Source organism: Legionella oakridgensis ATCC 33761 = DSM 21215, assembly GCF_000512355.1.
Lineage (GTDB): Bacteria > Pseudomonadota > Gammaproteobacteria > Legionellales > Legionellaceae > Legionella_A > Legionella_A oakridgensis.
In genome coordinates this window covers 1-50,245 of record NZ_CP004007.1, presented here as the reverse complement: position 1 = coordinate 50,245, position 50,245 = coordinate 1, and the positions used below count along the sequence as shown (strand labels likewise).

The window sequence follows — 50,245 nt, the reverse complement described above, 5'->3', positions numbered from 1 at the left end:
GTTAAAAGAGCCATTTTTTTGCCGATTCAAGGATGGATGCAATGGCAAAACAATGGCATAAAAAACACTGGGCAGGAAGCTCATGTCCTTATTGAGTTTAGGTCCTACCCAGTTTTCATAGTGTTTCTTGACAAGCTAAAGAATTTTATCTAGTTTATAGTTAAACACTTGTTTAACTGTTGAATTGTATGAAACCGCTTTCGGATAACATGATCGCAACAATAGCAGATATTTTGCGATCAATGGGTGAACCTAATCGGTTAAAGCTTTTGCTGGCTTGCCTTGACAAACCGAAAGCAGTTAGCGATTTAGCAGAACAATTACAACTTTCTGTGCCTCTTGTTAGCCATCATTTGCGTCTCCTTCGGTCAGCACGATTATTGTGTGCAAAACGAGAAGGGAAGCATATTTTCTATGAAGTAGATGATGAGCATGTCCGTTGCATTTTAATGGATATGATTAATCATTTTATAGAAGATTTAGAGGATAGTCATGACCTTGCCTAATCAATTTATTTTAAAACTTATAAATACTCATTATGGTGTTGAGGCTGTTGCTAGTGACACTACGTCTTTCACCATTACTCTAAATCGCCCATGCATAGACAGAAAAAAGTATAACTACGGCGGAAAGATTATATGACAAATACCATAACAACATTATTTGTTAGCGGGTTGGATTGTCCATCAGAAGAAAAACTGATTCGGGGACAATTGGAATCTATTCCCGAAGTGGAGAAATTAACTTTTAACTTTATAACCCAAGAAGTAACCATTCACCATTATCTAAATACACCTGTGCCTTTCTTGGAGAAGATTGAAGCGCTGGGAATGAAAGTCACATTAAAAACTGGACGGGATAAAGAGCATTTAGAAGAAAATCCACACCCCTCCTGGTGGATGATAGGATTTGCAGGGTTTATGGCGCTCATTGCCGAAGTCATTGCTTATAGCTTATCCGATGAGCAATCACCATGGGTCGCCGTACTTGCGCTCATTGCCATGGCCTTAAGTGGGGAAACTACGCTTAAAAAAGGATGGTTAGCACTCAGCACCAAAACACTTAATATTAGTAGTCTGATGCTGATAGCCATTACGGGTGCTGTATTAATTGGTGAGTGGCCGGAAGCTGCTATGGTAACCGTCTTATTTGCGTTTGCTGAACGCATTGAAGTGTATTCCTTGGATAAGGCGCGTGAGGCTATTCGAAAACTGATGGAAATTGCGCCCGAGGTAGCTACTGTTAAAGGGGCTGATGGCAGTTGGCAGAGCCTACCAGTCAGTCAAGTTGCTTTAGGTGACGTAATTTGGGTAAAACCTGGTGAGCGCATTCCTTTAGATGGTGAAATAATCCTAGGGAAAAGTAGTGTAAATCAAGCCCCTATTACCGGTGAATCCATGCCCGTTGATAAAAACGTAGGGGAGAGCGTGTATGCGGGAACCCTCAATGAACATGGCTCATTCCAGTTTAAAGTGAGTGTCGCTTCAGGTGATACAGTCCTTGCAAAGATTGGAAAAACGATTGCACAAGCGCAAGCTGAACGCGCGCCTACCCAGCGTTTTGTAGATCAGTTTTCCAAATATTATACACCGCTGATGGTTGTGATTGCTGTTTTAGTTGCTGTTCTTCCTCCAATTCTTTGGGGAGGGTTATGGTCTTTATGGCTATATAAAGCCTTAACCTTACTTGTCATTGCTTGCCCTTGTGCGTTAGTTATTTCAACACCTGTAACGGTTGTTAGTGGTCTTGCTGCTGCCGCTAAACACGGTATCCTTATCAAAGGAGGAACCTATTTAGAACAAGGGCATCGGTTAAAAGCCATTGCACTGGATAAAACAGGCACCCTTACCGAAGGCAAACCAGTTGTGACCAAGTTGATTCAAATAAGCGGCCAAGGAAACATAAATGTTCTGCAACTGGCAGCCAGTCTTGACGAGCATTCGGAGCATCCCATTGCTCAGGCCATTGTTAAACAATGGCAAAAACAGCAACCAACAGATTCGTTACTTTCAGTAACCGATTTTAAAGCACTTCCTGGTCGTGGAGTAACAGGAATAATAGCAGATGTGCGATATTTTGTGGGTAATCATCAACTAGCTGAAGACAACCAGCTTTGCAATCCAGCGATTGAAGCACAACTTAAAGAACTTGAGCAAACAGGGCAAACTACTATCATTTTAAGTGATTCGGAGCACGTATTGGCAATTTTTGCTGTGGCGGATACGTTGCGCCCCACAAGCCAAATGGCAATCAAAGCATTGCATCAACAAGGAATTAAAACTTGCATGTTAACAGGTGACAATGCGACCACCGCAAAAGCCATTGCCGACCAGGTGGGTATAGATGAAATTCGAGCAAACGTTCTACCTGCAGACAAAGTTTACGCCATTGATGAGTTAATTAAGCGTTTTGGTGCGGTAGGGATGGTGGGCGATGGCATTAATGACGCGCCTGCACTTGCGAAAGCGACCATTGGTTTTGCAATGGGGAAGGGCACGGATATTGCGTTGGAAACAGCAGATATCGCTATTATGAATGATAACTTAGCTAAACTATCCCAATTCATTTCTTTAAGTCGTAAAACTGTGAGTGTACTATTTCAAAATATTAGCTTGTCTATTGTGGTTAAAATAATTTTTTTTGGTTTGGCACTGGCTGGTTTAGCCACATTATGGATGGCAGTATTTGCCGATATGGGAGCGAGTCTTATTGTGGTTGCAAATGGACTGCGATTGCTGACTTTTAGTGACAAGACTATTAGATAGCAGATGAGCTACCATCTCTTAGTAATAATGAGTAAAGGATTGTGAATGCGTTATGGACTAATTGGATTACTGATGATTTGCTTGCAAGCCGCGTACGGTCAAGATTCGCTAACATTTAAAGAGGCATTGGCACTGGCTTATAAAAATAATCCTAGCTTGAAATCCCAAGCAGCTGCTGTTGAACAAGCCAAAGGGCATTTTATTCAATCGGGTTTATATCCAAATCCAACATTTTCACTACAAGCTGAAAATATTGGAACCCCCTCTACTCTCGAGTCAGGATATACCGGAACAGAAAAAACCATTTCCATTGAGCAACCCATACCCTTAGGGAATCGATTGTATTATCAACGAGAGGCTTCCAAAATGGAATTTCTAGCGGCTTGTTTGAAATTAGAAGCTAGTCGTTCCAATCTCTTTATCGATATAGGAAATGCTTATGTGGATGCCTTTTATGCCCAATATTGGACTAGTGCTTCAAAGCGTTTAGTAAAACTGAATGAATTAGTTGTTGGAAGTATCAATAAACGAGTAGAGATAGGGGCCAATTCTGAAGTGGATTTAAGATTAGCTGAGATAGCACTTGATGAAGCAGTCATTGTTTATGACAGGGCGCGGCGCAATGAATTGAAATCTAAAACCATCTTAGCCAATTTGATGGGTACCCCAACTCTTACTGAGATGAATCTCAATGAAAAGGGGCTTTCCCATAACTTAGACTCATGGCCTTTAATTAAAAAACGCCTCATTAAGAGTAATTTGATTAAAGCACAAATGGCCTTAGTGCGAGCTATGGGATCACGTATTGCCGCCACTTCGAAAGAAGTTTGGCCTGATCTCAATCTTCAATTCGGTTTTCGTCATTTTGAGTTAAACGATCAAAAGGCGTTCTTGGTTTCAGCTTCAGCTCCAATCCCCGTTTTTAATCAAAATCAGGGAAATGTCTATAGCGCTCATGCGAAACGAAACGAGGCCATTCAGGACTTACATCAATTAAAATTAAATCTTGAATCTTCCTTGTATGGCACTTTTTTAGACGCCTTACAGTCTAAGGAAGAAGTGGAAAAAGTGACGAGCAGAATGCTCCCTAAGGCGAAAAAAGCGGTTGAATTAGCTCGCGAAGGGGTTGAGCAGGGACGCTATAGTTATCTTATTATTAGTAATGCAATCCAAATGCTTAATCGTGAAGAAGAGCATTATACCAGGGCCCATGCTGATTATCATAAGGCGCTAATTAAGATTCAGGGTCTATTAATGAGTGAGGCCTTTCAAAAATAATTAAAGGGAATTAGTGTGAAAAAATATCATTATCTAATCATAATTGCAGCAATAATTCTCGCAGGTGCTTTATGGTGGCTATCAGCTAAGTTGACTTTTGCCATGGAAAACTCCGCTCCAGAGAAGCACGGTCCTCATAATGGTCGCTTATTTGAGGGTAAGGATTTCACCGTGGAACTTGTTCTTACTGAAGAAGGAGCAACTCCTAAATTTAAGGCCTATGTTTCATCGAAAGGAAAGCCCATTTCACCCTCCAAGGTAAATCTTATTGTTGAGTTAAAACGTCTGGAGGGGGATATAACTACTATCAATTTCATCCCCCAAACTGATACTTTAGTCAGTAAACAAGACATAGAAGAACCCCATTCCTTTGATGTCACAATAAAGGCCGTTTATGAAAATCAACCTTTTAGCTGGAACTACTCCTCCTATGAGGGAAGGATAAAGCTAAGTACCAAGGAGGCAGAAGAGGAGGGTGTTACTGTTCTAGTCGCAGGACCCGGCGAGATAAAGAAATATGCACATCTTAATGGCCGTATTACCCTTAACCGTAATACCACGACTGATGTGCGAGCCCGCTTTCCGGGTATAGTAAAAAGCGTATTGGTTAAATGGGGGGATTCCGTAAAAAAGGGCGACCTATTAGCTACCATTGAAAGCAATGAGAGCTTAAAAGAATATGAAGTTCGTGCGCCAACAGAAGGCCGAATTCTTGCGCGTAACATCACGCCTGGGAATGTAGCCGGAACAGAATCGCTCTTCACCATTGCCAATTTATCAGATGTTTGGGCTGAACTTCATGTTTTCCCGCGCGATTTAGAAAAAATTAATAAAGGCCAAATGGTCACCATACATTCGCAGGAAGAGGATAAAGAAATAAGTGCGCCCATTGCTATGATTCTTCCAACGACTGATCCATTAAGCCAAACTGTAATCGCTATCGTAACTATTCCAAATTCTAAGGAAGAATGGCGTCCAGGGACTATTGTGCGAGCTGATGTACTTCTTTCTGAAATAAAAGTTCCATTAATGGTCAAAACGACCGCGTTGCAAAATATGAATGAAAAAACAGTTTTATTCATTAAAGTGGGAGAGCAATATGAGATGCGTGAGGTCGAATTGGGAGTAAAAGATAATGAATGGGTCGAAGTCAAAAGTGGTTTAAAGCCCGGCACACAGTATGTGGTAGGTAATAGTTTTTTAATAAAAGCTGATATTGAAAAGTCAGGAGCTGAGCATGAGCATTAAATTAGGACGATTATGTTAGAACCTACCATTGCCTTCGCTATTCGCCACCGCTGGTTTGTCTTATTGGTTATTGCAGGCCTCCTGGGGCTTGGTATCTATAATTTTAAAAAATTACCGATTGACGCAGTTCCTGACATTACTAATGTGCAAGTGCAAATTAATACTGAGGCGGAAGGGTATTCTCCCCTAGAGGTGGAGCAGCGCATTACCTATCCTATTGAAACAGCTCTAGCAGGCATACCAAAATTAGATTATACCCGTTCTCTTTCACGCTATGGACTTTCACAAGTTACCGTTGTATTTGAAGAGGGAACTAGCATTTATTTTGCGCGCCAATTAATCGGAGAGCGGTTACAACAAATAAAAAGTCAATTACCTCCTGGTATGGAACCTGAAATGGGTCCTATTGCTACAGGCCTTGGTGAAATTTTTATGTTTGCAGTAGAGGCTAAACCGGGTGCTTTAAAGGAGGATGGTAGCGAATATACGCCGATGGATTTATTGACTGTACAAAAATGGATTATTCTGCCTCAACTACGCAATTCCAAAGGGGTGATTGAGGTGAACTCGATTGGTGGTTATGAAAAGCAATTTCATGTCATGCCCTATCCACAAAAATTACTGGCTTATCAATTAACCATAAATGACCTTCTAAATGCACTGGAAAAAAACAATGCGAATTTGGGTGCGGGTTATATTGAGAAAAATGGTGAACAGTACTTAATTAGAATTCCGGGGCAAGTCAAAACCATTGAAGGCCTCAAAGACATCATTGTTGCCAAACGAGATGAAGTTATCATTCGTATCGGGGAGGTAGCTGATGTCAAATTAGGCTCTCCATTAAGAACTGGAGCTGCCACACAAAATGGTAAAGAAGTGGTTTTAGGTACTGCCATGATGCTTATTGGTGAAAACAGTCGTGAAGTATCTGTTCGTGTGGCAACTAAGTTAGAGGAAATCAATCAGAGCCTGCCCAAAGGAATTATCGCCAGACCCGTTTATGATAGGACAAAGCTTGTAGATAGAACAATTGCTACCGTTGAGAAAAACTTATTAGAAGGCGCATTGCTCGTTATTGTTATTCTTTTTCTTCTGCTAGGTAATATTCGCGCGGCAATAATTACAGCTGCCGTCATTCCCATTTCAATGTTGATGACTATCACGGGGATGGTCACAAAAGGTGTATCTGGAAATTTAATGAGCTTAGGCGCATTAGACTTTGGGCTTATTGTAGATGGTGCGGTCATTATTATTGAAAATTGCCTACGTCGGTTTGGTTTGGCACAACATGAATTAGGACGCGTTTTAACGAAAGAGGAGCGATTTAGTTTAACTTCTGAAGCGACGGCAGAGGTCATTCGCCCAAGTCTTTTTGGTGTAGTCATTATAACGGTAGTCTATCTACCCATTTTTACATTATCAGGGGTTGAGGGGAAGATGTTTCACCCAATGGCCTTGACTGTGGTCATGGCACTTTTATCGGCATTAGTGCTCTCTTTAACCTTTGTGCCTGCTGCAGTGGCTGTATTTATTACAGGCCGAGTAGACGAAAAAGAAAATTTCATTATTCGATTTGTGAAAAAAGGTTATGAACCTTTATTAAATTGGAGCTTGCTAAATCCATGGAAAATGGTGAGTGGTGCTGTGATAATAACGTGCTTAAGCCTATTGTTACTATTGCGCATCGGCGCTGAATTTATCCCAAGTCTTGATGAAGGTGACATTGCATTACATGCTATGCGCATACCAGGTACGAGTTTATCCCAAGCTATTTCTATGCAAACTATATTAGAAGAGCGCATAAAACAATTCCCTGAAGTTCGAGAGGTTTTTAGTAAAATTGGAACGGCAGAAGTAGCAACCGATCCAATGCCTCCTAATGTCGCTGATACGTTTGTTATGTTAAAGCCACGATCCGAATGGCCAAACCCTAGCAAAGCTAAAGATATTTTGGTAGGTGAAATTGAGAATGCTGTCCAGAAAATTCCTGGGAATAATTATGAATTTACTCAACCCATTCAAATGCGCTTTAACGAGCTGATTTCGGGTGTTAGAAGTGATTTAGCAATTAAAATTTTCGGTGATGATATGGAGCAGCTGCTTACTTTAGCAAAGAATGTAAAAGGGGCACTGCAGAGTGTCCCTGGCGCTTCCGACATTAAAATCGAACAAGCCAGCGGTCTGCCCGTGCTATCCATTATCCCCGATACCACTGCTCTTCAGCGTTATGGATTAAACATTGCCGATGTCCAAAATGTTATTCAAATTGCTTTGGGCGGCAAGGAGGCAGGTGTGTTATTTGAAGGTGACAAACGCTTTGATATTGTTGTGAGGTTACCAGAATCCATAAGAACAAATATCAACATGTTAGAGGAGTTACCTATTCCATTAACGCTTCAAAGCGATAGCAAATCAACAAATCCGAATTATGTTCCTCTGAAGGAGGTAGCCAAATTGACTTTCGCTTATGGTCCGAATCAAATAAGTCGTGAGAATGGGAAGCGTCGTGTGGTAGTTACCGCAAATGTTCGTGGTCGCGATTTAGGGGGCTTTGTTGAAGAGGTTAAACGGGTGGTTGGGGCAAAAATTAAATTGCCTGAAGGAACTTGGATAAATTATGGTGGAACCTTTGAGCAATTGATTTCTGCAGAAGAGAGATTAATGGTTGTCGTACCCATTACGTTGCTACTTATCTTGGGTCTTTTATTTATGGCCTTTGGCTCAGCCCGTGCAGCATTACTCATTTTTTCCGGGGTTCCTTTGGCGCTAACAGGAGGAATTGTAGCGCTCTGGTTAAGGGGCATTCCTTTTTCCATCTCAGCCGGAGTGGGTTTTATTGCTTTATCGGGTGTTGCAGTCTTAAATGGTGTAGTAATGGTGTCTTTTATTCGCAGTTTGCTTGAGGAAGGATGCGAACTAAAAGAAGCTATTATACAAGGGGCTTTAACGCGTTTAAGGCCTATTTTAATGACCGCTTTAGTCGCAAGTCTTGGTTTTGTACCTATGGCGATTAATGTAGGAGCAGGTTCTGAGGTGCAACGACCTCTTGCAACGGTGGTCATTGGAGGAATTTTGTCTTCAACCTTTTTAACCTTGCTAGTCTTACCCGGTTTGTACCTAATTATGCATAGAAGGCAGAGCAGGCAAACTACGGGAGTTTGATATTGACAAAGGCTACAATGCAAGAGGAATGATGACATTTGTTAATTACGAAGGAGTTAAAGTACCCGACATATCATTGTGATTACAATGCTCATTAAAAGCATCTTTATTATTAGACAATTATGTTTAATCCCTCTACTCTAATAAAGATTCAAATAATCAGATAGAGGGACACTGAGGGTGGTGGTTCCTATTTTTGCATTCATAACAGGGAGTTTAATGATGATGAGAACACTATTGTTTCTAGGCTTTCTTGCTTTTGGTATAGCAGGACCCACTTATTCTGCCGAACAACCGATGTCTGGAAGTTCAATGAATATGCAGAAATCTGAGCCATGTGCCTGTATGAAAAAAATGATGGATGGCAGCATGGATAATGAAATGATGAATAAGATGATGATGAAAGAATTAGGGAATAAAGATGCGCAATATGATAAACGCTTTATCGATTTGATGATACCACACCATGAAGCCGCTATTTTGATGGCACAAAATGCGCTTAAAAATTCGGATAAACCCGAAATTAAAACAATGGCCCAAAACATCATTACGGCTCAAGAAAAAGAGATAGCACAGTTAAAAGAATGGCGTAAGCAATGGTATGGTCAATAGGGATAAACAATTTACAAGGAGAATTGTAATGTCACATCATGAATATCAATCTTGCATTGAGGCCTGTTTAAAATGCGCTATAGAGTGTGAGCATTGTGCAACAGCCTGTCTAAATGAGAGTCAAGTAAAAGACATGGTTGAGTGTATTCAATTAGATAGGGATTGTGCGCTCATTTGTTCATTAGCTGCCAAACTCATGGCAAGAGGCTCAAAATATGCACAAGAAATGTGTGCATTATGCGCTAAAGTCTGTAGAGATTGTGCTAAAGAATGTGAACAGCATAAACATCATGAGCACTGTCTAAAGTGTGCAGAAGCTTGTCGTAAATGTGCTGAGGAATGTGAAAAGATGGCGAATTGATCTCGCGCCTTACTTTGTTGCAAAGGCGGTGACAAATGAAAATGTCTCTTGTTTTTTCTATCGCGATACAGTCTCATTACTCCCTAACTTCGAGATGAGTCGCACATAGACAAGCTCGCTGATAAGCTCAATGAGTGTCTGCGTTACGATTACCGCAGGTAATATTGGTATTGCGTTGGGTATAGCAAAAGCGAGCGGTAAAACCACTAGTGAATTACGAGTCCCTGCGCTAAAAGCTACCGCCCGGCCAGCACGTGCATTGAGTTTAAAGAATTTCGCGACAAACCAGCCAATGAGTGGTGCAAAAAACGCAAAAACAATATAAATGGGAATCACCTGTAATGTTTCCTGTATCGTGCTACCTGCTTGGGGCAACACAGCGGCAATAACCACAAACAAAACGAGAGCGGTTGCAGGTACAGGTAATAATCCGAAAGTTAAAAGTATTATCTTCCCCGAATGGTATCGAGCAGCCCATAATTGCATAAGGGCCGCAAATATTAAGGGCAGCACAATTAACCAGATAAATGCATGAAAAAACGGCTTGAAATAAATGAGTTTTACAGCCTCTTCATTAAGGAGCAAGTGGATGTATACAGGCAATAACATCATTTGCATGATTAATAGAATAGGCGTTGCAGCGAGTATTAAGCGTGCATCTGCGCCACCAAGTTGTGAGAATGTCACAACATAATCGATGCATGGGGTTAGTAAAACTAGATACACGCCTAATAACACCATAGGGTTACTAGGAGTAAGTAGCTGCACAAGACCTGCCACAAAAAATGGTAGTACGACAAAATTTGTGACAAGTAGGGCTGCGAGATAATTCTTTGCAAAACCTCGGGCAAGATCTGGAATGGGTATTTGTAAAAAAGTCACAAATAACATCAGCGCAAGAGCAGGATTTATACAGACTTCAAGAATCGTTGTGCCAGGAATGGCTAATGCAACAACTACTGCCACTACAATTACACCGAAATATATACCAATTTGCTGGCTTTCCAGCGTTTTACGAAGCATCTGATCCTTACCTCAACTCTGTTTTGCCAAAAGAAAAGTTCCAAAATGAACATGACCGACACTATTTCCATTATTTATGGTGCTTATGTCTATGATGAATATCCGGATAGTGTGGATGAAAATGTTTTATAGCATCATGGTGGTGAAGGTGATAATGCGGCTCACTACCATCCCAGAGAAAATCATGCTCATGACGATGATGTTCATCATGAATATGATTGTGGCTGTGACTGAGTAATTCATGTGTATGGTCATGCTCATGATGCTCAGTGAGATGCAAATATACCCCAAGTCCCATTAAAATAATTGCAATCCAAAGTAGGGCTGATGTGGGTTCGTTCAAAAATAAAATAGCGATACCTGCACCAATGAATGGTGCTGTAGAAAAATAGGCACCGGTTCTTGCTGTACCCAAGCCGCGTAAGGCCAAAACGAACAAGACCAGGCTGGCACCATAACCAATAAATCCAACCATTAAAGCGTAACTTACTAACGACCAGTGCGGCAACGTCGTGCCTAGCCCCAATGCAAAGCTTGTGCTTACAACACCTGCAACAAGCCCCTTAGTCCCGGCGATGAATAACGGCTCACCCGCGGAAACTTTGCGGGTCAAGTTATTATCAATTGCCCAACACATACAAGCACTAGCAATGGTAATTGTACTCCACCAGTTTGGTATTGAGGCAGTCTTACTTGGCCAAGATAAGACAATACTCCCGGCGACAATGAGGAGCATACCCAGCACAATCCTACGTTCCGTGCTTTCCTTAAAAACAACCCATGCCAGCAGGGCGGTAAAAACCGCTTCAAGGTTCAGCAACAACGAGGCCACAGATGCACTCGCTTGTTTCAAGCCCATCATTAATAAGATTGGTCCGAGAGTCCCACCAAAAATGATAGCGCCTAACAGCCAAGGCCAATCATCTGTTAGTAACCCGGAGTGTTGCCATCCTCTGTATTTTATCAAGCGCATTAGCATTAACCCTATCCCACTACCGAGATAAAGCAACCCCGCTAGTAATAAAGGAGAGAAATCCCCAATGAGTTGTTTTGCAAATGGCGTACTGCCGCCAAACAGAATTGCTGACGCAAGCGCTGCAAAGGTAGGAGAAATTGAGAAAAACCTATTTATTCTCATTTTACCTCTAAATAGGCTTCATAATTCAATATGCATTTCTTGCTTATCAAAATGTAATTATTTTATCTGATAAAACAACCCATTGAGCCAACTCTGTCATGGTCGATTTTTCAGCCCCTTCAAAATAAGGCTGATTTTTGTAAATACCGCAACGTGCCATGCATGTTCCGCAAACTTTAACTTGTATTTGCCTGGAAATTAGGATTTTCAGCATTCTAGATAAGTCCTGATCGTATCCCTCTGGCGGTTTACTCTCATCTCGGGCCATATCAACTGCATCATTCATAAGGAAAATCCGTACTTCTTGACCGGCCTCACATAGTTTTTCTGCCAGACGCAACCCATTCCAAGTCACATCCGTACCGTCGTATGGAGCTCGGTTAAAAATTATCAATATGCTCATTGCTTTCCATTAAAACTCAAAGGCTTAATACCAGAATACATGAAATAAAGGTGAATTCAATGATTACCTTTGTGAGAGTACACACCAGGCTATTAATGAGGCTTTCATGGATAAAATGAAAATCTTAATTGCTGCCGGATTTCCTCAAGTTTTGATTTAGATGAAAGCCATCATAATATTTTCAATTTAATGTAAGTAGAATAAGTATAGCTAGTGATTCGTGTTTCGATTAGCATTCAATTGTGATGGATAACGTACCTTATCCATCACAAACAGGGTATAATTGGTAAAAAACAAAAAAGGAACCCTATGAATTTACTGGATGTTCAAAATCCCAAAAATCAAAAGTTTGTGATAGATAAGATTTCTCATCCCTTAGATGTTCATTTTGATACCAATTCCTTATCTGCGTGGTTGTCTTATTATTATGCAGTGCATGTGAGAGGGGCGCCTGAAAAAACAGAGCAAGCGAAAAAGAAAGACCTCTCGAAATTCATTCAATTTTTTCAAATGGAAGTAGGGCATGATTCGGTTGATAATTGGACACCTGCGGTAAGTAAACATTTTCAAAGGAATTTGAGTAAAACGATTTCAGAACAAACGGGAAAACCTTATAAAGCGACTTCAGTAAATCGAACAATGGCAACGATTCGACATGTAGGTCGGTGGCTACACAAACAAAGACCATTATTAGCAGGGGATCCCTTAGCCCAAGTGAAGGATTTACAAACCGATGCACCTGACTGGAATGGTTTAACATCTAGACAATTAATGCGCTTAAAGTCTGCTTGCGAACAACGAATCAAAAGTTGCACGCGTAAAAATCAAAATCCCCTAATGGAAACGGCGCTATTTTATTTACTACTGGGTACAGGCCTCCGGGAATCGGAAGTAGTTACTTTGAATGTGAGTCAATATCGACAAAAAGGGTTATGTGAAGTACTACGGCATAAGTCGAAACGAATCAGCCAAAAAATTCCTTTACCTCAAGAGAGCAGGGTGTATTTGGATAAATATCTTGAAGGAAGACAAGCTCAAGAAGATGAGCCATTATTTATCACACGCTACGGAACGCGTTTACAGACTTTAGATGTGTATCGGATTTGCCAACGAGTATTAAAACAGGCTTTAGCTTTTTTACCAGAAGGGGAGCGATTTGCATTTACACCCCATAAATTGCGGCATACTTTTTTGAAGAAAGTCACTGATAAGCATGGGGTGCATTTTGCTCAAGAGCTCAGTGGTAATGTCTCTATTAAAGAAATTTTTCGTTATGCTAAGCCGAGTCAGGATGAAATGCAATCTACAATTGAAGAGTTATTTGAAAACCAGTAATAAATGAGCGATGAAATATTAATGTTAATGAGGAAGTAACGTTAGATTTATGATCTCCATCTCGGCAATTGGCGAATGGCGACTCCATGGGGAATGGATCTAACAAAACAAGAAGATATTGGCTGGGATGATACGAAAAACGACAGAAATACTAAATTCTCTGGTTGTATTACTGTTTTATAATTTAACCTTGAGGCAAACTATTTAAGCTTTTAATAAAGCTTAAACTAAAAGATGCGTTTTTCTATGATTTACATTTTTCGTAGTGGCAACTACATATAACATAGGTGTGAGATTGGGTATGGATTTAGTTCTTAGCAAAGACGAGCTACAGAAGAAAATTTATTTTATTCGCGGTGTTCATGTCATGCTGGATAAAGATTTGGCTGATTTGTATGAGGTTAAACCAATTCGTCTTCGAGAACAGGTTAAGCGTAACATCAAGCGATTTCCTGAAGATTTTATGTTTCAGCTTGTGGAAGAAGAGGTTGAGTATCTGCTATCGCAAAATGCGATACCTTCAAAAAAGAGTCTCGGTGGTTTTTTGCCTTATGTATTTACAGAGCAGGGAGTTGCTGGAATATCAGGAGTTCTAACAAGTGATAGGGCGATAGCTGTAAATATTACTATTATGCGAACATTTGTGGAAATGCGCCGTTTTATTTCATTGAATGGAGAGATATTTAATCGATTAAACACATTAGAAAAGCGCCAGCTTGTTCATGAAATAAAAGCTAATGACCAATTTGAGAGAATTTTCACAGCATTAGAAAATAGATCGGCTCAGTCTAGTCAAGGTATATTTTTTGAAGGTCAAATTTTTGATGCATATGTTTTTATTTCTAAACTCATTAGATCAGCAAAAAGATCAATAATATTGCTTGATAATTATGTCGATGAAACTGTTTTAGAACACTTGTCTAAAGCTGAACCACAAGTGAAGATCTATATACTGACAAAAACGATTAGCAAACATCTGAAGTTAGATATTGAGAAATATAATGCGCAGCATGAAAAAATAGAAATATTCCAGTTTGATTTATCTCACGATCGTTTTTTAATTATTGATCAGTCTGATATATACCACATAGGCGCGTCTTTAAAAGATTTAGCGAAGAAATGGTTTGCCTTTTCTAAGCTTGAGCATAATAGCTTTGGTTTGATGGAGCGAATAAATTCCATTATTCAAAGCAAGTAATTTTAAGATCACAATTTGTGACCTCAAGTTGTTACTGAGATCAATAATATAAATTGCATCGAAAATTGATGGCATTGTAGAGAGCAAAACCCAGATGAATTCTTTGGTCATAAATACGGTATTAGATAACGCCGAAAAGGCTGTAGCTCGGGTCACAATAGATTGGGAAATCCCAATTCCTTTTGCAGTGACCATGCAGGAAGAGTCAGCTTATCCTTTACAAGCGCTGCCAGCCATCTTACAGAAAACAGTTTCCGATTATCAACAATACGGCCAACAACCAATTTCACTAATTGCTTGTGGTGCATTGGCTAATGTGTCTTTAGCTTGTCAGTCGTTAGCAAATGTGGCAAGAGATCATTATTTAATTAGTCCTGTTTCCTTATATTTCATCGTATTAGCATCTAGCGGGGAAAGAAAATCTGCATCGGATAATTTATTTTCACAAGCTGCCAGAAACTGGCAAGAAAAGGTGCGTTCTCAGCGTTTGCCTATGGTCAATGCTGCTAAAGTGTTGCATCGTGCGTGGAAAATGCAATGTGAGGAACTGACTTATCGATTACGATCCGGTTCCTTTTCTGAGGATTATGCAGATTCTCGAGAAGAGCTTGAAGAACTTATGATGCATGAGCCTGAAATACCGTTGCTTCCAACTCTATATTTTGAGGATGTTACGCAAGAAGCACTGGCTCATAGTTTAGCTCATGGCTGGCCAAGTGCGTCTCTTTGGTCTGATGAGGCTGGTATTATTATTGGTAGCCAGAGTATGCAATCGAATCCGACTCGATTTGTCGCATTACTTAATCGCTTGTGGGATGCAAAACTTTTTACAACGCATAGAAAAACATCTGATAATTTTGTCCTAAAAAATCGTCGCCTTACTTTAAATCTACTGAGCCAACCCATTTTGATGCAACAATTGTTAGGTCAGTCGCAGCATATTGCGCGTCAGAGTGGTTTTTTGCCACGGTGTTTACTGGCTTATCCTAAAAGCCTCATGGGAACACGTCTATACCAGGAACCCAATGATTCTTTATCCTGTTTTAGCGCCTATCACGAGCGTATTACAGCCTGTCTTTCTCAATCGGAAGAGTTGGGGATTAAAGGATGCATTAATTTGCCAACATTAGTTTTGAGTCCACAGGCTAAACAAAAATGGATCCAATTCTTTAACCACATGGAATCAGGACTCGCAGATAATGGGCCATGGGTGACATTAAAGGATTTTGTTAGTAAGGCTGCAGAGAATTCCGCAAGGCTAGCCGCTCTTTTTCACCTCTTTGAAGGTAAAGTTGGAGACATAAGCGCTGAGCATATTGAAAGTGCTATTGAAATCGTGCGCTGGCATATGCAGGAGACTCGGAGGTTATTAGCTACTGAAAGTTCTCAAGGTGAAGTTCAGGATGCACAAAGACTACTGAACTGGCTAATGATGAAAGATCGTTACACCATCAGTGTGCGAGAGATTCAAAGATTGAGTCCTTTAAGGGATAAATCCAGAATTAATAAAGCGATAGACATATTAATGGATCATCATGTTATCAGAGAAACAACGCAGGGTAATAAAACTATTTTGGAAATGAACCCTCATTGTTCTCAATAAACTTTGCGACACTGCGACAATTGCGACAAAAGTTGAATTATAGGAGTCTATTATTAACCTAGCTGTCGCAATTGTCGCAGTGTCGCAAGTGATTAATAAAGTATAAGGCGATAACCAAAGATCAAATCATGACCCAGATCGTAATAAGCACTGATGAATAAAGAGGAGTTAGTAAAACTTTATGCCAATGAAAAAAAATTCAATTCCATGCAAGGTGAGGGGAGAAGGAAAGACTACACTATAAATATATCAACCAATAACTCCTAATCTTTTTTCTGAGGTTATTGAATTAAAAATTATTCATTAATTGTTTAGAGAAAAAATGAAATCACGAGCAAGATCAATGTTAGATAAATCAATATCTGGAATGCTTTCAGCCATTGAGATTTATAATAAGCCTGATTTTAAATATCGTGAGGAGATATTTTCGATTTTGTGTATAAATAGTTGGGAGTTGTTTTTAAAAGCAAAAATACTGCAGCTATCTAATAATAAGGATTCATCGCTTCATGTATGGGAATATAGGACGCTAAAAAATGGTAATAAAGCAAAGAAAAAACCAAAAAAAGGAATAGATCTGGTAATCCAATGACCGTTAGTTTATTTGATGCATTTGATAAAATAATCTTTGAATATGGTCTAAAGATACCAAAGGTAGTGAAAGATAATATTGTTTCAATAACGGAAATACGAGATAACTCAACTCATTTTATTAACAATGACATTAAGTTGAACGTTAAAATTCAGGAATATGGTACTGCCTCATTACAAAATTATTTACACTTAGTTGATGAGTGGTTTGGATGTAGACTTGATCAATATAATTTTTATCTAATGCCAGTATCATTTTTTAGAGATTTTGATTCAGCAACAGGAGAGTCATTAAATAAATGTGGAGAAAAACTATTAAAGTTTATTGAGGGTCTTGAAAAGGAAAATGCCAATAGTGATACAACAAATTTTGATCTTACGTTAGCGATAGATATAAAGCTGCGGAAAGTAAAATCGAATGAACCAGGAATTTCTGCTCAACAAACCCCTGATAAAAATGCTCCTAGAGTATACCTGTCTGATGAAGAAATATTAGATAAATACCCCTGGGATTATGATGTATTAACGACCCAGCTATACAAAAGATATATTAATTTTAAAATGAATGAACCCTTCCATGAAATCAAGAAGAATTTAATAGATAATAAAAAATATTGCTATGAGAGACTGCTTAATCCCTCTAAGCCCAATAGTGGGAGAAAAATGTACTACAGCCCTAACATAGTAAAAGAATTTGATAAGCATTATATTAAAGTTAAACAATAAGGGCGCCAACCTCAAAAACATATTAAAAAATTTAATAAAGTATTGCAAAAAATTCATATACAAGCCTTTTTATCCTAAGAGCGAACGCCATATACACAGCCTAGTATTAATCACATTCACGCAATTAAACCGCGCTCATATAAATTTATAAAAAAATCACCAGTAAACCCCATGCCCCAAGTAAATAAAAAGAACACTAATAAAAACAAGCACACCTTTCGCATTGGAATGCTAATTTGTAACCTATTGATTTATATTAATTAAAACTAGTGTCGATGAAGTATAAAGAAAAATATTTTCCATAGATTTAAAAATAATCAAAATGGATCGTAAAAGCTCCTTAATATGGCGATTATATAAACAATTATGTGCATCACAAATGCATCTTTGTGCATCACTGGTAGTGCTATTTGCTTTTCTATGCAATACTAGTATGTGTTATCTGCGCATCTTATAATGCATCACCCAGTTCATCAAATTTGCATCACCAAATATAAATTAGAAAAGGATATTTTATGCCTAGAGTGACTGTTACCGTACCGAATGACCTCTATAAAAAGCTGACCAAATATGCTGGGGATAATGATGATTCTCTTTCTTATACTATTACCAAAATGACAGAAATTGGATTAATGGTGACTGAAAGTCAGCAAAATCAAAAAAGCCCTGAAGACAAGTATTCTGACATTGAAAAACATTGCTTTAAGCTTATGATTCAAATGAATGCCTTATTAAAAAATATGGCATCAAAGCAGCTGGATTATGGCCAGGATGAGTTTAAAAAATTAATGGACTTATCAATTAATAAATACCAGGAATTGATGGGGATTGTGCCAGAAGAGCTTTAAAAATTTAAAATCTAAAGCTCGATATCCATTTCTTTTTGATTGCGATGAAGCTCTTTTATTCTCTCGATTTCAAAAGATTTTTGAGGCAGTTCCTTACCTTGATTATTATTTAAATAATCTACATTATAATTTTTGGGCGAGATGGTTTTACCCAATTGATTTTTAATCTCGACAAAATTATTAACGTATTGTTCTAATTCGAGTGATTTTTCATTGTTCAGGTGAATCGCTATTTTATGAATTTTAGGGTTTATTTCGTTTAATCCAAGCTGATGTTTTACCTGGTTTAATCCTTGGGAACAATGCACATCATTCCAATCCGTTTTTTCTCGGCCAGGCAGATTTTGAGGCATAATTATTTTTACGCTTATCCCCTCTCTCATTAAGGCTTCTTTTGCTTCTTCGGTTATTTTTGCGGTATTATTTTTTGCAGCAGAATCGTTATCTCCTGCAATAATCACTTCACTAGGGTAAAAGCTTTTAATAAGCGCACCCAAATTTTTCAAGTTCGACAAGCCAAAGGAAACCAAGACTGTAGCTTGTGGATTAGCCATGGCAATGGTTGCTCCTGTTTCAGGACCTTCTGCCAAATACAATGCCGATCGCTTTCCACCCGTTTGCAAGATTCCTGCGCTGCCTTCTATTCTCCCTTTGGATAATTTCGCATTTTCCATAAAGGTATTTTTCTTAGCATTTTTTTCATCCAAATAAATCCGTTGGACGCCGGTGATTTCCCCTTGTTTGTTTTTGGCCGCGATCAATAAAGCGGGTATTTTATTGATTTTATCGTAGAGTATTCCATTATCATCGATTGCTTTCCACAAGGCGCCTTTAGGCCAATATAAGACATTTAATTGTTCTGGATGCTCTATACCACGATGCGCTTTTAAATATTTTTCTGCTAGTGTTCCGTGAATTGGCATTCCGCCTTTGAGAATACTATTTGCCGATATTATTTTGTTCTTTTCTTCACGTAATTCGCTTAAATCGTTTAATTTCTTTTCTCTTTTCATTGGAAGAACACTTGTTAAGCCTGAAATACCAGCAATGATTGCCCCTTCCTTTAATGCGTCCTGAAATGAGATCCCTCTTTCCTGCATCAATGCTGAAAGTGGGTTACCTCCACAGCCTTCTGAAAAATCATACCAAGAGCCCGCTTTACTGCCTCTCAAGGAAACAATAAGTCCGCCTGAATAACGCATTTCCTTAGACGTTATTTTCTTCGGTTCGCCAAAAATAGCACGATACGTTTCGATATGATTTGCAATCAATGCTTCTGTGATTCGGGCTGCATTATAAAATCCTTTTGATTCGTTTAATTGATCCTTGTAAACAATTTTATTAAGCTCTGATGCTTTATGGGTATTATCTAATTCATATTGACTTAAAAGTGATTGCTCGCTTTTTGTAAATACCAGCGGTGATTTTTGTATTGCTTCAATGGCTTCTTGATACAGAGATTCATTTTTAGAAACCCGCTGCAAATCATTTTTAAATGCAGTCCATGCTTTATGCCATCGGGTTGACTCCTTATGATTCATGCCTTCTATACGGCGTTCTAATTGATGAAAGAGATTGGCTTTAGTTTGATTTAATTGATTAATCGTTTGTAATCTCGCCTTGTGCTGTCTTACTTGCTGCTCTATTTTGAGTGGGTCAAGTTTTTCCCGAGCAAGAAAATCTTGAATTTCTGATTTTTGATGAATGACATAGGCAAGACTATCTCGTTTTGCCGTTAATTGTTGCGCCTGGATAAACTTCCGCTCATTAAGTGGTAGGCCTTGCTCTTTGTCGAAAAAAATAGATTTCCAGAGGTGACTGGCTTTTTGGCTCGTTATTTTATAGTCCACGCATTTAAAAAAATGCTCCTTCTGCGTTTCATTCAATTCACTGATGAAGGTACGCCGCTCTTCAATTCGCATCAGAGTATTTAATATTTTGGTGTTGATGCCAAGCTCTTTGATAAATGGGTAGTGTCCTTTTATATCCGAGGCAATTGCTAAAGCGGTTTCTCTTTTCTGCTCAAAGTTGGACGTAGCGTGTTTAAACCTTAAAACCGTTTCTCGCCTGTCGTGGCTTAGTGCTTGTTGTTTGATTTTTTCTTTGTCTATCTTGAAAAAATGTAAAATCTTGTCAAAAGAGGCATTATTATGAACCATTGCGGCAATCTGGTTTCTTAAGGCAGAAGCCTCTCTTTGCGTTTGCTCAATAGCGTCTGGAATCTCTTTTCCTTTTTCTAACGCATAAATCGTACTGGTGAAATGAATGGCTAATTCTTTATTTAGTGACTGATACGTTTTGATGGTATTAAAAAGAATTTTTTCTTGAGAACTTAAGCCCTCTTTAAAATAAGTATCTTCATATCTTTTAGCGTGTTGATTGATTTCACGCCATAACTCATCAAGTGGTTTTTTTGTCTTTTCACTCAGACGAATTAAATGGGGATGTACAGCTTTAGATTGGTTTTTAAGAAAGGCTGCAAGCGTTTCTTTTGTTTTAAATGGTTCTTCACTGAAAAACGCAGCCACAGTGCATGCCATTTGATGCTTTTCAGCGTGAACGCTTAAATTTTTAAGCCTGGCTCGCGCCCGTTCCTCCCCTTTTTCAATGCGGTATTGGGGAACACCCAATCGATTAAGTTTTCCGATGGAAAAATGATGAAGATAAGGCCTGTACTCTTCAATATGTTCAACAATTTTAAAAGCAAGGGCATCTCTGATTTCAGCTTTACCCCAAGCTTTTTCTCTTTGTAAAACACCTCGATTCCCTTGATGAATCGATTTCCATGCTTTTTGTGTGTCGGCGCAGGCCTCAAAATACGCTTTGACAGTTAAGGCTTTTTTTCGCTCCTCAGTATCTAAGCCCTTTAACAACATCATTGTTGCAAATTTGAGTGTGTCTTGTCGTATTACGCTTTCAGAAACAACCAGCTGATGTCTAGCCATTCGTTTGAGATAATCGTCTGTAGCGATTTGCCAGGCTTTAATGCAAGCTATTGCTGTTTTTTGCTTATCTTTTGCATCGATATACTGGTGTATCAAGGCTTGTTTTTGCGTCATTACTTCTTCATTGAAACTTTTTTTATCCGCAACAGTTGCCACATCAATGGCTTTGGGATTGGCTGCAAATTGATCTATGTGTGTTTTTAGCGTTGTACTATTTACATAATTGAGAGCGGATTTTTTGGTGTCTTCATTGAACTCAAGGGCTTTTAATAATTGGTTTTTATCATCGGTAATCAAGGTCATTCGGGATATTGCGCGTGAAATCTGAACATAAAAATTTCTAAGCGTTGCTGAAAATTTATTGTAGGACTCCATAAACCCTAGGGCATAAGTTTTATCCTTGCCCTGCACTTTCATATTGGTCAGTACATAACCATGGTCAAGGTGCTGTAATTCCTTTGCTCCAAACGGAAATGTTTTTACTTGTTCGTCTTTTTCAAACTTCAACGTTACATTCTTTTCATCAATGGCAATGACAGCAGCTAAGGATGAATTCACAAGACCTGCCTGGTTGTTATTGCGAGTAATTAGCACCTTATCTTGTACGCAAAGAGCAAGAGAGGTTGCCTCATAAAATTCAATGGGGCGATTTAATCCCGCACGCGAAGGTGTGTAAATGGGTAAGTCCTTCAAATGAAGAACGACTGATTTGCCTTCGGCAGTCAGCAACGGCACGGTTTTATTTTTCCGATGTCTTTCAGTCATTACTTCCACCGTCAGGTAATCGCCTGGACGAATGCCTGATTTGGGTAGCTTTAGGTTGAACCGGAGCACATCACTCTGTTGATAGTATTGGGTATGATGATGTTGGATTTCTTCCATCGCGCGAGCCTTCAAAGTGTTAATCACATACTCTTTACCCGTCAATGTCCCCTCTTTTTTTAAACCATCACGCATTATTTGGGTAATATCACGTCGGTTCGCATGGGTCGGCGCAAAGACCAGTGTTTTTTCACGAACCTGTGGGGAAAAATTTAGCCAGTGATGGGCTATAGCCTCGATACGCTCATCATGGGATTTAAATTCCCTCACTTCATCAAGTTTTTGCAGAGAGTCGTATAAATCTCTATTAATTGCATCGCGTACTGATTCTTTTGTTCTGGCGTTTGTTTGCCGAATAATATCGGTCATTTGGATTGTAGATATCCCATATTCCTGTGCCTGACCAAAAATACGGCCACATTTGACGCTTGAGAGTTGCGAGTCATCGCCGGTTAATAAGAGTCTTGCCCCTTTTTGCTCAATTAATTTGATAAGTTCATGGCCTTGGGTGGTAGATAGCATAGAAGCTTCATCCAGAATAAACAGGGTATTTTTCAAGGAACTTTTAGGTGCTTTCAAAAGTTCTTGGTGCACTATTGGAAAAACATCTGAGTGAATACCTGCTTTCTCACGAAGCTCGTTGACAGCAGAGCTTGTAACAGCCATTCCTCTTAGTTTAAATCCTTTGTCGCTTGCTAGCGTTTTAGTTAATTGAAGCAGGGTGGTTTTTCCAGTACCCGCATAACCCTGAATTGCATTAAAGCGGTCGGTTGAGGTAAATACATGTATCAATGCATTTTTTTGGGAAACTGTTAAAGGAAATGGAGAATTTGCTTCATAGGCAATCTGAGCTTGAAGTACTGCATGGGTATTGGCCATAGGTTTTAATATGCCTTGATTAGATTCAATACGGGCAAGCGTTTCTGTTTCTAATGTTAATGCCCATGGAGTAGTGAACATGGAACATCTCGTCATGGGATCGGTGGCCTGATAAAGTAATCCGCTCTTAACGTGAGCATCAATCATGGCATCGATTGCCTTAATCGGGACAATCGTTCGTCCTGAAAGAGTATGTTTAAGCGCTGCTTCCTTTAGTTGCCTTAACTCAAATACACTGGTTTGCTGAGAAAGAGTTTCCATGGCAACAAAAACAGCCTCCTTAGCCTGCAATGAAATCAAGTCTTCCTTTCCATAAAAACGCTCAAATAGTTTTTCTTTAATTGATGTAAAAAAGCCAAAGGCTTTCGGTTCTAGGTCAGCCTTGTGTGAAGTAACAAAGGCATGCGCATCAAAGCCCAGCAACTCTGCCCGCTTTTGCCAATCTGCCCGCAACACATTGATATCATGTTCCTCTTTAGAATTTCGAGTTAATAGTGTGGCTTTACTTGCAAGTCGTGCGCCTTCCCATCCCTTTTCCTTCATCTTTTCTTCAATGTCAGCACGTCGTGTGGAAAATTCCTTTAATACCGCTTCAGGCACCCCATCAATTTCAAACATTCCTTTTCCGACATCACGAAGCCGATAACCCTGCTCTTTTAATAAATTGGCAAGTTCAGTGCGGTATAAAAGACCGGCATAAATCACATGCTGTTGCAATTGTTCAATTACTCCAAAATTTCCATTCATATCAGAGGCAAGTGAACGCGCTTTTCCATCCTCAGAAGTAAACGTGATATTCATGGTGACGCCATGCGTATGCAGTGCGGGATCGTTTGCGCGTGAGGAGGGTTGCCTAAATGCAGCCACCACTAAATTACCGGTATCTACATAATGTACTTTGCTATCAATAACCACGCGAGCTTGCGCAAATTCTTTTTCAATAAGTCCGATGGCTTTTTCAACAGCCTTGTCATGTAGGTGAGAAAGCATGCTGTCCGCGCCAAGTCCTGACAAAATGGAAACACTTTTAGGCGCTGAAAACGTCATGTCAAAGCCAGGACGGTGCTCTCCTTTTTTATTCTTTAAAACTTGACCATCAGGAAGATGCCCCTCAAGAAGAGCCAGCATTTGCTCTTTTTCAACAACTCCCGTTAATCCCAGGCGCTCGCTGCCCTTCCCCAACCATCTTAAAGCCTGAGCATCACCTGCGTAATAATTAAAAGCAGCAGTATAGTAATCGGCAGCGCCCTGCGCTGATTTAAGCGGTTGTATACTTAACATATTATCTCCTTGTTCCTAGACTTCAAATTCCACTTCAATGGGTTGTTTGTTGAGGTTTTTTGGAGATCCGCCTGGTTCGGCTTCTTGATTCGTGCTTTCTTTAACAATGTTTTGTAATACCTCATCGAAAATGAATTGACGCTCAACAAACCCTTTCAAGTGTTTAGGTCTATCTTTAAGCTCGAGCGTCAGTTGCGTGATGGGATAACTTCCTGGAAGGCGCACAAAACACTTTAGATCTTCTAGCTCCAAAATTTGTGGGTAGGAGACAATTGGACGTGTAACACGCTGGCTGCCAAGCGAGATTCCATCTCGAATACTGTTAGCTCCATAAGAATAATTTTCTCGTGATTCTTCAATTTCTTCTTCTCCCAACTCACTGGCAACCAAACGTGCCATATCAGCGCTTGGGCTTCTAAAGAAAAAACGGGTGTTCAGCAAGTCAAACAATTCCTTAGCACCGCCTGATTGACCATAAACTTTGGTGAGCTGAGAGAAACTTTGCATTCCTAATAAAAAGCAACCTCCGAATTTTCGGACTTCTGCAATGGTCTCTCCTAAAAGCGGTAATTTATGAAGGCTTGGCAATTCGTCGCAAATGAACCAAATCCGGCGATCTGGATTAGGCGTAAGACTTAATAATGTGAGGGAGGCCATGGCTAACCACATAGACATTAAAGGCTTTAATGATTTGTGTTGTTCACCATTGGATGAAATAAAAAGCCAACCACTATCCTGTTCATTTAATATGTAATCACGAATAGAAAATGGGCTTGCCCCTTCTGAATTCAGTCCTGACAAGGTAGTAAGCGATTTTAAATAAGTGGTAATGACTGAGCGAATGGAAATAGCCGTTTTTTCAATTTTACCGCTTACCAGAGTTGCTGCAGGCGTCCCTTTAAGATAATCCTCCAAATGAGAAAATTCACCGGTCAATAGCAATTTGAGCAGTTTCTCAACGGATCGATCTTTGTCTTTTCTCATTTTAGCAGCAACCGAGGAAAATACGGTTCTCGCGGCATTCACCCAGAAGGGATCAGAATCGCCATGCATCGGAATAAGGCTTTCTGCCATGTTTTCAAAATCGGAATCTCGAGGTGCTTCAAGCCACATATCCCAATTAGGACACCTCACATCAAATGGATTTAGAATAACATCCTGATTTGAATCAAAATAATGCGGAATAAAGGCACATCCCTTATCATAGACAATAACTCTATCTCCCCTCTTGCGTAAGGCATCCATAATTTTCATAATGAGCTGACTTTTTCCAGTCCCTACAGTTCCATGCACCAAAAGATGTTGAACCTCGCTGTTAGCTTTGAGCGGGAATCCATCAATTGTGATATCAGAGTTTTCTTTTTTCTCCAGGATTTGTTGGATTACATTTTCCTTTGTACCAATACGGCTGCCACGAATAAACTGATTAGCACGCTGCGCTTTTCCCCTGCGAATAAAATAAAAGGCAAGACAAAGTCCCAAAACAAATGAAAGTACGAATGCCGCCAATGAAGATTTTCCTAATAGATCCACCATATGAGTGGCATTCTCTTTGTAATAGGGATAATGCAAAATCACATCTACATTTTGTTGATAGTTTTTTCCATGAAAGTGAAGCGTAAAGGTATGCTTTTGTCCTACGAGATTTAAGAAACTTGCATAGTAATAGGCAATGGCTTGGTAGAATTTCTCAGGAGATGTAACCAACCAGGTGATTAAGCCGGTTAATACGACCCAAAGAAAAAGACAAACCCATACCAGTGTTTTAGTAATTTGATCCCACATCCGAAGATTGTGAAAACTGATTTGCCCGCCACGGGTATAGTGTTTGAAATTCGGCTCTTCACGCACGATATTTACTCCTTATCATATTTTTTAGGCAAAGCAGTAGCTACCATTGCCTGAAAAACGGTTTAAAATTATTCTTTTTGTGTTTTATTTTTTATTTCTGAGTTTCTTCTCTTGGGACACTTTTTCCTTTAGAAAAAAATTCATTGAATAGAGTAAATAGGCTGCTAAAACCAATACGGCTTAACTCCATGTTAACCACAATATGAGTCGCTCCTAAGCTCAAGAAGAAAGACAGTACCAACATAAAAAAGATCTGCTGTCCAGAAGCATAACTGCCAAACAAGATACAAAAGGAAGTAAACACTCCAAAAAACACCATTGAAATATGGCTACATTTTTTTCTTATTAATGCACCAGTTTTTAATTTTTTCTCCAGATGAAACTTAAATTGAACAAAAAAACTGATGGGAGTTAGCAATATAAGCATCGCAACCGCGCTTAGGAAAAATGAGACGACACTTGAGGTAGTAAGCAATTCAGACCAAGTAGTAGGATCCGCCTCATCTGATCCCATTACATAGCATAATGTTAACAACAGGATAATAAACATCTTCCAAAATCCACTAAAAACCCCTTTTAAAAGACCTCCATAATAGGATTGCGCAGGGATAATCTCTGGGTTTAATGTCTTAATTGTCCTCATATCCTCTTCTATAGCTTGTTTTAATTGTTGTGGATCCATTTCACTCTCCTTTTTGATGTAGCTTGAATCTTTTTTCTTTAGGTAAATGTACAATCTCTGGCACTACTACATTTTTTTGAGCATTCACCATACCTTCTTGCAACTTTAAATCCTTTTCTTTCATTAGATCATGCTGATCTGACTTAATCAATTGCTCTCCTTGTTTCAAGTTTTGAGGTAAAGCCCCCTTTTGTTGATGTACCTCTTGCTGAAAGGATCCAAGCTCTTTTTCATTAATGCCAACATTCATTGATTGTGCTTGAGAAAGAAACTCTTCACTGTTTTTTTGATAATGGGATCCTAATTGGTTTTCTTTGGCAATAAAGTCGCTTTTTTCTTTTTGATAAAACGACTCTATCTGCGATTTATGTTCTGTATTACCGAATTGGGTAATTAACTCGTCTCGTTTGGATGCAATAAAGTCCTGACCTAACGCTTGAAGCTTATTAAGTGATCGCATATCTCCTGGGTGGCTATACAATGCATCACGCTCTGACTCATTAAGCTTAGCAGCTACATAAGCTGGAAATGCTTGATTTAAATCAGTGTTGATTTGAGAGGAATGAGACTCCACGAAGCTTTTCGCATTCTGGATGCGTGTGGCTTTGGCAAATGAAGCATCCACATTTCGGCTGGCTGTTTCTGCCTCTCTCAGATCAGCACCCAATTGATTAGACAACGAAGCTGCTTGTGAATGACTGTCATCAAAATGATGATTTTGAGAAAACTGTTTCACATAGCTCATCGCATCATTAAAGTCACGCGATTCACGAGCTGAGAGAGCGCCATCCATACCAGTATGATATTTATCACTACTGGAAGAGTTACGATCAAATTTAAGATGCGCATCAGCGCCTGCATGAAAACCAGTCCCAAGTTGCGCAAGCTTGCCCCATATACTGCCCTGGCTTTTAACCCCAACTTGCGCACCCCAACCGCCGCTTGTCAAATGAGTTAGTGCATCTTCTTTACTAACTCCTGTGCGTCGCGCCACATCCTCTGCAATATGGCTAATAGTTGATAAGGCTTTGGAATATTGACCTGTCTCACTTTCCGATATGCCATCGCCTAAACGCATGTCGTGCCCTGCCAGTTGTGATAATTGCAGTGCTCGATGAGCAAAATTAGATAATGAACTCTGATAATGTGCCGATTCGTTTCGCGCAGCCTGTGTCGATTGTTCATACGCCTGGTTCAGTGATGCACTTAATCCTTCCTGTGCATTGATAGATACAGCACTCCTCGTCATGCCTGGACTGACATCAAACACCCTATCACCACTACCTGTGATGGTTTTTAAAACCCCACTTCCCAATTGTTCTGTGTGCAAACCATGCATATGTGTCCAGTTGGAATCATGTTTGTTTGCCGAAAAATTATTGGCTGTGGTGTTATAGAAGCTGGTTTGACCAAGGCCAAATGAAGCGCTGGCCGCCTCCCCTGCCACCGACATACTGGAGCCTTGCATATGACTCATCATACTGGTTGCGAGATTACTGAATGCGCCACCTAAATTAGAAACTAAGCCATGCGACAGAAAAGGAATAAGCATCATTAAATAGCCGCATGCCCCGGAAATATCTGCATGCAATTCATCAATTTTATCAAGATTGACCATCGTAAATTGGCCGTATTCAGCCGATGATGAAGCCCCATAAATAGTCATGCCTGCATTGAGAATTGCAAAAAGCACCGGCCAAAATTGCAGCGACATGAAAAACTGCATATAGCCATAAAGAATTCGTATCCCACCAGGTAACGTGGTTAGCGCAATAATCAAGGGAAACACACCAAACAATAAAAGAGTCAGGCAGGTATGAGTAATCGGTAAAATCCACAAGGCTTTTTGGCCTAGCACTTCCCAGCTCCAGCGGTGTTGTACTTGTGATTTGGTAAATTGCTGATTTACGATACCTGCGGTTGCATCGGTAAACGCCTGGTAATGCGCCACACCATCACCCATGGCATTAATCATCATGCTTTGCAAAAAAATATTACTGGATGAGTCCGTTAATCCCTGGTAATAATCAAAGGCTGATTTAAGATGGGTACTAAATAACGCTTCATAAGTGGTATTCTTAGGCTTTCCAAACAAATTCACGCCAAAAAACGTATAGGCCTTTTTAATTTCAATATCCAGTTTTTTGCGCAAACTGTATTGTCCATCAGGTTTTGAGGCCTCTTGGCAGGTCACTAATTTGCCATTCACCGAAATCATGCGCAATGGTGAAGCACGCGCTGTGATGAGATTCCATATATCCGTAGAATGGGCTAAATCACCGACACTGTACTTTCTATTTAATCGAATGTCTCCTACAACACAAACGCGGAAGTACTCATTCATTTCTTCCTTAAGCACCGGATCTTTAATACGAAATGAAGTTGACGCTGAAACCAGACGCGAACCAAAAAGAGCTCCCGTCTTGGTATATTGCAAATCATCGGGCATGGTAAGTAATGCATCGTAGGATTGAGCCAAACCATAGCCAATGGTTGTGACTAAACTGGCGCTTAACGCAAATACCACAGGTACATTATCTATAAGTTTCGGCGTTTGCGAAGAAATGTCGTCAATCAGCACGGAAGTTTTAGGTAATAACACCAAATTCACAAACAGTACATAACCCAAAAACCATCGAGCAAAAGCCATCGGATCACGAGTTTTGAGAAAGCCGATGGTGGCCATGACGATTCCAATTAATGCTGTGATTCGTAAAAGCCCAAGAAAACTATCCTGTTTCATAAAAACACTAATGGCATTCAGCACGTGTTGGAATAATTCACCACCAGCTAAAACATGAATCGTTATCATCAATTACTCTCCTTAACCCGCTGTGCTGTTCATTTGAGAGGCCACCTGCTTTTCAATTTGCGCCATACGCTCAATCAGGGTGAGCTTTTCTTGCAGCTTGCGGCCTACCTTGGGATCAATAGAAGCTACGCGCGTTGTTGCCTCATTAATTCGTTTTTGAATTTCTTTGACCAAATCGGTATTTAACTCAGAACCTGCTGTTGCTACACTGACTTCAGTCAGTAATTCTGTTAAATAATTGGTTAACAAGTCCTGAGCTATCAACATCGAATACTCTTCAATATCTACCGCGCTACTGCCGTAGTGCATGCTGTTTAATACCGACAAAAACTTCATGACAGGCAAAGAAGTCATGCTTAAAAAATTAAGCTCACGATTGCCTGGTTTTTCGTCATTAATTAATTTGGTATTGATGGTGCGAATGATCTCCCGTACTTTGTAGGTCAGCGTAGACGCTTCTGAGATGGTGATATCTCGCAAATTCACCTGCATGCATTGGCTATTGCTGCCCGCATCCTTACAACGCCATATTTTTGCAGTTCTAACGCCACTTCCAGTGCCAATTAGCGCATTCACTAAATCAGCATTTCCCGCAAGCGAGGGTACGTTAGTCACTTTACCTTCTTTATCAATAATCAGTGTTCCAGTTAAACTCATCACCATTTCAGCCAACTCCCTGTCACTATTTAAGAATGATTTGGCTTGCAACAGTGACCATACAAGATTTTTATTTAAAACCACCTGCTTTTTACGCTCAGGGTCTTGAGATGCTTTGTTCATCACATTATCAAAGCCATTGCCAGAGCAAGCCATACGTGCTTTTACGTAATCACTGAATAATCCCTCTTTACCCATGGCCGCCTGGTCTTTACAGATTTTTTGTTGGCTTTCTGCGGTTTTAGGCCAGATGCCGCCCACCATGTTTTGCGAGAGCTGACAGGAGTTAATGCTGGCCTGATTGGCCATCTGTTCCAATTGCTGCAAATAATCCCTTACCTGTTTTAGTTCAGGCACCGTAGAGGCGAGCATCACATCCACCGCATAGGCACCGGCATTGGTCATCACCGATCTCCCTAAATCGACTAATTTTTGTTCACTTAAAAAACTCATACTTCCAGTAAATAAATCAATGCCTCCGCATCCGGCACGGTAACTCGGCAAATCCAATTGCACCAGCTGGTATTGGCGTACTTGATTACGCGAATAGAGTGAACCGCCACCAAAAAATCCCGCGGCCTGAGATTCAAAAGCAGCGGGAGATGTCACATTAGACGCATAGCCCACCCCATTAAAAAAACTATCGAGATCTTGACTTACATTAGCCTGCGCAGCAGAGAAAACAACCAATAAACAAAGAGTAAGAACGACTTTTTTCATTACCGTCTCCCCTTGATTTCATACGCTTTGATTTTTGGAATGAGCACATCCATGCGGTCGTTCAGTTCAGCGTCCGTCATGGAACCAAATCCCACTGGATATAAAGCCTTTGTTTTAGGGTTAACCACAAAAAGTGCCGGATAATTAATGGCATTACCGCCAAATGCAGCATTAATCCATTCAGTGGTTGCCGGTAAAAATTTAGGAAATTCAGGCAACGGTTGATTATCCAACGACAAAGGCAAGACTTCTGCTTTGTTACGATTTGCCCACCCTTTTAATATCGGTGCAAAACCCTTGCAGTGTGGGCATTGGCTGCCATAAAACAAAATTAATCCATGAGTGCTAAAAAATCCCTTACCTTGTTGATTGAGTGGCTCTTCACGTTGATGTGCTACTTCCCCTTCCTGTTCGGCAATCAGATTAGTTAGCCATTGCGATCCTTCAGCCGCGGCGTTTAAAAAAATAAAGGCTAACACCACACTCAAAAATACCCGTGCACTCATCATTCATCTCCTTTAAATTGGGTTGCCACTTGTTTTATGCGCTCCATCAATACATCCTGAGTGGTTAGACCATAAGCGATAGGGGAAACACGTTGATTTTCAGGATTCACCAAGAGTAATGCCGGAAAATAACGAACACCAAGTCGGTTAGCTTGCCCTTGATCCATTCGAGAATTCATGAGCGTTGGAGAGACTACCCCGTCGACACTAACCGGCATTAAGGGCAAATTAAATCGCTGACAAAAATCAGTAATAATAGGGATTTGTTTCAAGTCATAAGGGCTTTTTCCACGATAGAAAAACAACAAACCATGAGATTTGGATAAGCGGTTTATAACCTCTACTGTTTGGGATTCTCTCATCTCATCAGTGATTTTTGCGCCAAGATTAGATGTGGGATGAGTAACCGCGTAATCATATTCAGGATGGGCTAACATGGTTTGTTGAAACAACGATTTAAACCGTGAGGATTCTTTAAGCCAGTAATCTTGCAGACTTAAAAATACGCGCATGTCCTCCACTTTTTTGGTGTACCGTGCTTTATGAAGTGCCTCCATGGTGTAGAAGCGCAAAACGGCATCGCGCTCGGTATAGCTTAGGCTCTTAAAGGCAATACCTGAAGGCACTTTCTTTTCGACTCTTTTGTTTTCTTTTGTGTACCAGAGAAATCCCACGGGCTTATCGGCAAAAGCTATGCCATTAAGAAGCAAAAGTACCATCAGAATAACTCTAGTCATGAGCACGCCCCTGTTGTTTTAAGCGTTCAACGTGGGATTGATTGGCATTGTTAATAGAACCGTTGTTAGGTAAAGCCATGCGCGCCATCAGTTCTTGTTGGATGGGAGATAAATCCAAGGCGGCAAAATTGATGCGCTCCAACTCTTCGGGTGTCAATCCTCGACAGTTAGGATATTCCGCTGTTCCATAGGGGATACCCAATTGCCCACCGCGCCCCTGAATTTGAACTATTGACGCTAATTTGGTTGGAAATATGCAATAAGTGTAATGCCGCGCACCTAATTTATGGTTTTTATAAGAGCCTAAATACACCACACGGTTTTCCTGCTTGGCGCGTTGAAGCACTTGCAAGTCTTGTGGGCAATGCTTTACCCAATCACCCCATCCTGAATCCGTGCAGCAATCACGAAAACCCAAAGGGTATTTTTTACATTCTTTGGCACTTCCCGTAAAAATGGCAGGCGATCCACTCCGCACTTGGTTTGCAGTCACGTCTCCTGCAACACCAGCTAGTGCGCCAAGGCGTGATAATCCTTCTGCCATGTCATCACTGGTTTCATTCTTCGATGTATCGCATTGCCCATCAGCACATGAGACTTTCCCTGGGCAAACTGTTTTTTCTGGCATACAAAATTGCTGCATGCAAGTAAATGTTTGAGAATAGCGCTCACAACGATTGGCTTTGGCCTCTATGCAAGTAGAAGCTGTTTGAGAGCAACCTTGATTGATTAAGGGAGTACATGCACTTTCGTTAACAGCGGCACACTGGTAATTATATCCCCTACCCCAGCACGATCTTTTAATAGAAATGCCACCAATCACTTTCGCCTGATTAGGTTCTAAACAAGATTGACTCGAATCCATTATGCAAAGACTCTTTGCATGTTCTGTTTTAATGCGTTCGCAATCACGAGTACTCCATTGGTCTTCGCTCACATATTCAGTGACACTCACAAGGAGAGGTGTTGAATATCCGCCCCATCCTGAAAATTGCACCGTAACAGTCGGATCGGTACAGGTTGGCTGTTTGGTGACTAACATTGCTTGGTTATAGCGAGAAACACTCACTGCAAGATGCTCACAATTGGGTGCTATAAGCACCGTATTTGCTGTTGTACATCGCCAATCACGTGCTGCACAGGTTTGCAAATCAAAGGTGGCGGTCGATTGAAATCGATTGGGCGTGACTACTCTGGAAAAACTTTGCGTGATGGGTTTAACCAATACATTTAATGTGTCTTTGCAGGAACTGTTTGTGTACTGTACGGACTCGTCACATGTTTTAATGACCGATTCATTTTTGCAAACACCTGCTTGCTTATAGCATGCGCCGTCTAAAACACCATCTGGATTCTCAAGCAGTTCTTCTGCGTATTGCATTTCGGGACTCACGGGATTTGATTGAACCTTGGCGCGGCTGCCAGCTTGGTTATATACGTCATTGGCTACTCCATTATTTTTTAGCGCATTCAACCCTTGAGCACTCAACGCATTACTCCCTTCTTGCGGTTGAAGTGCGGATTCTTGAGGATTTGTCGTATATCCTTTTAATACGGTCGCTGGATTAAATCCCTTTAATGTCCTTAAGGCTTCATCACGCGCATGCAGTGCGTCATTCTGGTTAAGTGCTGCGGCACAACCTATGAACATGAGGCCAAATAAAAACAGTGTGAATTTACTCATAACGAATCCTCGTGCTTCTTCTGGATGTAGAATCGACATCACCACGCCCAGCCATTCGGGCTAATCCTTCTTGAATGATCAGGTGACCATAAATCACATCAAAGGCTTTACCATCATCAACAACTAATGCGGGGACTTGATGGATTCCAAAACGCTCAAACAAAGTAGGATCAATGTTTAAATTTAAATTAGGAATACGCTTGCTTAATGCCATCACCTTTAGTGCCGTTTCACTCATCGAATCACGATAAAGGCCATTTATATACGCTGGAATGTTTAATTGGGCGCTTTCTTTTAATGTTTCTTGCAAAAGAGTCTCTGGCATGGAAAAACTAACAAACACAGATACTTGTACTGCAAAGGATGAGGTCATTAGGCAGCAACCAAGCAACAAATAAATTCCTTTTTTTAACATGGTGAACTCCCGTTTAAAGAAACGTACAGTGACGTTTTCGCCACACTAAAAACCCATATTGATCAGGGGTATGCGGCTTAATTTTTCCGGCTTCCCAGGTCAGCGCACTGTGACCCGATGGATAACAATTCTTGCCATCAGCCATCTGATTCACCATCTCATAGCGATAACGTGATTTAGGGGTTACGGTGTAATAATGCTCTTTACAAATTGCCCCAGATTTTGGGCTTGAGTCAGAAACTAAAAACTCACGGTGCATTTTGTAATTCATGCGCTCAGTGAGAAGCAGCGCGGTTTGCACGGGTGAAACCGATGCATTAACGTGTCCAGTCATCGGATAATGAGTTCCCTGGCTGCCCGCACACCAAAAAAGACTATCCAGTGGTTTATTGGTAAACGTGGAGGACAGTGCATCGGCAGCACACGCACTTGCAGCTACGGGATTGCCAAACAAAACTGACTCAGGACTTAACACAAAGCTCATCTCCGAATCCTGCCAGGTCGGATCCAGTTCGGTCAGGTAAGCAACGTCAAAATCACCTTTTTGCAGGCAACCTACTGAGGTAATGAGATTCAACCAATTAATAAGCGGGTATTTGTACCAGTGCACATGGAAAAATGCGCGTTGTTGGCCATTGCCCACCACATGACGGCCACCTCTGCCCTGCTTTAATCCTAGATTTAATTTAGTGCCTCCAAGATTCACGAGGCAATACGGTGTATCCGTCACATCAGTAAGCGCCATTGGCTCCCAAAATCCAATATTCAAACCGATTCGCACACCAGTACTTGCGGGACAAACACCTATAGGACTAGATGCGTTTTCAGTGTCTGGAAGTGAAGAATTAACTACCTTGGTATTGCCTATGGATAAAGGAAATAAGCAATGCCAGCATACATCAGTCACTGGGTTCACAAAATGTCCTGTACATTGCTTGGCATTAAGTACTGCGGAAATAAGAACAAGAGTTGTTAAAAGAAGGATTTTAAAGTACATCACCATTCTCCTTAATCGCTTGTTCTTGAATAACCAAATGATTTTGGTGGCGTGTCACTTTTGCCGGCACATGGGCAATATGCAGTTTGCTTGTGATACGCCCTGCCTGATCGAAATAAATCACCGAGTTCAACCTTTTTTCAGCTTTATTGACGGCACCGCCAGTCAGAATCAATTTAGGGTTTATGCAGTGAGCTTTTTGATGCTCTGCCCAATTCAACTGAGCTTCATCATCGGCATTAAAAAACAACCAACAAGGTTTATAAGAAAGCATTTGCGCCAATGCATTCACAGACGTGCCGCGGGCAAACAAAACTCGACCTCGCTCATCTCTGATATCCTGACCTAAAGTAATTGCAGGAACAAAGCGATGCTTTATTGAATGGCTAGCGCGCGGAAGCTCTAATGCCGTTGGTCTGTTCGCATGCAGAGCTGCCGTTTGAACCCAGTGCTGATTTATTGCATCCAGTTCTCCACTGGCCTTTAAAGCCGCCAACCGTTCTTCAATCAGCTTTAAAAAGCTCTTTTCAGTAATAGGAAACACTTCACCTACTACACCAAAAGATTTGGCGTAAACCTGCCCCATTGAAATCATAAGAAGAATCAAGCAGCAAAAAATGTTCACGATTTGTTCCTCATGGCTTGGCTTAACTTCATTCGCACTTCATCGGTGATATCAATACCGCCAGCAAGAACATCATTTTTCCTTAAAATGATGGCCTTCTTTTGCTTTGCAAGCTCTACCAGCACCTTATTAAGTACGGAATTAAATCTTCTGGTAGACTGATCCACCTGAGATTCGGTCGCTTTTACTTCGGCCAATTGGCGAATGAATTGGCTCAGAACTTCCTCTTTATCAAAAATGACAATCGATTTTTGAGTTGCCACACCATAAAAAACAGTGAACGCGCCAAAAACAGCTAACACACAACCCATAATAAGAGGAGTTAATCGCATAACTCCTCCCCATAGTAATTGTTTGCAACGCGTTGTATCGCATCACTTAAGTTGACCCCTTGATTGGTTAACGATTCAATGAGACTCACCTCTTCACCTGAGGTGGAAAACAGCACACGGGAAAACGGATCGCAAAAATAACGATGAAAAGTAGTGACATTACCAAACTGAATCATCAGATTGGAAAATCCTTGCGTTTTCGCCTCACCAAAGGACTCAATGACTTTTACTTCCAGGGGATTAAAGAGACGCGGATGTTCTTCAATGTATTGCTTAAACGAACCCTGACGCATAATAATTTTAGTATCAGAGCTTGCCGCAATCGCGCGCCCCTGAATGGTGTTCATAGTATCAACAAGATTCTGTGTAATGACCGCAAACCCGCCCATATGCTTTCTTGCAGTACGAAAGCCCTGCTCGATAAAGCTGGCACACACAGGATTCGATCCACGAGCCAAAAACCGCCAGGCTTCATCAATGACGCAGCGTTTTTCACGCTTTCTGTCCGAGTGATAGAATTGCCCCTGAATAATCACAATCATGACAAACATCACAATGGTCAGAAGCTCAGGATTGGATTCCAGCTCACCCATTTCAAGAACCACCAAATTGGAACCATTGAGCAGTGGGGTATCGCTGTTAAAGAGATGACCATAAATGCCTTGGCTTCCATATTTACCAAGCAATATCAGTAAATCCTTAAGTCTTTGGTCACCTTGAGACTCTTGTCTTTCTAACATCCCCTGAAGGGCGATCAACACATCATCCATTTTGGCCTGCCTGCCTCGCGCTTTCCAACATTCAGTCACGGCATCCAGCAGCCAGGACTTCTGTACCTCCCCTAAAGCCTCTGAGGGGCTTGCCATAATCGCCAACAAATCCCTGATTTGAATGTAATCATTGACCTGCTCACCTTTAATTTCCGTAACCCCATCAAAATCAAACAGGGTGAATGGGTTAAGCGCCAGCGTGGACGCATCAATGTAGCTGCCACCCACCATCTCACATAAATGTTTGTAGGAGCCGCCTAAATCAATGACGAAAATCTGCTGACCTCGCGATAAACCATCTAAAATTTGGGCCTGCTCAAAGAAGGATTTTCCAGCTCCTGTAGAAGCCACTGTGAGTCGATTAAAGTTGGTAATCGGCAATACCCTGTCATCAAAGGTATTTAAATAAAACAGTTGATGACGATAAGTAGGCACAATGAGTCCCTGTCTTGCTCCTTTAAAATCAGCAACGACAGGCAAAAGATTTGCGACATTGGCATGACTTAATTTTTTGGTCATACCTAACAGATCGAGACTTGAAAAAAGCCCTTCAGTAAGCATGAAAGGAAGACTACCTAAAAATCTTAACCATTGTTTACAACGGCTTTGAGTGAGGGTAAAGCCCATTTGTCTAAAACTTGCAATCGCTTTGGCGACATGCTCACGCTCTTTTTCTTCACTGGTATAGAGCACCACGTTGTAAAAGGTTGGCAAGAGATGCAATTCGCCTTTGGATGCATGATCGTGCACAAACTGCCATTCAGCGGTTTCCTCACGAATGGATGGGTTAATAAAGCCTTGCACCGCATTGTTGTTGGCGCTCAACGACTTGGCGCGAGCCTTCGCTCTTGCCTTCACCTTTTCCTGATTCACTCCTCGAATTGTAAATGAAATTAAAAAAGGACATTGGATCCCCTGCTCGGTATCAAGCAGATTGGCAAATAAATCCGGTGTTTGCCACAGTGCAAAAGGCTGGCTCGGATAAGCACTTAGCTCACAATTAACGAGTCGTGTTCGCCGCGTTTGCGCTTTAGAGTCAACAATCGATACCCCGATAGCCTCATCCTCAATTTCAATCACGGTGGATGGACAAGGTATCGATTCTGCAATAAATCCATCTGATTCATGAATGGCCGGCCAGGACAACTCATTGAAGTCAGGAGAGATTAATACACGCATCAATACCTTAAAATCCCCTTCCTCACACCGCTTAAACCCAAAACCTGCAACCTTTAATTCAGACTCAAAGTCAGCTTGTAACAGATGAAGCTGCCCTTCCACATCAGATTGTATCGGTCTTGAAACAAAAAGATAACAACAATAATCACCCAATCCCGCCGGAACATTACGGCCATTTTTATACCCTTTTTTAATGGCATTTAAGTGGTATTTAAGGCTCTGACGTGCAAGCTCGGCATAAATCCCGCCTTGTTTTAAAATGGGTTCATAGTTTTGTGAAAGTGAGGTTCCAAGCCATGGGTGTTTATACAACAGCACCGTGCAATCAGTCCCTACAGTTAACTTATTCTTAAACAGTTGCGACAGGCTGTTCATTAAGGACTCATCAGCGCCCGACATAGGCATGAGCATTAAGCCAAATCCCATCGAGTTGCGATTAACAAAAAAACCTGCTTCATTCGCCGTTTCATAGGGTAGAATGGCTTTAATCGATGGCAAGTCGAGAGCACACGACTCATGCGCTTTATCATGTGCATGAAGTGAAGCGGGTTTAATGCCTGATGTTTCCCCAAGTAGGGTAGCTGCGCGATGTAATAAATCGCGTGCTTTATCACGAAAGTCCGCCAAATTTAAGCCCATGATTGCCCCTCCACTTTTTTTGCAACCCATACCGACTGGCCATTATTTTGTTTGATAATTTTCCCCGTTTTACTTGGGAAGGTATTTTCTGCTTTCATTACACCGCGTCTTGATTGCGTTGGCTTTACATCATCAGCGAAGCGGGTCATGGCATCGACCTGTTCAATCGTCAAACAACTGTCCCCCGCTGTGGCATTACAGCTGAAATTGGAATTCATCGTGCCACAACCCGTTAAAAGGACTGCCATCAAAGGCATTAAGCAAAACATAGGGCGTTTCATCGTAAACCTCCTGTTTCATTGCGGCTTAAGGTATTCACCTGGTCAATTTTCCCCAAGACCTCGGGAGGCACAGAAAAGTTCATCTCAGGATTCTGGTTATCCTCCTGGCTTGCTATCAGTTCATGAGTTTCTTGTTGTGCTTTGAGCTTCTGCATCGCATGTTGGCTCTTGTCTTCGTCAGGCTCCAGGTAAAAACCATCTTTAAAGACAATAGTCACCACATTGCCAGAACCTACTTGAATCACCGGATGGTATTGTTCTGCTCGTTTGACATAGTACTGAGATAAGGTATCAGCTGCTTTGGAAGCACCGCCATAGGCAGCAAAAGGTGCGATTTGACTACTTGGCACAACGGAGGTTGCACCATATGGTCCAATGGCTTGTACGCTTTGGGCGTATTGGGCAGCTGACGCAATCCCAGATAACGCACCACTTACCCCAGCCCAGGTCATTACTTTGTTGTCACGCATCAAGGGCTTACCTTTAATACCCACCTTGCCATTGAAAAACACCCAGCCGGTTACTTCCTTATCAATAATCGGCTCACCTGGATGAGCGCACGATAGGCGATAAAGCGTTCCATAAGCACGTTCGCTGGAAATATCCCCATACGAATTGGCACTGACGCGACACCCTCTCAAGCGTGAGCGCTGACCATTAGGCAATGTGCCGTCTTCCAAGAACTTAAAGAGCATCACGCCATTGTTTTTCGATTGTCCATTGACTGAAGCATCCGCGTCAGCCCCACCTAAAATAACTGCCCGTACAGACGTGTTGGAAGGTACATAATGGACAGGGTTAAGATAAAAATTGTGATGCGTTTTTATCATGCGCCGCTTAGGTCGAAACGATACTGTGTTAATGCGAGGACTTGCATCAGATAGGACCGTAGCGCCATTTATTATGTTATTCATGGCATAGGTGTTGGGGTTATGCCACAGCTGTGGGTTTTGTACTTCTTTTAATTCGGAAGGGTTATTTTGCTGTTCTGTACTGATTTGCTTTTCTTGATTAGCTAAAACCAACTCTTGTACTTTAGATGTAATCTCTTCTTTTTGCGCCTGCAACTCTTTTTGATGCGCTTCCCCCATTGATTTAATGTTAAGGGTCAGTTCACCAATTTGTTTTCTTAATGATTCCAGTTCTGTTTGTTGAGAGGTTAAGGCACTGTCTGCCACCGCATCAGTAAACGATTCCTCAACAATTCCTGTTAAATCCACAGATTTTTTAGCCGCAAGATTCTTTTTTGGGCGACCATCGGCTAATAGCACAATCATCATGGCAACAAGAAAAAACAGACAACTTCCAGCCACAATCAAAGTCCGAACCTGACACCCTTTAACCATTTTATTCCATTGCCAGTTAGCCATGACTTACTCCCTGAACGCGGTACAGCATGGCTTTTTCACCTGGTGCAATCGATGGTTTAGAAAATTTAATTGCCAGAGTTCCCTCTTTAGCAAACCATTCTTGCGAGAGTTCCAAAGGTTCCTTGCCACCATTGTATAGTTCGATAGTCTCACCTTTTAACAGCTTGCCGTCCCAGGATTCTTTGGGTAAAAGCGTTAAGCCTTTTGACCAACGTTCCACCCTGCCCCATTGACGTTTCACGCTTACATCAGCAAACGGTTTTTGTTGCTCCATGTGCGTGAGCATGGCAAGAATGGCTTCGGGTACGGCTTCTTGTGCGATTGTTTTTGGATTTGTTTTTGTAGTATTAGCTACTGTTTTTGTAATAACAGGCTGCGAAGGAACCAGCTCAATGGTCTTACCTAAGGACTCTTCACCATTTAATGTCACTGAAAAATGGCGGCCTGCTTCTGTGGTTAAAAACAAGGTAAAAGGATTAGCAGCCAACAACATCACATACACTGAACCATCCTGTTCATCACGTTTTATCGCCATGGCGTTGGGAGGAAACACCGCTTCCATGATTTTATCGTTTTTGACCACCAGGCGGTTGTAATTCCCCTGACTTAAGGTTAACGCAATATCACTGTTGTCTTTCACGGGGATGCTGTTGGCGCCTACTGCAACCGTTGATAGAAACGTGAGGGCGATGATTAATGGTTTACGCATCTTCTTCCTCCTTTAAAAGCGAAAACTGAACTATGGACAGACGGCTGTCTTTGTATTGGAATTGCAAAACATAGGTCTTACGCTCATCATTTAATGCTTGAAGCCCTACGAACCGTTTCAAAATGCCTGAAACAATGACAGTCAGCTCATGCGGATTGGCTTTATTTTTGTCGATATAAAAAATGGACGACATTTTTTTAGCTTTGATGACCTTAGCCTCATTGGTTAAAAGCCGTAGCATCTTGGTGTAGTTTTGATGATTCACGTAGGAAAGCAGGCGTTGATGGTTTGCATCCACTGTTTCTGGCGTGACGTTTAAACGTTCATTAATAAAATTCTCTGCCATGAGACTTAGGTAATGGCCATCGACACTGGATGCTGTTTTCAAATAGGAAGGCGCGCCACTAAAGGGAGTTACCTCGATGGTGTGATGATTCCATGCTTTAAAAAGAAAACAAGACAACAAGACGTTAGACACCAAAAGGCCAAACACTAAAACCACCATCAGATTAAACCGCGCAGACAGTTGACTTAAGCGGCTTTGATAACTTTTAAAATCCATGTTCTCTCCTTAAGCCACGTACACACGGTGGTGTGATAAAGGTAATTTGGGCAAGAAAAATTGGGTGATATAACTGGGTAAATACCAATAAGCCAGCACTAAAAGGGCTTTGGGTCCCTCCCCTTTCTTCAAATACCGCAACCCACTTAACAAACCCAATCCAAACACCGATACCAGTACTTTTTGATTGGAGGTGATAAGCAACATAAAACCAAGCCCTGCCACCACCAGCTCATCCATGGTTAACGTTAAGACCCTTTTGGGTGCATCGATATGGTTTAAGAATTGATAGCTCATGTTGCTCATCATCTTCCTCTCTCAAAAAACAAAGGTTTTCAGTAAGAACGCAGGAATAAATGCAACAGCGGTCACGCCAACAAACACCATAGGATTTTTGCTTTTTACAGCCATGGCCGTTGCTAAAATGATGTCCACCAGAATAAAAACTTTCCAAAACATCGAGCCGCTTCCTAGCGAATCTTTGACATCGCCTTCTAGCGCTTTGGCAAGCAAATCATTAGCAAAAGCACTTTTTGAAAGTAAAGTCACCGCCGCAACAGTAGATAACTGCTTTGAAATTGTTATTATTTTTTTCAAAATCTTCATTTCTCTTCCTCTCGTTAGTTCCAATTACTTACATCCATTTGCAACACAATCTTTATCACCTACTTCTAAACCTTTAGTGTCAGACACAGCATGTGCTAAATATCCGTCAATTTTGTAAGCCATCCTTGCATTAGCTAATGCGACCAAATTTAGGAGATAACTCTTACTTGCTTCATTATTTTCATCGTCATTACGCGGATAAATTGATGTTTTTTTAATGCTCACAAAATCGGCATTACCATACGAATCATTCATCGTTCTTCTCCAACTGCTTTTTATTTTCATTATTAAACTGGGGGACAGCGGCATTTAATTCGGATATTGAGCGGTATCTATTGAGGTGATCTTCCAAACGTATTTTGGCTTCCTGCACTTTCTTTCTATTTGATCTTTTTGCAGACTCCGAAAGAAATTTATTTGATTCCTCGGAGATCTGTATTGTGATAAAGACTTTTTTGTAATCGTTATTTGATTCCAATTTCAACTCCATGAAAAAATGGTGCTTTTTTCTTTATGGTTATCTATAAAATTTATCTATAAATAGCCAATGCTTAGAAAATTGATGTAAACTAAAAGTATTATTTAACCATATTACCCTTTATCGGGTACCCTGTAAAGGGTAATATATACGCTTATGCCAATTATTTCTGAAGAACAGTTGAAACATCGATTTTCATCAAATATGCGCCAGTTGATGGCAACTCGCGCCGTTAGTGAAACTGAATTAAGTAAAACAACAGAGATCAGCCAGTCAGCCATTAATAGAATTAAAAACGGCCAGGTATGCCCTTCTTTGTATCAGGCTATAGCAATAGCCGAAGCATTAGGGAATAAAATTGAAGACTTTATTGATATTTCGGCAGAAGATATCAAAGAATCAAATTATATTGCTGTAATTAGTACAAGCAATTTAACGGAGCCCGATCAAACCAAAGTATTAGGTTTTATTGAAAATGATAACGATTGGAAGAAAAATACAATTGGCTTCAAAGTTGATAGAAATTTTGATTGTAAAATATTGAACAATGAAAGCATTGTTGTTGCTTCGGTAGATTCATTATCAACATATCAAGATGGAGATACAGTTCTTTTCTTATTTAATAAAAAATATATGGTTGGCACCATGCATCAAGGTTTTATTAAGCCAATTGATAACCTACTATTAAAAATAGACGTAAAAAATGCCTCGATGGTCGGCAAAGTTATAAATATAGAAACTAAATATATTAAAGACAAAAATACTGTGGTTTCTATTCTAGAAAAATTTAATTTAGGCACCCTATCTAATCTTATCAACTCTCTCAGCCAGTCGCTCCATTCACATCCTGCTTAGAATATACATTATTCGATTCATCATAATTTATTTCCCACTTGATAGGCGAAAAATCTGTATTCCAATCGATAATATCGCTTTTTTCTTCTCTTTTGATAACAGTGATTAAAGGTTTTGTAATAATCGAATACACAACTATTTCATATGTAATTTTAGTAAAATAGGACACCAAAATAAATTTCATCATGTATTCCATAGGCCATATTCCATAAAACGACAGGAAACAGAATAGTGTTGTATCCGTTATTTCTGAGATAAGGAGAGATTGGAATATTCGTTTAAATAATGACCTCCCATTATTCTTTATTTTTAATTTCTGAAAAATAAATGACGAGATGAAAAAGGAAACTGAAAATGCAATAGTTGAGGCAACGTACGTTCTAAGCATTCTTGAAAATACAGTTTCAAAATCATGTTGAAATTTCCAAAATGGCGATGGCGGAAGGATAATCACCAAATAGATGCAAATATCAAATAATACTAATGCAGCCATGCAAGACAGTAATATTCTTCTGGCATTTTGATACCCATAAATATCCGTTATTATATAATCAAATATGTAACTGAATGGATATAAAAGCATCGCTCCAGTTATTGTGAATCCGCCGATGCTTATTAACTTTGTCGAAAGTACGTTGCTTAATAAAATTATGGTAACGAATAAAATCGCTATTAAAACAAGGTACTTATATCTTGGTAATGCGTTTGCCAGGCTTAGCTTATTTAAAGTTTTAGATGCGAAAATTGTTCCAATAAGATATCCATCTTTTCCAGAAAAATTATTCATAAAATCAGGATTATCTATAACATCTTCGTAGTCCAATGTTGATGGCTTTTTATGACCACCATCTATGGGACTATACAGTAAATTATTATTTACAAAATCGATATTTAACTTATATTTATGCATTTTTTCTTAAGGCTATGTAGTAATAAGGAGCAAAATTGTATTCATCGATATAATTTATACCGTCTTTTTCACTGCCGAATGCTAAATGTGTCCCTAAATGCTTAAACCCTATTTGTTCTGCAAGGTGAATAATAAAATTTTCACTCCAATAATAATCATTAATTTCACAATCTATAACTAGTAGCTTTATTTTAGCAAGATCACCATCCAAGGAAGGAGCCTTTCCAATTCCTTTAACGGTTAAGTAATTTCGAGTATAAAGATTTTTAGTGCCGCTTATAATAATTACATTCCCATTTTTTTCTAAAGAATTAAAACATTTCTCCAGCTCTGTTTTTATTTCCTCTTCAGTAGATAAGTGAAAAAACATTAAAATTGAAAAGATAGCAGTATATTTACCATATGGGTACGAAGTGTTTTCAGACGTGTTTTCAAAATACATCGAATTATCTTTGAGGCTACTATTTTTCGCATTGTTTAATGCATTTTGATCTATATCGCATCCATTTATTTTTTTACAAAAAGTACTTAGAAAATTAGTTGATCTACCAGAACCACAGCCCAAGTCTAAAACATAATCCAGACTTGTATCATATTTTGCAGCAAATTCTTCAACATCTCTAAATGCAAGAAATCCAGTACCAGTGATACTACTCTTTCCATACTTCTTAATTTGATCATCGCTAAACTTCAACATTTATTAAAATACCTCTTATTTTTGATGTTAAGCTTCCTGCAAATGTCCCACCCTACATTTAACTAATGCCCCGCAAATGTCCCATCTTTAAAATTGATCTTATTTGTAAGCCTATTCAATTAATTCAATATAATCTTCCATAGATATAATGTTTCCCACTGCACTTTGTTTATTCTCTCTTATGAAACTATGAAAACATCCTTTGGTTGCAGGGTGCTCTAACCTATGTTTTTGATACCAATTCTTGAGAATACTACTTTGAGTTTTTATATAATTCTCAAATTCACTAATTAAGTCGCTTTTTTGATCTTCTGTTAAATTTGTAAGGTAGTTATTTATCTTTTTATTAACATATTGCCTGTAACGTTCAGTTTGGACTTCTTGTTTTTCTTTCTTTTCTTTTTCCTTCGCTTCTGAGATCTTGCGGCGCTCATTGATTAATGCTTTGCTTGATTTACTATGCTTATAATCTTTTTTGAGTGCTTCAATCAAATATCCAGCGAGGCCTCTAATCTTCCCCGCAATAAAACTTTCTGATTGAGTGATGATCTCCACTTTCTCTCGTATATAGTCGTTATCATATTTTGCATATGCCTCATCAATCATTTGAGTTGAAAACCCAAATGTATTAATCAGAAGTTGTTTTAATTCTTCGTCTATCGATAAGTTATTTAGGGGAATAGGGGATTCATCAACATTTTTTTCTAACTTGAATCGTATTCTCGTGACTTTTTGATTAACTCGTTCTATTTCAGGAAAAATGCGAATGGGCGATACTGTATTTACCTCATTCACCCCAACATCCAAAACTCTTTTCTTAAAGTCTTTAAATACTTGATATTTCCCATCAAACACACCCATTAACTTTCTAAATATATCTAGTGGAAACCAGGGTGTTTGCGCAAGCCCTTTGTAGCGAATACAGTTCTCATAAAGCGCCAAACCATAGCCTGATTTGAATTTTGAAATCAGCTCCATGTTTATTTGACCATAAATCTCAGGTTGATACATAAGGTCTTTCATTACATGGCTGTATTCATAAATGCAAACGCCGTTTGAAAGTTCGGCAGATGCCAATATGGAACTCGCCTTCCATTTTTTTTCTTGTCCTGTGGAGCAATCAATAACGTTCCATTCAATAGCGATTGTAATTAATCCAATCAAGGCTTCTTTTAGCTTTGCAGTATCTTTGCTATTGTAGCCAATCAGTTGATATAAATCTTTTCCTTTGATTTCAAATTGTTGTTTGTAGGGAAGATCTGGATAAGCATTAAAGAGTAACGCATTAAACAGCTTCCGCTGCACCAATGACAGATTATTAGAGCAATGTATTGCATTAACATGTTTTTTTAGCTCAAGATTCTTATTATTTATTGCCACGCTTCCCATACGTTTCTCCATGCCACCTAACAAGCAATCCGAGTACTCGGATTCACTCTTAATCCGAGTACTCGGATTCTGCTATAATTTTTTCTAAATAATTTGAAACGTGTTCGCACAAATCTTCTACCTTCACAAAACTAGAGATTTCTTTGTTCAGTACAATCGATGGAAGTCCTCGATAATCTGACTTAAAGGTAAATAGTTTTTTTCCATTTACAGAGGTGTAAAACTTTGCATCACTTGAACTTTTAGATTCAGTTTTTTGTTGTAACGTCTTCTCTTCAAATATCTTTTCTAATTTAGCCTGTGAAGTAATTGTTCTACCTAACTGATTAGCAATAGAAAGCATCTTGTTATAGTTGTCTTTAGACTTATTAATTAATTGAACAATCTTTACAGCAAGTTGTTTAGAGAGGGCGTGTATATCTGGAATAGCACGCACAATATCTTCTGGAATTTTTGAATAAGCCATCAATTCGTTAAATGTGGAATAGGAAATACGTAATTTTTCCGAAAGTTCTTTTTCGGTTTTAAATACATTATCCGACAACAATCGTTTATACAGGATTGCATTGGAATAATTACTAACATCATTTCGTAATTTGTTCTCAGCATCTTGAGATGCAATCGCATCTTGTACATTGGGAATATCTTTTCTGATTACAAGAAAAGGGATCCCCAGCCGCATACAAGCAATATGCCTTCTTCGACCAAAAATTACCTCATACTTTATTTTCCCATGAGGATTAGGATGATTTCTCACTAAAGCAGGCTGTAATTGTTTGTTTGATTTAATAGAATCAATTAGCCCATCAATATCACCTAACTCGCTTTCTTGGCGGTTTGCGTATTTCCAAGGTTCGCATTCCTCTGGGTTTACATAAATTAATTCCTGCTCAGCAAATTCAATCCCAGACTGAGTTTTAAAATAAGATGGAGTTTTAGGGGCAGCTTGTTTTAAAACAACTTCCTCATCAGCAGCCTCTATTTTTTTTACTTGACCGCTTTTCATTAGCATACCTAATGGGCCAGAATTATGAACGTTTCGCTTACTATTATCCATGTTACTCTCCACTTACAAAGGATGCTTTAGATTGCTTTTCCCATATTTCTTTAAAGTTATTAATAATTTCGAGGTTCACATCATCTAAATGTTGCAAAGCTCTGCGGTAAGCTTCACGGCTGCCACGCGGTTTTGAAACATCATAAATGGTTCCAATTTCATTAGCTGCTTTTGCCACTTCAACGGTTTCGCACATATGATTTGTGAGAATATATCTACCAAACTGCTCTCGCATCATATTTTCCATCTGTAATGCTTCGTTACTTCCGCTGTGCTTGGAAATGAGTATTCGCAAATACTCCAATTTTTTGGAAGGTAATTCTTTAAACATATTGCGTAAGGTAGCCGTGTACATAATAAAACTTGAGTAGTCGTTCATACTTGGAGGAATAGGTATAATGATTCCATCACAGGCAATGATTGCATTGAGCGTAAGCAAGCCAAGATTAGGGCCGCAATCGATTAAAATAACATCATATTGATTTTTAATAATCTTTAATGACTCCGATAAACGAATGAAAGGAGAACCCAAACGCTCGTGATTGTTTTCTTTTTCATTAGGTAAAATAAGATCACAATCTTGTATGGCTAAGTTAGCAGGGATGATATCCAGACCATCAAAATGCGTTTTTAGTATTACATTTTTGATGTTGTTAGGATTTGAAATTAACACATTGGTTATTGTATCTTCATAACGCAGCTCTAAGTCGGGGATTAGTCCTGAGCTAATTAAAGTTGCTGTTCCTTGTGCATCGAAGTCCAACAGCAAAACTTTTAAGCCTTCTATGGCAATCTTTTTTCCTAAATCAACGGTAGTTTCAGTTTTTCCAACTCCGCCTTTTAAGTTGGAAACAGCTATGGTTAAGCATTTAGAACCTTTTGGTCTTTTATATCGTGTTTCTGCTTTATCTCTAAGTGCATTAATGGCGGCCAATGTATATTTTTTAACTTTTCTGCCATTTTCAGAATCTTCAATTACTAGTCCTGGTATATCGTCTGAGGACTCTAATAATTTTCTAAATGTAGGGTCGGAAACCTTAACCATTTTTGCGGCCTCAATTGCTCCCCAAGTTCTTGGTTTTTTTCTTTTTTCGGGATTAATTACAAAATTTCTTAATGTCAGTAACATTTCGTTACCCGCTTGATAGAACTTATCCATTAACTGTTCTGGATTATCTGTACCATACGTAATGATTTGAGGATCAAGCATGATTTCCCTTTTATTAAAATAATTGATTTTCACATTTTTTATAATTTATCTGTGATTTGTTGAAAATGCAACAGAAAAGTGGAATTTCTATTTACTATAGAAACACAACGTGTTTTAATTTTTTTAAGATCTTTTTATTAGTTGTTTAGAAGTCGAATGAGTCAATGTTCTTAAGGGTTGTAAGAGAATCTGAGGGACATTTACGGGGATGGTCAGGGACGTTTGCAGGGATGGCTGTGGCGTTTACGGGATAGGGTGAGACGTTTTCAGGAAGTAAAAATAAGAAAAATAACTGATGGTGCGACGTCTACAGGTAGGGTGGGACGTTTGCAGGGAAAATTGAGGAGAGACACTCGTGTCAAATTTAGAATTGAAGGGATTGAAGTTGCTTCGAGCCTTAGACAATTCATTCCAGGATGGAGAATCTATACCCAGCAGCGAATCGATAACTCATTTAGCTGTTGAGTTATTAAATTCTGGCAAATATCAGCCTAGAAAACAATTTGATGAATCTATTTTAGACGAGCTCGCAAACTCCATCAAAGTCCAAGGGATCATCCAGCCACTTATTGTTAGAAAGATTGCAGAAGAACGTTATGAGATTATTGCTGGCGAGAGACGTTGGCGAGCAGCAAAAAAAGCAGGATTAACTTATGTGCCTGTTATTATTAGAAATATTGACGATAATGTTGCTCTCGCATTTTCACTGATTGAAAATATTCAACGTGAAAATCTAAATCCGATTGAAGAGGCATTGGCATTGAATCGGTTTCGCGAAGAGTTTCAAATGACTCATGAGGACATAGCACAAATGATAGGGCGGTCTAGAGTTTCGGTTACTAATACGCTTCGCTTACTATCTTTAGATTCTAGAGTAATAGCGATGTTGAACGAAGGTAAGATTGATATGGGACATGCGCGATCGCTTTTGAAACTTTCGCCAGAGCAGCAGTATCAGGTTGCATGTACCGTCATTGAGAAACAACTCAATGTGCGTGAGACGGAGGCCTTAGCCAATCGATTGAAGTCAACGGAGAATGAAGGGCATAACAAGACTCTTGCTGTCGCACTGCACGACAAATGTGAAGAGTGGAGTACATATTTATCCCAACAATTTACAACAAATGTTTCTGTAAAAGTAAATGCTGAGGGTAAGGGAAAAGTGATTATTGAAGTGAATTCTGCTAGTGAAGTTGATTGGCTTATTAAGCTGATGAGCGAAAGAGATTAAGTTATCCACAAAATCTGTGGAATAATCATGCTTTCTCTTGCAGTCAGATTATAATTTTTTTTGTAG

At 39.8% G+C, this 50,245-nt stretch carries 44 protein-coding genes; 15 read left to right on the top strand and 29 right to left on the bottom strand.

All coding sequences use genetic code 11. The features are described from left to right. Nucleotides 1-209: 209 nt before the first annotated feature. The 7 genes from LOA_RS13440 to LOA_RS13410 all read left to right on the top strand — a co-directional run bounded on the left by LOA_RS13440 (nucleotide 210) and on the right by LOA_RS13410 (nucleotide 9,426). The gene (locus LOA_RS13440; RefSeq protein WP_238551393.1) at nucleotides 210-506 is read left to right on the top strand and encodes an ArsR/SmtB family transcription factor; all 297 of its coding nucleotides are present in this window, start codon (nucleotides 210-212) and stop codon (nucleotides 504-506) included. A 132-nt stretch (nucleotides 507-638) separates the two neighbouring features. Next, nucleotides 639-2,765 (top strand): heavy metal translocating P-type ATPase, encoded by a 2,127-nt coding sequence (locus LOA_RS13435; protein ID WP_025386793.1) that lies wholly within the window; start codon nucleotides 639-641, stop codon nucleotides 2,763-2,765. Between the two features lie 45 nt (nucleotides 2,766-2,810). After that, the gene (locus LOA_RS13430) at nucleotides 2,811-4,043 is read left to right on the top strand and encodes a TolC family protein (RefSeq protein ID WP_025386792.1); all 1,233 of its coding nucleotides are present in this window, start codon (nucleotides 2,811-2,813) and stop codon (nucleotides 4,041-4,043) included. Nucleotides 4,044-4,058: 15 nt separating this feature from the next. Continuing rightward, a complete protein-coding gene (locus LOA_RS13425) occupies nucleotides 4,059-5,291 on the top strand; it encodes an efflux RND transporter periplasmic adaptor subunit (RefSeq protein ID WP_025386791.1) in 1,233 nt (410 codons plus the stop codon). 12 nt (nucleotides 5,292-5,303) lie between these two features. Further along, nucleotides 5,304-8,453, top strand: a complete 3,150-nt coding sequence (locus tag LOA_RS13420) for an efflux RND transporter permease subunit (RefSeq protein WP_025386790.1) — start codon at nucleotides 5,304-5,306, stop codon at nucleotides 8,451-8,453. Nucleotides 8,454-8,675: 222 nt separating this feature from the next. Further along, nucleotides 8,676-9,065: a DUF305 domain-containing protein gene (locus tag LOA_RS13415; RefSeq protein ID WP_238551392.1), complete on the top strand. Its 390-nt coding sequence runs from the start codon at nucleotides 8,676-8,678 to the stop codon at nucleotides 9,063-9,065. A gap of 28 nt (nucleotides 9,066-9,093) precedes the next feature. Further along, nucleotides 9,094-9,426: a four-helix bundle copper-binding protein gene (locus LOA_RS13410; protein WP_025386788.1), complete on the top strand. Its 333-nt coding sequence runs from the start codon at nucleotides 9,094-9,096 to the stop codon at nucleotides 9,424-9,426. Nucleotides 9,427-9,483: 57 nt separating this feature from the next. Here the strand turns inward: LOA_RS13410 and LOA_RS13405 are convergent, their stop codons facing one another. The 3 genes from LOA_RS13405 to LOA_RS13395 all read right to left on the bottom strand — a co-directional run bounded on the left by LOA_RS13405 (nucleotide 9,484) and on the right by LOA_RS13395 (nucleotide 11,990). Beyond that, a complete protein-coding gene (locus LOA_RS13405) occupies nucleotides 9,484-10,449 on the bottom strand; it encodes an arsenic resistance protein (protein ID WP_025386787.1) in 966 nt (321 codons plus the stop codon). A gap of 70 nt (nucleotides 10,450-10,519) precedes the next feature. Then, nucleotides 10,520-11,587: a DMT family transporter gene (locus tag LOA_RS13400; RefSeq protein ID WP_025386786.1), complete on the bottom strand. Its 1,068-nt coding sequence runs from the start codon at nucleotides 11,585-11,587 to the stop codon at nucleotides 10,520-10,522. Nucleotides 11,588-11,633: 46 nt separating this feature from the next. After that, nucleotides 11,634-11,990 carry a DsrE/DsrF/TusD sulfur relay family protein gene (locus LOA_RS13395; protein ID WP_025386785.1) on the bottom strand — a complete coding sequence of 119 codons (357 nt, stop codon included), beginning with the start codon at nucleotides 11,988-11,990 and terminating at the stop codon, nucleotides 11,634-11,636. Between the two features lie 309 nt (nucleotides 11,991-12,299). Here LOA_RS13395 and LOA_RS13390 point away from each other — a divergent pair, with 309 nt between their 5' ends. The 6 genes from LOA_RS13390 (at nucleotide 12,300) to LOA_RS13370 (ending at nucleotide 18,291) form a co-directional block, all read left to right on the top strand. Continuing rightward, nucleotides 12,300-13,325, top strand: coding sequence for a tyrosine-type recombinase/integrase (locus LOA_RS13390; protein ID WP_025386784.1), 1,026 nt, complete (start codon nucleotides 12,300-12,302; stop codon nucleotides 13,323-13,325). A gap of 301 nt (nucleotides 13,326-13,626) precedes the next feature. Then, nucleotides 13,627-14,523 carry an ORF6N domain-containing protein gene (locus LOA_RS13385; protein ID WP_025386783.1) on the top strand — a complete coding sequence of 299 codons (897 nt, stop codon included), beginning with the start codon at nucleotides 13,627-13,629 and terminating at the stop codon, nucleotides 14,521-14,523. A gap of 94 nt (nucleotides 14,524-14,617) precedes the next feature. Continuing rightward, complete coding sequence (locus tag LOA_RS13380) at nucleotides 14,618-16,126, top strand: YfjI family protein (protein WP_025386782.1); 1,509 nt, start codon at nucleotides 14,618-14,620, stop codon at nucleotides 16,124-16,126. Nucleotides 16,127-16,448: 322 nt separating this feature from the next. Continuing rightward, nucleotides 16,449-16,718, top strand: coding sequence for a DUF3644 domain-containing protein (locus LOA_RS15655; protein ID WP_238551391.1), 270 nt, complete (start codon nucleotides 16,449-16,451; stop codon nucleotides 16,716-16,718). Then, nucleotides 16,715-17,443, top strand: coding sequence for a DUF3644 domain-containing protein (locus tag LOA_RS13375; protein WP_238551390.1), 729 nt, complete (start codon nucleotides 16,715-16,717; stop codon nucleotides 17,441-17,443). The genes LOA_RS15655 and LOA_RS13375 overlap by 4 nt, the downstream gene beginning before the upstream one ends. Before the next feature lie 515 nt (nucleotides 17,444-17,958). Further along, a complete protein-coding gene (locus LOA_RS13370) occupies nucleotides 17,959-18,291 on the top strand; it encodes a hypothetical protein (RefSeq protein ID WP_025386781.1) in 333 nt (110 codons plus the stop codon). An 11-nt stretch (nucleotides 18,292-18,302) separates the two neighbouring features. Here the strand turns inward: LOA_RS13370 and mobF are convergent, their stop codons facing one another. The 21 genes from mobF to LOA_RS13265 form a co-directional block, all read right to left on the bottom strand. After that, nucleotides 18,303-24,218 (bottom strand): MobF family relaxase, encoded by a 5,916-nt coding sequence (gene mobF / locus LOA_RS13970; protein WP_025386780.1) that lies wholly within the window; start codon nucleotides 24,216-24,218, stop codon nucleotides 18,303-18,305. 15 nt (nucleotides 24,219-24,233) lie between these two features. Continuing rightward, nucleotides 24,234-26,069, bottom strand: coding sequence for a type IV conjugative transfer system coupling protein TraD (gene traD / locus LOA_RS13360; RefSeq protein WP_025386779.1), 1,836 nt, complete (start codon nucleotides 26,067-26,069; stop codon nucleotides 24,234-24,236). A gap of 91 nt (nucleotides 26,070-26,160) precedes the next feature. Continuing rightward, nucleotides 26,161-26,751, bottom strand: a complete 591-nt coding sequence (locus tag LOA_RS13355) for a hypothetical protein (RefSeq protein ID WP_025386778.1) — start codon at nucleotides 26,749-26,751, stop codon at nucleotides 26,161-26,163. Nucleotide 26,752: 1 nt separating this feature from the next. Continuing rightward, nucleotides 26,753-29,563 carry a conjugal transfer mating-pair stabilization protein TraG gene (gene traG, locus LOA_RS13350; protein WP_025386777.1) on the bottom strand — a complete coding sequence of 937 codons (2,811 nt, stop codon included), beginning with the start codon at nucleotides 29,561-29,563 and terminating at the stop codon, nucleotides 26,753-26,755. 12 nt (nucleotides 29,564-29,575) lie between these two features. After that, nucleotides 29,576-30,940: a conjugal transfer protein TraH gene (locus LOA_RS13345; protein ID WP_025386776.1), complete on the bottom strand. Its 1,365-nt coding sequence runs from the start codon at nucleotides 30,938-30,940 to the stop codon at nucleotides 29,576-29,578. Then, the gene (gene trbB, locus LOA_RS13340; RefSeq protein WP_238551396.1) at nucleotides 30,940-31,449 is read right to left on the bottom strand and encodes a type-F conjugative transfer system pilin assembly thiol-disulfide isomerase TrbB; all 510 of its coding nucleotides are present in this window, start codon (nucleotides 31,447-31,449) and stop codon (nucleotides 30,940-30,942) included. Before trbB ends, LOA_RS13345 begins: the two co-directional genes overlap by 1 nt. Continuing rightward, nucleotides 31,446-32,183 (bottom strand): type-F conjugative transfer system pilin assembly protein TraF, encoded by a 738-nt coding sequence (traF, locus tag LOA_RS13335; protein WP_025386774.1) that lies wholly within the window; start codon nucleotides 32,181-32,183, stop codon nucleotides 31,446-31,448. Before traF ends, trbB begins: the two co-directional genes overlap by 4 nt. Next, nucleotides 32,176-33,867, bottom strand: coding sequence for a type-F conjugative transfer system mating-pair stabilization protein TraN (gene traN / locus LOA_RS13330; protein WP_025386773.1), 1,692 nt, complete (start codon nucleotides 33,865-33,867; stop codon nucleotides 32,176-32,178). The genes traF and traN overlap by 8 nt, the downstream gene beginning before the upstream one ends. Continuing rightward, nucleotides 33,860-34,282, bottom strand: a complete 423-nt coding sequence (trbC, locus tag LOA_RS13325) for a type-F conjugative transfer system pilin assembly protein TrbC (protein ID WP_025386772.1) — start codon at nucleotides 34,280-34,282, stop codon at nucleotides 33,860-33,862. Before trbC ends, traN begins: the two co-directional genes overlap by 8 nt. A gap of 13 nt (nucleotides 34,283-34,295) precedes the next feature. Then, nucleotides 34,296-35,279, bottom strand: coding sequence for a conjugal transfer pilus assembly protein TraU (gene traU / locus LOA_RS13320; protein ID WP_025386771.1), 984 nt, complete (start codon nucleotides 35,277-35,279; stop codon nucleotides 34,296-34,298). Further along, on the bottom strand, nucleotides 35,269-35,904 hold the full coding sequence (traW, locus tag LOA_RS13315) for a type-F conjugative transfer system protein TraW (RefSeq protein WP_025386770.1): 636 nt from the start codon (nucleotides 35,902-35,904) through the stop codon (nucleotides 35,269-35,271). The genes traU and traW overlap by 11 nt, the downstream gene beginning before the upstream one ends. Continuing rightward, nucleotides 35,901-36,236: a type-F conjugative transfer system protein TrbI gene (gene trbI, locus LOA_RS13310; protein ID WP_025386769.1), complete on the bottom strand. Its 336-nt coding sequence runs from the start codon at nucleotides 36,234-36,236 to the stop codon at nucleotides 35,901-35,903. The genes traW and trbI overlap by 4 nt, the downstream gene beginning before the upstream one ends. Beyond that, nucleotides 36,227-38,824, bottom strand: a complete 2,598-nt coding sequence (gene traC / locus LOA_RS13305; protein ID WP_025386768.1) for a type IV secretion system protein TraC — start codon at nucleotides 38,822-38,824, stop codon at nucleotides 36,227-36,229. The genes trbI and traC overlap by 10 nt, the downstream gene beginning before the upstream one ends. After that, nucleotides 38,815-39,105 (bottom strand): TraV family lipoprotein, encoded by a 291-nt coding sequence (locus tag LOA_RS13300; protein WP_025386767.1) that lies wholly within the window; start codon nucleotides 39,103-39,105, stop codon nucleotides 38,815-38,817. The genes traC and LOA_RS13300 overlap by 10 nt, the downstream gene beginning before the upstream one ends. Next, nucleotides 39,102-40,475, bottom strand: a complete 1,374-nt coding sequence (locus LOA_RS13295; RefSeq protein ID WP_025386766.1) for a TraB/TrbI/VirB10 family type IV secretion system protein — start codon at nucleotides 40,473-40,475, stop codon at nucleotides 39,102-39,104. Before LOA_RS13295 ends, LOA_RS13300 begins: the two co-directional genes overlap by 4 nt. Then, on the bottom strand, nucleotides 40,468-41,184 hold the full coding sequence (gene traK / locus LOA_RS13290; RefSeq protein ID WP_025386765.1) for a type-F conjugative transfer system secretin TraK: 717 nt from the start codon (nucleotides 41,182-41,184) through the stop codon (nucleotides 40,468-40,470). The genes LOA_RS13295 and traK overlap by 8 nt, the downstream gene beginning before the upstream one ends. After that, the gene (traE, locus tag LOA_RS13285; RefSeq protein ID WP_025386764.1) at nucleotides 41,177-41,746 is read right to left on the bottom strand and encodes a type IV conjugative transfer system protein TraE; all 570 of its coding nucleotides are present in this window, start codon (nucleotides 41,744-41,746) and stop codon (nucleotides 41,177-41,179) included. The genes traK and traE overlap by 8 nt, the downstream gene beginning before the upstream one ends. Nucleotides 41,747-41,755: 9 nt before the next feature. Further along, nucleotides 41,756-42,043 (bottom strand): type IV conjugative transfer system protein TraL, encoded by a 288-nt coding sequence (gene traL, locus LOA_RS13280; protein ID WP_238551395.1) that lies wholly within the window; start codon nucleotides 42,041-42,043, stop codon nucleotides 41,756-41,758. A 21-nt stretch (nucleotides 42,044-42,064) separates the two neighbouring features. Next, the gene (locus LOA_RS13275; RefSeq protein WP_025386762.1) at nucleotides 42,065-42,352 is read right to left on the bottom strand and encodes a hypothetical protein; all 288 of its coding nucleotides are present in this window, start codon (nucleotides 42,350-42,352) and stop codon (nucleotides 42,065-42,067) included. Between the two features lie 24 nt (nucleotides 42,353-42,376). Next, complete coding sequence (locus LOA_RS13270) at nucleotides 42,377-42,607, bottom strand: hypothetical protein (protein WP_025386761.1); 231 nt, start codon at nucleotides 42,605-42,607, stop codon at nucleotides 42,377-42,379. Continuing rightward, nucleotides 42,600-42,830, bottom strand: coding sequence for a TraY domain-containing protein (locus LOA_RS13265; protein ID WP_238551394.1), 231 nt, complete (start codon nucleotides 42,828-42,830; stop codon nucleotides 42,600-42,602). Before LOA_RS13265 ends, LOA_RS13270 begins: the two co-directional genes overlap by 8 nt. 156 nt (nucleotides 42,831-42,986) lie before the next feature. Here LOA_RS13265 and LOA_RS13260 point away from each other — a divergent pair, with 156 nt between their 5' ends. Beyond that, nucleotides 42,987-43,685: a helix-turn-helix domain-containing protein gene (locus tag LOA_RS13260; protein ID WP_025386759.1), complete on the top strand. Its 699-nt coding sequence runs from the start codon at nucleotides 42,987-42,989 to the stop codon at nucleotides 43,683-43,685. Here LOA_RS13260 and LOA_RS13255 read toward each other — a convergent pair. The 5 genes from LOA_RS13255 to LOA_RS13235 form a co-directional block, all read right to left on the bottom strand. Then, on the bottom strand, nucleotides 43,654-44,595 hold the full coding sequence (locus tag LOA_RS13255) for a queuosine precursor transporter (RefSeq protein WP_025386758.1): 942 nt from the start codon (nucleotides 44,593-44,595) through the stop codon (nucleotides 43,654-43,656). The two genes, LOA_RS13260 and LOA_RS13255, sit on opposite strands and share 32 nt — an antisense overlap. After that, nucleotides 44,588-45,292: a class I SAM-dependent methyltransferase gene (locus tag LOA_RS13250; protein ID WP_025386757.1), complete on the bottom strand. Its 705-nt coding sequence runs from the start codon at nucleotides 45,290-45,292 to the stop codon at nucleotides 44,588-44,590. Before LOA_RS13250 ends, LOA_RS13255 begins: the two co-directional genes overlap by 8 nt. Nucleotides 45,293-45,403: 111 nt before the next feature. Next, the gene (locus LOA_RS13245; RefSeq protein ID WP_025386756.1) at nucleotides 45,404-46,681 is read right to left on the bottom strand and encodes a replication initiation protein; all 1,278 of its coding nucleotides are present in this window, start codon (nucleotides 46,679-46,681) and stop codon (nucleotides 45,404-45,406) included. A gap of 49 nt (nucleotides 46,682-46,730) precedes the next feature. Further along, nucleotides 46,731-47,738: a ParB/RepB/Spo0J family partition protein gene (locus LOA_RS13240; protein ID WP_025386755.1), complete on the bottom strand. Its 1,008-nt coding sequence runs from the start codon at nucleotides 47,736-47,738 to the stop codon at nucleotides 46,731-46,733. 1 nt (nucleotide 47,739) lies between these two features. Then, nucleotides 47,740-48,948, bottom strand: coding sequence for an AAA family ATPase (locus LOA_RS13235; protein WP_042239575.1), 1,209 nt, complete (start codon nucleotides 48,946-48,948; stop codon nucleotides 47,740-47,742). 355 nt (nucleotides 48,949-49,303) lie between these two features. Between LOA_RS13235 and LOA_RS13230 the strand changes: the two genes are divergently transcribed. Beyond that, entirely contained in the window at nucleotides 49,304-50,179 is an 876-nt protein-coding gene (locus LOA_RS13230) for a ParB/RepB/Spo0J family partition protein (RefSeq protein WP_025386754.1), read from the top strand. The last annotated feature ends 66 nt before the right edge of the window (nucleotides 50,180-50,245 follow it).

What these genes read in the sequence shown, in the direction of transcription:
- LOA_RS13440 (WP_238551393.1), top strand. Translation starts at nt 210, where the DNA reads ATGATCGCAACAATAGCAGATATTTTGCGATCAATGGGTGAACCTAAT.
- LOA_RS13435 (WP_025386793.1), top strand. Translation starts at nt 639, where the DNA reads ATGACAAATACCATAACAACATTATTTGTTAGCGGGTTGGATTGTCCA.
- LOA_RS13430 (WP_025386792.1), top strand. Translation starts at nt 2,811, where the DNA reads ATGCGTTATGGACTAATTGGATTACTGATGATTTGCTTGCAAGCCGCG.
- LOA_RS13420 (WP_025386790.1), top strand. Translation starts at nt 5,304, where the DNA reads ATGTTAGAACCTACCATTGCCTTCGCTATTCGCCACCGCTGGTTTGTC.
- LOA_RS13415 (WP_238551392.1), top strand. Translation starts at nt 8,676, where the DNA reads ATGATGAGAACACTATTGTTTCTAGGCTTTCTTGCTTTTGGTATAGCA.
- LOA_RS13410 (WP_025386788.1), top strand. Translation starts at nt 9,094, where the DNA reads ATGTCACATCATGAATATCAATCTTGCATTGAGGCCTGTTTAAAATGC.
- LOA_RS13405 (WP_025386787.1), bottom strand. Translation starts at nt 10,449, where the DNA reads ATGCTTCGTAAAACGCTGGAAAGCCAGCAAATTGGTATATATTTCGGT.
- LOA_RS13400 (WP_025386786.1), bottom strand. Translation starts at nt 11,587, where the DNA reads ATGAGAATAAATAGGTTTTTCTCAATTTCTCCTACCTTTGCAGCGCTT.
- LOA_RS13395 (WP_025386785.1), bottom strand. Translation starts at nt 11,990, where the DNA reads ATGAGCATATTGATAATTTTTAACCGAGCTCCATACGACGGTACGGAT.
- LOA_RS13390 (WP_025386784.1), top strand. Translation starts at nt 12,300, where the DNA reads ATGAATTTACTGGATGTTCAAAATCCCAAAAATCAAAAGTTTGTGATA.
- LOA_RS13385 (WP_025386783.1), top strand. Translation starts at nt 13,627, where the DNA reads ATGGATTTAGTTCTTAGCAAAGACGAGCTACAGAAGAAAATTTATTTT.
- LOA_RS13380 (WP_025386782.1), top strand. Translation starts at nt 14,618, where the DNA reads ATGAATTCTTTGGTCATAAATACGGTATTAGATAACGCCGAAAAGGCT.
- LOA_RS15655 (WP_238551391.1), top strand. Translation starts at nt 16,449, where the DNA reads ATGAAATCACGAGCAAGATCAATGTTAGATAAATCAATATCTGGAATG.
- LOA_RS13375 (WP_238551390.1), top strand. Translation starts at nt 16,715, where the DNA reads ATGACCGTTAGTTTATTTGATGCATTTGATAAAATAATCTTTGAATAT.
- LOA_RS13370 (WP_025386781.1), top strand. Translation starts at nt 17,959, where the DNA reads ATGCCTAGAGTGACTGTTACCGTACCGAATGACCTCTATAAAAAGCTG.
- mobF (WP_025386780.1), bottom strand. Translation starts at nt 24,218, where the DNA reads ATGTTAAGTATACAACCGCTTAAATCAGCGCAGGGCGCTGCCGATTAC.
- LOA_RS13355 (WP_025386778.1), bottom strand. Translation starts at nt 26,751, where the DNA reads ATGGATCCACAACAATTAAAACAAGCTATAGAAGAGGATATGAGGACA.
- traG (WP_025386777.1), bottom strand. Translation starts at nt 29,563, where the DNA reads ATGATAACGATTCATGTTTTAGCTGGTGGTGAATTATTCCAACACGTG.
- LOA_RS13345 (WP_025386776.1), bottom strand. Translation starts at nt 30,940, where the DNA reads ATGAAAAAAGTCGTTCTTACTCTTTGTTTATTGGTTGTTTTCTCTGCT.
- trbB (WP_238551396.1), bottom strand. Translation starts at nt 31,449, where the DNA reads ATGATGAGTGCACGGGTATTTTTGAGTGTGGTGTTAGCCTTTATTTTT.
- traF (WP_025386774.1), bottom strand. Translation starts at nt 32,183, where the DNA reads ATGACTAGAGTTATTCTGATGGTACTTTTGCTTCTTAATGGCATAGCT.
- traN (WP_025386773.1), bottom strand. Translation starts at nt 33,867, where the DNA reads ATGAGTAAATTCACACTGTTTTTATTTGGCCTCATGTTCATAGGTTGT.
- trbC (WP_025386772.1), bottom strand. Translation starts at nt 34,282, where the DNA reads ATGTTAAAAAAAGGAATTTATTTGTTGCTTGGTTGCTGCCTAATGACC.
- traU (WP_025386771.1), bottom strand. Translation starts at nt 35,279, where the DNA reads ATGTACTTTAAAATCCTTCTTTTAACAACTCTTGTTCTTATTTCCGCA.
- trbI (WP_025386769.1), bottom strand. Translation starts at nt 36,236, where the DNA reads ATGCGATTAACTCCTCTTATTATGGGTTGTGTGTTAGCTGTTTTTGGC.
- traC (WP_025386768.1), bottom strand. Translation starts at nt 38,824, where the DNA reads ATGGGCTTAAATTTGGCGGACTTTCGTGATAAAGCACGCGATTTATTA.
- LOA_RS13300 (WP_025386767.1), bottom strand. Translation starts at nt 39,105, where the DNA reads ATGAAACGCCCTATGTTTTGCTTAATGCCTTTGATGGCAGTCCTTTTA.
- LOA_RS13295 (WP_025386766.1), bottom strand. Translation starts at nt 40,475, where the DNA reads ATGGCTAACTGGCAATGGAATAAAATGGTTAAAGGGTGTCAGGTTCGG.
- traK (WP_025386765.1), bottom strand. Translation starts at nt 41,184, where the DNA reads ATGCGTAAACCATTAATCATCGCCCTCACGTTTCTATCAACGGTTGCA.
- traE (WP_025386764.1), bottom strand. Translation starts at nt 41,746, where the DNA reads ATGGATTTTAAAAGTTATCAAAGCCGCTTAAGTCAACTGTCTGCGCGG.
- traL (WP_238551395.1), bottom strand. Translation starts at nt 42,043, where the DNA reads ATGAGCTATCAATTCTTAAACCATATCGATGCACCCAAAAGGGTCTTA.
- LOA_RS13275 (WP_025386762.1), bottom strand. Translation starts at nt 42,352, where the DNA reads ATGAAGATTTTGAAAAAAATAATAACAATTTCAAAGCAGTTATCTACT.
- LOA_RS13270 (WP_025386761.1), bottom strand. Translation starts at nt 42,607, where the DNA reads ATGAATGATTCGTATGGTAATGCCGATTTTGTGAGCATTAAAAAAACA.
- LOA_RS13260 (WP_025386759.1), top strand. Translation starts at nt 42,987, where the DNA reads ATGCCAATTATTTCTGAAGAACAGTTGAAACATCGATTTTCATCAAAT.
- LOA_RS13255 (WP_025386758.1), bottom strand. Translation starts at nt 44,595, where the DNA reads ATGCATAAATATAAGTTAAATATCGATTTTGTAAATAATAATTTACTG.
- LOA_RS13250 (WP_025386757.1), bottom strand. Translation starts at nt 45,292, where the DNA reads ATGTTGAAGTTTAGCGATGATCAAATTAAGAAGTATGGAAAGAGTAGT.
- LOA_RS13245 (WP_025386756.1), bottom strand. Translation starts at nt 46,681, where the DNA reads ATGGGAAGCGTGGCAATAAATAATAAGAATCTTGAGCTAAAAAAACAT.
- LOA_RS13240 (WP_025386755.1), bottom strand. Translation starts at nt 47,738, where the DNA reads ATGGATAATAGTAAGCGAAACGTTCATAATTCTGGCCCATTAGGTATG.
- LOA_RS13235 (WP_042239575.1), bottom strand. Translation starts at nt 48,948, where the DNA reads ATGCTTGATCCTCAAATCATTACGTATGGTACAGATAATCCAGAACAG.